The following is a 55414-nucleotide window of genomic DNA, read 5'->3' as shown; positions in this document are numbered from 1 at the left end:
CGATCCCCGCGGAGATCGACATGATCATCGGGTTCTTCACCAGGCCAATCCCCACCGTACGCAGCGTCGAGAGCGACACGCGTCCCTCGCGCGAGCCGGTGATCAGGATGACGATGAGCGAGGAGAAGACGATCAGATCCACGGCCAGCACCATCAGCATGGGGCCCGCGCTTTCGGGCCCGAGGATCAGGACGAACATCGGGATGCCGAGAAAGCCCACGTTCCCGATGGTGGCGACCTGGGCCTCGACCGCCGATTCGGCCACCGACAGGCCTCGGAACAGGCCCACGGCCGTCGCGATCAGATAGACGATGAAGCAGCCCCAGAGATAGGCGCCGATGAAGTGCCAATCGAGGATGTCGGACAGCGTCAGGTTGGCCGCGAAGTTGAAGAGCATCGCCGAGAGGGCGAAGTAGAAGACGAACTTCGTGAGATAGGCGGTCGCCTCGGGCGTGAAGAAGCCCCGGCGGCCCGCAGCATAGCCCAGCCCGATCAGCGCGAAGAAGGGCAGGGTCTTGAGGAAGATCGCGAGCATGCCGCAGGGCTAGAGGCTTTCGCCGGGCTTGGGAACCGAAACCGTTTGCTGCGCGGTCTGAGAAATCGAGCTGAACGGCATGGTTTGTTGTTGACGGTGCTGTCCGCGACTGCTGTCCGTCGAAATCGACGCCGACCGGCTCGGTTCATAATGCGAGTTGGAGACCGCAATGCCCCAGCCCGTTCTCGCAGCTCTGCTGGCCACTGCCTTGCTTGCCCTGCCTGCCGCCGCCCAGACGATCGATATCGACGAGGACGACGGCTGGCGCCGGGGCGATCTGCCCGCCGCTCCGGTCAGCCGCGCGGTGACCGCGCCCTCCGGCGACTGCGCCCAACGTGAGCGGTCCGCCGGTCTGGCGCCCGATGCCTGCGGACCGCTTGGTGCGAACGCCGTGGCTTTCCTCCAGGGGGACAACTGACCCGGATGGTCTTGCGCTGCGTGCAGCCCCGCCGGGATTTTGTCCGCCCGGCCCGTTCGCTGCCCCTTCGCCCGGCTCCGGGCGGGGGCCCTTCGTCCTGTCCGGCATTTGTAAACGAATCGGTTCAGTCTGCGCTTGTGCCGATCCGGCCCCTGGCCCTATTTTCCGGTGAGCAGGGGGAGCCGGCATGAACGACGCGACACCGGTCAAGAAGGGCCGGAAGTTCGATCAAGTGCTCGATGGGGCGCGCAGCGTCTTCATGGCCGATGGCTATGAGGGGGCGAGCGTCGACGCCATCGCCCGCGCGGCCGGGGTCTCCAAGGCGACGCTCTATTCCTACTTCACCGACAAGCGCCTGCTCTTCATGGAGGTCGCGAAGGCGGAGTGCTGCGCGCAGATGGAGGGGGCCGATATCGTCCTGTGCGACATGGCGCGCCCGCGCGAGGTGCTGACGACGGCCGGGCACCGCATCGTCGACTTCATGACCTCCGAGTTCGGCCAGTCGATCTTCCGCATGTGCGTGGCCGAGAGCGACCGCTTTCCCGAACTCGGCCGCGAATTCTACGAGACGGGGCCGAAGCTGCTCCAGGCGCGGATGGTGGCCTATCTGCGCGACGCTGCCGCCAAGGGCCAACTCGTCATCGAGGATTTCGAGCTCGCGGCGGACCAGTTCCACGAACTCTGCAAGTCGACCCTCTTTCCCGAGCTGATTTTCGGCATCCGCAAATCCGTGAGCGCCGAGGACAAGGCGCGCGTCATCGACGGCGCGGTCGAGACGTTTCTGGCCCGCTACGGCGTGCCCGGGCAAGTCTGAGGGCGAATAGAGCCGACAGGCTCGATGAGCGTCACACAGGCTTCACGCTGGCCGTGACATAGTTAACCGACAGATCCCGCTCCGACAGGCTCCAGGACCAGGTGACCGGGTCGAAGACGAGACCCGTGCGGTCGACGGGCTCCATCCCCGCCTCCTGGAGCAGGGCGAAAAGCTCATCGGGCGTGATGAACTTCGCCCAGTCATGGGTGCCGCGCGGCAGCCAGCGCATCACGCGCTCGGCGCCGACGATGGCCACCAGATAGCTCTTGGGATTGCGGTTGATCGTCGAGCAGATCATCAGCCCGCCGGGCCGCAGCAGCCGCTGGCAGGCGGTCAGATAGGCCAGCGGGTCGGCCACATGCTCCACGACCTCCATGTTCAGGATCACGTCGAAGGGCGGCTCCCCGGCCTCGATCAGCGCTTCGGCCGAGGTATGGCGGTAGTCGATCGCAAGCCCGGACTGCGCCGCATGGGCCTGGGCCACCGGGATGCTGTCGCCTGCCGCGTCCACGCCCACCACCGTCGCGCCCAGTCGCGCCATCGGCTCCGATAGAAGGCCGCCGCCGCAGCCGATATCCAGAAGCCGCAGCCCGGAAAAGGGGGCCGCATCGTCGAGATCGCGATCGAACTCGCCGGCGATCTGGGTGGTGATATAGTCCAGACGGCAGGGGCCAAGCATATGCAGCGGCTTGAATTTGCCGTTGGGATCCCACCATTCCGCAGCCATGGCCTGGAACTTGGCGATCTCGGCGGCATCGACGGTAGAGGTCACGGGCGGTCTCCGGTCGAGGAATTGAGCATGGTGCGACGCGTCTGGCGGCCTATATAGCACGGGAATGGATAGGACCACGCATCACGCGCCGACGACCGCGCTGCATCCCCCAATCGACCCGTTCGATCAGCGCATGATCGAGGTGGGCGAGGGGCACCGTCTCTATGTCGAGCAATGCGGCAATCCGCGGGGGCTGCCCGTGGTCGTGCTGCATGGCGGCCCGGGCGGGGGATGCAGCCCGATGATGCGGCGCTTCTTCGACCCGGCCATCTGGCGGGTGATCCTCTTCGACCAGCGCGGCTGCGGCCGGTCCCGGCCCCATGCCAGCGTCCGGGACAACACCACCTGGCATCTCGTGCGCGACATCGAGCTGATCCGCGAGACGCTGGGGATCGACCGCTGGGCCGTTTTCGGCGGCTCCTGGGGCGCGACCCTGTCGCTGATCTACGCGATCACCCATCCGGAGCGGACGGCGCAGCTGGTGCTGCGTGGCATCTTCCTGATGGAAAAGAGAGAACTGGATTGGTTCTATGGCGGCGGCGCGGGGCAGTTCTGGCCCGACCAATGGCACCGTTTTCAGGCCCTCATCCCCGAGGATGAGCGGGGCGATCTGATCGCCGCCTATAACGCACGCCTCTTCGACAGCCCCATTCACGAACAGACCCGCTATGCCCGCGCCTGGGCCGGATGGGAGAACGCGCTGGCCTCCGTCCGCAGCCAGGGCCAGACCGGCGAGCCGGGGGGTGAGTATGCGCGGGCCTTCGCCCGGCTGGAAAACCATTATTTCAGACATCTGGGCTGGCTCGACGGCGACATGTGGATCCGCCGCAACCTGGACCGGATCGCGCATATTCCCGGGGTTATCGTGCAGGGACGCTACGACATGATCTGTCCGCCGCTCTCGGCGCAATTGCTCGCGGATGGGTGGAAGGCGGCGACGCTGCACATGGTGCCCTTCGCGGGCCACGCCCTGTCGGAGCCGGGGATCTCCGACCAGCTGGTCCGGTCTCTCGACCGGATCGGCCGCGACCACGTCTCGGAGCTGCGCTTCGCCTGATGTGACGCGTGCCGGCGCGGGTTGGCGCGCGCTGCGGTCCGCCCGCACCCGCAACGCAGCGGGCGCAGGGCAGGGCAGGGCAGGGCAGGGCAGGGGATAGGCTAGTTGCCCCCGCCCACCGTGTTCGCCAGACCGAAGGCCGAACCGATGATCGAGAACACGCTCTGCGTGGCGACCACCGGGCTCTCGGTGACATAGATCATATCGCCCGGCGCGATGCGGAAGTTGCGCGACGCGAACAGCCCATCCGCCGAGGTCAGGTCCAGCGTGAACACGACCTGCTGCGTGCGCGGGCCCCGCACCCCGGCCGAGAGCGCCGAACGCGGGTATTCCCGCAGGATCAGGATGCCCTGCGGGTTGGCGCGGGAGTCGACCACGCCGCCGATGATCGACAGCGCCTCGGCCGCGGTCACGATGTCCTTGGGGAAGGTATGCACCGTTTCCGCCCCGGCGGCGCCGATCGACAGGAACGTCCGCTTTTCCTCTTCCACGATGACCTGGTCGCCGTCGTCGAGCAGCGTGTCGAGCTGCGGCTCGTCATAGAGTCGGGCGATGGAGGTGCCATAGAGACGGCCGCCGCGCTTGAGCCGGATCTGCGGGTTCTGGAGCGCAGGGGATACGCCGCCGCCGGCGGCGATCAGGCTGAGCACGGTGTAGTTGCGGTCAGGCATCGGGTAGGGGCCCGGTGCCGCCACGCCCCCGATCAGTTCCACCGAGTTCCCACGCCCCTCGGTGAGCTTCAGTTGCACCTGGGCGGAGGGGGCGATGGGCTCCAACGCGCTTTGCAAGCGCCGACGGGCGTTCTCGGGGCTCAGGCCGCCAATGCGGACGTCGCCGACATAGGGGATGAAGATCGAGCCCGACGGCGAGACTGGCATGTCCGCAAGCGCGACCACCCGCGTGCCCGGCGCCGTCAGAAGGGAGTTCTCGGAGCTGTCCCAGATCTGCACGCTCACCGTGTCTCCACCCTGAACGATGCGCCCGCGGGAGCCGGTCGAGGTGGCGATCCAGCTCAGTTCCTCTTCACCGACGGTGGGCCATTCGGCGACGGTCGGCACCAGGTCACGGGTGAGGGGGTAGACCGAAAAGCCGATCTGATCCCGATCGGCGCCGCGCAGCACTTCGCGTTCGACCGCCGCGCCACGGGGCAGGGCGCAGGCCGTGACCATCATCAGAACGCAGCCCAGGATGGCCAAGCGAAGCGAATTCATCATGGAAAGCCCTGTCCCCTCGGAAAGTCGGCACCGCATCCGGTCGCGCCAGGGCAACGCATGCAGCGTACGCAGGTTACATTTCAACGCGGACAGGTCAACGCGCGGCCCCGCCTGTGCCAAAGGCACATTATCACCGGCGGGAACCTGCCGATCGGTGTTCCCGCAGTTGTGCTGCGGTGCAGCAGCCACTACCGTTCTTTCATTTCAAGGCGAGCGTCAACATCGCCAGTATCGGGGTTCGGTGCGAGTTCGCCAGGGGTCGGGAAGCACGTGGGGGTGCGGCGACGGCGATGCCGCTGGTCGGCATGCGGCGTCACGCGCCCTCCGAAAGACGGGGTTCGGTAAGCTATCATGTTGAAGTTGTTGAAGGCGATGGATCGGCGTCAGAAGTCGTTCGTGTTCTTCGTCCTCGATATTTTCCTTATATGCGCCGCCCTCGTAGCGGCCCTGATGGTGGCCCCGCCCCTGCCCGAGATGGTCGATGCGTCAACGGTTCTGATCGTCGGCATCCCCTATGTTCTGATTCTCGGCGGCGGCCTTTTGGTCTTTCTCGGCATCCCGTCCCTTCAACTGTCGGATCTCGACGGGCCCGCGACCGGTAGCCTGACGCTGATGGCGATCTTGCTCGCCATCGGGACGGTCGTGCTCACGACGCTGTTGGGCTATTCGCTGCCGCCGATGCTGCATCTGATGTTCGGCATCTTCTCTTTCCTGTTCATGCTGATCGCGCGGGTCGTCCTGCTGCAGGTCGTGCTGGCGATCTACCGCAGGGGGGAGACGGTCTGCCGGGTGCTGATCTACGGCGCCGGCACCACCGGCGTGCAGTTGGTGCAGGCGTTCAAGGCGCATCAGGACATCGACCCGGTCGCTTTCGTCGACGACAACCGCACCATTCAGGGCATGACCATCAGCGGGCTGCCGGTACTCAGCCCCGTGCGCATCCGCGAGATCGTGCGCGACCGCAAGATCGACCGCGTCCTGCTCGCCATCCCGTCGCTCAGCCCGCCCAAGCAGGCGCAGATGGCCCGCCGCCTCCAGAAGATGGGGCTGGAGGTGCAGATGCTGCCCTCCTTCAGCCAGCTGATCGGTGAAGAGGCGCTGATCGACAAGCTTACCACGCTCAACCCGCAGATGTTCCTCAATCGCGCCGAGGTCGAGACCACGCTGGGCGAGGGCTCCGAGAGCTATGCGGGCAAGTCGGTTCTGGTTTCTGGCGCGGGCGGCTCCATCGGGTCCGAGCTCTGCCGCCAGCTGATCGAGTGCCGCCCCCGCAAGTTGGTCCTGTTCGAGCTTTCCGAGCTTGCCCTGTTCAACGTCGAGGGCATGTTGCGGACGCTCGCCCGCGACAGCGGTGTCGAGCTGGCGCTGGTGCTGGGCTCGGTCACCGACTCGCGGCAGGTCCGCCACGTGTTGGAGCAGCACAAGGTCGAGGTCGTGCTGCACGCCGCCGCCTACAAGCATGTCAGCCTCGTCCAGCAGAACCCGATGGCCGGGATCGCCAACAACGTGCTGGGCACCCAGACCCTGGCCAATGCCGCCGTTGCCCATGGGGTGGAGCGGTTCATCCTGATCTCGTCGGACAAGGCCGTCCGGCCCAAGGGCGTCATGGGCGCCTCCAAGCGTTTCGCCGAGATGGTGATCCAGGATCTCGCCTCTCGCGTGCCCGAGGGCGAGGGGCCGATTTTCTCGATGGTGCGCTTCGGCAATGTGCTGGGCTCGTCCGGCTCGGTCGTGCCGATCTTCCACGATCAGATCCAGAAGGGCGGGCCGGTGACCGTCACCCACCCGCAGGTGACGCGGTTCTTCATGACCATCCAGGAAGCCGCGCGGCTCGTTCTCAAGGCCGGGGCGATGGCTGAGGGGGGCGAGGTCTTCCTGCTCGACATGGGCGAGCCGGTGAAGATCGTCGATCTCGCGACCCAGGCGATCGAGGCGTCCGGCTATTCGGTGCGCAACGATGCCAACCCCGATGGCGATATCGAGATCACCTTCATCGGCCTTGCCCCGGGTGAAAAGCTGGAGGAAGAGCTTTTCCTCGACGGCTCTGAAAAGCCCACCGCGCATCGCAAGATCTTCCGGGTCAAGGAGTCGTCGCTCTCCGAGATCGAGATGGCGTCCACCCTTCGCTCGCTCCGTCACGCGTTGGCCGCTGGGGACGAGGCGCTGCTGCTCGACATCGTGGCGCGGCGGATCGAGAGCTTCGACGCTGGGACTAGGCCCACCACGGTTGTGCCGACGCCGGCCTCGGATCTCCGCGCCCTCGGCGCATCCGACCCGACCCCCGCCTGATCGGCCCCGGGCGATCGGGCCTGTCTGCGGTTTGACAGCGCCGAACCGCTGCGCCACAGGAGCGCCATGGCACGTCACGCGCTCGTCACAGGAACCGCGGGGTTCATCGGTTTTCACATGGCCCGGGCGCTGCTGGCGCAGGGCTGGACGGTGACCGGGCTCGACGCGCTGACGCCCTATTACGACCTTTCGCTGAAGCGCCGCCGCCACGCCATCCTGGCCGAGGATCCCAGTTTCGAGGCCATCGAGAGCGACGTGGCCGAGGAAGGCGCTGTCGCCGCGCTGCTGGCGGCGCGGCCGGCCGAGGCGGTGATCCACCTCGCCGCGCAGGCCGGTGTGCGCTATTCGATCGAGGTGCCGCGCGACTATGTGCGCGCCAACGTCACCGGCACCCATGAGGTGCTGGAGGCGGCGCGGGAGCACCCGCCCAAGCACCTCCTGCTGGCCTCCTCCTCCTCCGTTTACGGGGCCGAGACCGAGATGCCCTATCGCGAAGGGCAGAAGGTCGACACCCAGATGTCCTTCTACGCCGCCACCAAGAAGGCGAACGAGGCGATGGCCCATGCCTACGCCCATCTCTACGGCATCCCGACCACGCTGTTCCGGTTCTTCACGGTCTACGGACCATGGGGCCGGCCGGACATGGCGCTGTTCAAATTCGTCGCCGCGATGCGGGCGGGTCGGCCCATCGACGTCTACAATCACGGCGAGATGCAGCGGGACTTCACCTATGTGGACGATCTCGTCACCGGCATCGCGGGCCTCATCGACGTCCCGCCGGGCGACAGGCCGGTCGGCCCGAAGGACAGTCTCAGCCCGGTCGCTCCGTTCCGCATCGTCAATATCGGCAACGGAGAGCCGGTGAAGCTGGGGCGCCTCATCGCGGCGATCGAGGCCGCCCTAGGCCAGAAAGCGGAGCGCAACCTGATGGACATCCAGCCCGGCGATGTCCCCGCCACCTGGGCCGATGCCTCCCTGCTGGAAACCCTGCTGGACCACCCGCTGCCGCGCACCTCGGTCGAGGACGGGGTAGCCGCCTTCGTCGATTGGTATCTAACCGAATACGAAGGGAAGTGACCGCGCCTCTCGTCAATCCGAGCGCGCCGGGGCATCGTATCGCCGGTTCGAGTCGGAGCGGTCCGCGATGAAGATTCTGTTCGTCCATCAGAACATGCCCGGTCAATACCGGGAGATGCTCGATTGGCTGATCGCCCAGGGCGGGCACGAGCTGGTCTTCCTGACCCAGCGTCGCAACTACCCCGAGCGGCCGGGCGTCAAGAAAGTGCTCTACGCGCCCCATCACCGGCCCGCCAAGGATGCCTACGGGCTCAGCAAGGTCTGGGAAGAGGCGACAGGCGCGGGATATGGCGCGGCGATGGCCGCGCAGCATTTGCGGGACACCGGCTGGACCCCCGACATCATCATCGGCCATACCGGCTGGGGCGAGCTTCTCTTCATGAAGCAAGTCTATCCGGCCGTCCCCATCCTGGGCTTCTTCGAGTATTTCTACCTGTCGAAGGGCGGCCCCGTCGGCTTCGATCCCGAGGATCCCCCCTCCGAGGCCTCGCCCTTCCTGCTGCATGCGCGCAACGCCGTGCCCTTCGCCAACCTCCACGTGGCCGACAGGGGCATCGCGCCGACGATGTGGCAGCGCAACTGCTTCCCCGAGGCGTTCCACGCCAAGCTGGACGTCTGCCATGACGGCATCCGCACCGACCGGCTGGGCCCCGACCCGGATGTCGCGCTCACCCTGGGCCGGGTCGGCCGCATCACCCGCGACGACGAGATCTTCACCTATATCGCCCGCAACATGGAGCGGACCCGCGGCTTCCACACCTTCATGCGCGCGCTGCCCCATATCCAGAAGGCCCGGCCCAACGCCCGGGTGTTGGTGGTCGGCGGCAACGACGCCTCCTATGGCAAGAAGAGCGCGCTCGCCGGCGGCTTCCGTGCGGAGATGGAGCGGGAGGTGGGCCATCTGATCGATTGGGACCGGACCCATTTCCTGGGCCAGGTGCCCTATCCCGATTTCCAGAAGATCGTGCAGATCAGCCGCTGCCATATCTACCTGACCATGCCCTTCGTGCTCAGCTGGTCGATGCTGGAGGCGATGGCGATGGAGGCGACCATCGTCGCCTCCGACGTGCCGCCCGTTCGCGAAGCGATGACCGATGGCGAGACCGGCCTGCTGACCGACTTCTTCGACCCGCCCGCCCTTGCCGAGAAGGTCGCGGCGGTGCTGGCCGAGCCCGAGCGCTTCGCCCATCTGGGCAAGGCCGCCCGGCGCCATGTCGTCGAGAATTACGACTTTCTGAATGTCTGCCTGCCGCGCCAGATCGGGTTCATCAACGCCTTGGTGCCCGAGGACCGCCGGATCGCGATCTAGGACCGCCCGCGGAGTGGTCTCGGATGCGCCACCCGTCCCTTCTTCTGGCCGAAAATACTCCGGGGGGCGAGCTTGCGCGCGGGCTGGCCCCCGGTCCCACCCTCGCGCCCGGCGCGTCTGCCGGCAGGGGCATGCCGGTTCCACTCGCGCCAACTCCGTCCGAACGGAGCCGGTCCCAGTTGCGCCCTCCGCGCCCGCACCCTATCTCCCCCTCCCATGATCGATGTCACCGAGACCGGCCGAGAGGTCCTGCGCACCGAGGCGGCCGCGCTCACCGCCCTGGCCGAGGCCATGCCCGCCGGCTTCGAGGGCGTCGTGACCCTCATCGCCGAGTCGCAGGGCCGCTGCATCGTCACCGGCATCGGCAAGTCCGGCCATATCGCCCGCAAGATCGCCGCGACCCTGGCCTCGACCGGAACACCCGCGCTCTTCGTCCACCCGGCCGAGGCCAGCCATGGCGATATGGGCATGATCGGCGCACAGGATGTCGTGCTGATGATCTCGAACTCGGGCGAGGCGCCCGAACTCCGCGACGTCATCGCCCATACCCGCCGCTTCTCGGTCCCGCTGATCGGTCTCTCGTCGCGTCCCGAGTCGACCCTGATGCGCGCCGCCGACCATCACCTGACTATCCCGGCCCTGCCCGAAGCCTGCGGGCTGGGCGTCGTCCCCACGACCTCGACCACGCTGACGCTTGGCTTGGGCGACGCGCTGGCCGTCGCGTTGCTGCGCCGCCGGGGCTTTCGCGCCGAGGATTTCGGCGTCCTCCATCCCGGCGGCAAGCTGGGCGCGCAAATGGCCCGGGTCGAGAGCCTGATGCACAAGAACCTGCCCGCTGTCGCTCCGGACACGCCCATGTCCGAGGTTCTGCTCGCCATGACCTCCGCGGGGTTCGGCATCGCGGTGGTCGTCGAGGACGAGCGGCTGGCGGGGATCATCACCGACGGCGATTTGCGCCGCAACATGGAGGGGCTCGTGGAGAAACGCGCCATGGACGTGGCCACGACATCGCCGCTGACCGTCCCGCCGGGGATGCTCGCGGCGCGGGCCCTCGCGCTCCTCAACCAGCACAAGCGCAACGTGACCGTGGTCTGCGACGGGGACCGGCCATACGGCATCCTGCACTTGCATGATCTGCTGCGGGCGGGGGTGGCATGAAGACCGCGATCCTGATCCCGGCGCGCTATGCGTCCACCCGCTACCCTGGCAAACCGCTGGCCGCCCTGCGCCAGGCCGATGGAACCACGAAGACCCTGATCCAGATGACCTGGGAGGCCGCGACCCAGGTTCCCGGCGACCATGCCATCCATGTCTGCACCGACGACGACCGCATCCGGGAGGCAGCCGAGGGCTTTGGCGCCTCGGTCCTGATGACCTCCTCCGTGGCCCGCAACGGCACCGAGCGATGTGCCGAGGCGCTGGCTCAGATCGAGGCCGATCTCGTCGTCAACCTCCAGGGCGACGCGCCGCTGACCCCGCCCTGGTTTCTCACCGCCCTGATCGAGCGGATGCAGCAGGATAGCGTCGCCCAGGTGGCCACCCCCGTCCTGCGCTGCGACCGCAAGACCTATGACATGTTCGTCGAAGACCGGCGCGCGGGCCGCGTCGGCGGCACCACCGCCGTCTTCGACCGCAACCTCCATGGCCTCTATTTCAGTAAGGAGGTCATCCCGTATATCGCCCCCGGTAAGGTCCCCGACCCGATCCCGGTCTTCCACCATGTCGGCGTCTACGCCTACCGCCCCGCCGCGTTGCAGGCCTACATGACCTGGCCCGAGGGGGTGCTGGAAGCCCGCGAGGGGCTGGAACAGCTCCGCTTCCTGGAGAATGGGACCCCCCTGGCCTGCGTCGAGGTCGACGCAAGAGGCCGCGTCTTTTGGGAGCTCAACAATCCCGAGGACATTCCCCGTATCGAAGCCGTCCTGGGAGGCGCCTGATGGACCCGCTGAAATCCACGCCCATAGACGTCTCCGGCATCCCCATCGGCGGCGCCCACCCCTTTGCTCTGATCACCGGGCCCTGCCAGCTGGAGAGCCTGGACCACGCCCGCATGATGGCCGAGCGCATCGCCGAGGCTTGCGCGCCGACGGGCACGCGGTGGATCTTCAAGGCGAGCTACGACAAGGCCAACCGTTCCTCGATCTCGACCCAGCGCGGCCTCGGCCTGGAGGAGGGTCTGTCGATCCTCGCCAAGATCGGCGCGGAGTTCGGCTGTCCCACCCTCACCGACGTCCACCTTCCCGACCATTGCGCCCCTGCGGCCGAGGCCTGCGATGTGCTCCAGATCCCGGCCTTCCTCAGCCGCCAGACCGACTTGCTGCTCGCGGCGGGCGAGACCGGCGCCGCGATAAACATCAAGAAGGGCCAATTTCTCGCGCCCTGGGACATGCCCAACGTCGCCGCCAAGATCGCATCCACCGGTAACACCCGCATCCTGCTCTGCGACCGGGGCACCAGCTTCGGCTACAACACCCTCGTGACCGATTTCCGCGGCCTGCCCATCATGGAGGCCACCGGATATCCGGTCGTCTTCGACGCCACCCATTCGGTGCAGCAGCCCGGCGGGCAGGGCACCTCTTCTGGCGGCCAGCGCGAATTCGCCCCGGTTCTGGCGCGCGCCGCCTGCGCGGTCGGCGTCTCCGCCTTGTTCATCGAGACGCACCAGGACCCGGACAACGCCCCGTCCGACGGCCCCAACATGATCCCCATCGACCGTATGGCCGATCTGATCGCCGAGCTCCGTGCTTTCGACGCTCTGCGAAAGGGCCTCGACCGCCCCTAGGCCCGGGCCGCCGCTTCCCCCTTCTTCTGGCCGGAAATACTCCGGGGGGAGTCGGCCCACGGCCGACGGGGGGCTGGCCCCCCTCCCCCTTTCAAGCACGAGCCATCCGATGTTCGACTGGATCCTCTCCGTCATGTCCCAGGCAGGCTATGCGGGTCTCGCCTTCCTGATGTTGATCGAGAACGTCTTCCCGCCGATCCCCTCCGAGGTCGTCGTCCCTCTGGGTGGCTTCCTCGCGGCCCGCGGCTCGTTCTCGCTGCCGCTGGTCATCATCGTGGCGACCGCCGGGTCGGTCGCGGGCGCCACCTTCTGGTATTGGGTCGGCATCGTCGTGGGCGAGGCGCGGCTCCGGGCCTTCGCGGCCCGGTACGGGCGCTGGCTGACGATCTCGCCGGGGGATGTGGACCGGGCATCGGCATGGTTCCGCGAGAAGGGCGCCTGGGCGGTGCTGGTGGGACGGATGATGCCGGGGTTCCGGACGCTGATCTCGGTCCCCGCGGGGGTGGCGCGGATGCCTCTGGGCCCGTTCCTGATCTATACCACGGCCGGGTCGCTGGTCTGGATCGGCGGGCTGGCCATCCTGGGATATGTGCTCGAGTCGCAATATGAGCGGGTGGGCGATTGGATCGATCCGGCCAGCTGGATTGTGCTGGGCGCAGTGGTCGGGATCTACCTTTGGCGGCTGTTCCGGCAGGAGGTGCGCAGCTAGCGCGGCATCGGGTTACTGGCCGTCTTGTAAGCGGACCAGTCCTCGATGTCCGGATACCAGCGCTTGCGCCAGGCGCGGACCTTGGGGTTCATGACCCGCCGCCAGACCGGGGGCACCATCGCCGCCGCCGTCATCACCGGATAGCCGAAGGGCAGCTGCGGCGCCTCGTCCGCCTCATAGGTCTGGAGCAGTGGGAAGGGCCGGTCGGGCTTGTAATGGTGGTCCGAATGGCGTTGCAGGTTGATCAGCAGCCAGTTCGACGCCTTGGCGGCCGAGTTCCAGGAGTGGTGGGGCCGCACCGGCTCGTAGCGGCCATCGCCCAGGTGGCGGCGGGTCAGGCCGTAATGTTCCACGTAATTGACCAGCTCCAGCTGCCAGATCGCAGTGCCCGCCTGCACCAGGAAGAGGCCGAGCCCCAGCCAGCCGCCCAGCAGCGCGGCCAGCGCGAGACAGGCGGCCTGGAGGGCCCAGTAGCGCCAGAATGGATTGGAGCGGTGCCAGCGCGTGAGCCCTTTGCGGGCCAGCATCGCCGCCTCGGCCTTCCAGGCCGAGGCCAGACACTCCCGCAGCACCCGCAGATAGAAACGGTAGAAATCCTCGTTGTAGCGCGCCGTCACCGGGTCGCGCGGCGTCGCGACATAGCGGTGATGGACCAGCAGATGCTCCGAGCGGAAATGCGAATAGAGCACCATCGCCAGCAGGATGTCCGCCAGCCCCCGCTCCAGCCGGGAGCGTTGGTGCATCAGCTCATGGGAGTAGTTGATCCCAATCGTGCCGGAGACGACGCCCATGCCGAAGAACAGGCCCACCAGCTCCCAGCCGCCGAGATGCTCGGCCCGTGTCGCGAACCAGATCAGACCGAACAGCGTGGCGGCCTGGACTGGCGCCCAGATCAGCGTGATCGCCCGATACCATCCCAGCCCCGCCCGATCCATCTGCGGGTCGGCATTGCCTTCCTCCAACCCGGCCAGCGCGTCGAGCAGCGCATAGGCGCCCCACGCATAAACCGGGACCGCCAGAACCCACCAGCCGCCCGCCAGGGCCGCCGCCCAGATCACCGGGATCATCGTCAACGAGGCCCAGAACGGCAGGGCGCGCAGCGGATTGCGGATCGTCTGGTCGGGCAGGGCGTGGACGGTCATGGCTCCCTCGGATCTAGAACGCCGGACGAGACCTGACGCCCCACCGGGGCCTCACGCCATCCTTCGGCGCCTTATCCACAGGATACCGGCCGGGATTGCGGCCCTCAATCGCCGGTTCCGTGACGTTTCGTCATCAGGGCATGCGCCTTCCGAAACACCGTCGGAAGGGTGGACGGATCCAGCGGCGCGAAGGCCCCGCGCGAGGGCGGGCCGGGCCGGTCGGCGGCGAGCACCGTCAGGATCAGGTGGAAATGGGTGAAGGTGTGGCGCACCTCGCCCAGCTCGTACCAGTCGGCCAGGGCCGGGGGCGCCGGGGTGGGGGCCTCGGACCAGTCCGAGGTCGGAAAGGCCAGCATGCCGCCCAAGAGCCCCTCGTCCGGCCGCTGCTCCAACAGCCAGGTGTCGCCCCGGCGCGCGAGATAGAGCAGGCCGCGGCGGGTCGGCTTCGCCTTCTTGGGGGCTTTGACCGGCAGGGTCTCCGCGACACCGGCGAGGCGGGCGGCGCAGGCGTCCCGCCAGGGGCAGAGCATGCAGCCCGGCGATTTCGGAGTGCAGATCGTGGCGCCGAGATCCATCACGGCCTGGGCGTAATCGCCCGGCCGGCGATCCGGCGTCAGCTCCGCCATGGCGGCGCGGATCGGCGCCTTGGCGGCGGGCAGAGGCGTCTCGATTCGGCGCAGCCGGGCCATGACCCGCTCGACATTGCCATCGACCACCACGGCCGGCCGGTCGAAGGCGATGGCCGCGATGGCGGCGGCGGTGTAGGGGCCGATGCCGGGCAGCGTCAGAAGACCCGCTTCGGTGTCCGGGAACCGCCCGCCATGCTCGGAGGCGACGACCCGCGCGCATTTGAGCAGGTTGCGGGCCCGCGCATAATAGCCCAGCCCGGCCCATGCGCCCATGACCTCCGTATCCTCGGCGGCGGCGAGGTCGGTGACGGTCGGCCAGATCTCGGTGAAGCGCAGGAAATAGGCCCGCACGGCGGCGACGGTCGTCTGCTGGAGCATGATCTCCGACAGCCAGACGCGATAGGGATCGGGCCGCCGCCCGGAGCCGGGCGGAACCCGCCAAGGCAGATCCCGTGCGTGGCCGTCATACCACGTCAGCAGCGCTGCCGTCAGATCGTCACGCATCCGTGATGCTCCCCCTGTTTTCCGGGCCGCGCCGTGATGTAGGATACAGGCCGACCCGGAGGAACCCCGCTTGCGCACCATCCGAAAAGGCGGCCGACGCATGGCCACTCTGATCGACCGCGACGTGAAGCGGCTCGGCCAGACGCGCGGCTTTTCGGAGACGCGGCTTCTGACCCATTGGGCCGAGATCGCGGGGGGCGAGATCGCCGCGATCTGCCGCCCGGTGAAGGTGGGCTATCCGCGCGGCGGCTTCGGCGCCGTGCTCACCGTGCTGACGACGGGCGCGCAGGCGCAGATGCTCCAGATGAAGCTGCCGCAGCTGATCGACCGGGTGAACGCGACCTATGGCTATCAGGCCATCAGCCGCATCGCGATCACCCAGACCGCGGCGACCGGCTTTGCCGAGGGACAGGCAGAGTTCACGCCCAAACCCCGCGCCCCCAAGGCTCCATCGCCCGAGGCGATGGTCAAAGCGCGTGCTCAGGCCCAGGGCGTATCCGATAGCGGCCTTCGGGAGTCGCTTGAACGGCTGGGGGCCAACATCATATCGAAACGACGCAATTGACCTACGGGAGGCACCCATGGCTAACAGACGTACTTTTCTGACACTCTTGGCCTCAGGCACCGCCCTGGGCGCCGGAGCCATGCTATGGCCCCGTGGCCAGGGCGGACTCGGAGACCTGGGCGCGGCCCATGCGCAGGGCGCGGCAGTGCCCGAGATGACGCTGGGCGATCCGAACGCGCCGGTGAAGGTGATCGAATATGCGAGCTACACCTGCCCGCACTGCGCCAACTTCCACAACGAGACGTTCAAGAGCTTCAAGGCTGAGTATATCGACACCGGCAAGGTACACTTCACCTATCGCGAGGTGTATTACGACCGCTACGGCCTCTGGGCCTCGATGATCGCACGCTGCGCCGGGCCGCGGCGGTTCTTCGGTGTATCCGAACTGATCTACAAGCGTCAGAGGGACTGGGCGCGCCAGAGCGAGCCGGCTGCCGTGGCCGACAGCCTGAAGCGCATCGGGCTCCAGGCCGGGATGAGCCGGGCCGAGGTCGATGCCTGCATGCAGGACGCGGCCCAGGCCGAAGCGCTCTATGGCTGGTATCAGGCCAATTCAGAGCGGCACCAAGTGCGGTCGACGCCCTCCTTCCTGATCAATGGCGAGATGCATTCGGGCAATATGAGCCTGTCGCAGATCGGCCGCCTCGTGGACGAGGCCGCGGGCAGCTGAGCCCAGGCCGCAGGGGTGGGCATGGTGATGCCCACCCTACAGGTCGAGCCGCGTCAGCGCGGCGTCGAGCGGGGTCCAGTCGTCCAGCGTGAGCCGCACCGGTAGCGTCATGACCCGCCCGCGCAGGGACGGGGGGAGCCGCACGGCGTCCTTCTCAGTCGTGACCGGCTGGGCGGAGAGGCGCGCCGCCTGCTCGCCCAGGCGATGGAGCAGGGCGGGCGTGAGCGGCTGATGATCGGCCAGGGAAACGGTGCCCTTCAGATCCACCCCCAGGCCGCGCAGCGTGTCGAAGAATTTTTCCGGCCGCCCGATTCCCGCGAAGGCGAAGACTGGCAGGCCCGCCCAGGGCATCCCCGTGGCCAGCGGGGCGAGCCGCCCGTCCAGGCGGGGCGGCGGGCTCGGCAGGGTGAGCGTGCGTTGCTCGGCCTCCGACCCGATGGAGAGCGTCAGGTCCGCGCGGGCCAGGCCGGTCGCGACCGGCTCCCGCAAGGGGCCCGCCGGGATCACCCGGCCATTGCCGAAGCCCGCCCCGGCATCGACCACCACGATCGACAGGTCCTTGACCAGGGACGGGTTCTGGAACCCGTCATCGAGCAGGATGGCCTGCGCGCCCGCTGCGACGGCCGCCCGCGCGCCCGCCAGCCGGTCGCGCGCGACCCAGACCGGCGCGAAGGCCGAGACCAAGAGCGGCTCGTCCCCGACTTGGCCCGCGTCATGCACCGCCGGATCGACGCGCGTCGGACCCTCCTCCGAGCCGCCATAGCCGCGGGAGACGACATGCGCCGCCACGCCGCGCGCCGTCAGCCTTTCGGCCAGGGCGATCACGGTGGGCGTCTTGCCGGTGCCCCCCGCCGTCAGGTTGCCGACGCAGATCACAGGCACGCCGACCCGCGCCCCCGGCCGGGCCACGCGCCGCGCCGTCGCGGCGGCATAGAGCGCACCCAGCGGCGCCAGCGCCGCCGAGAGCAGACCCGGCGGCTGCGACCAGAAGCCCGGCGCGCGCATCAGTCCACCCCGTCGAGCATCGCCAAGAGCAGGTCCATCGCCGCCTCGGTCACTTCGGCCCCGGCGGAGCAGACCTCCCAGGCGGCATGGGCCATGCGCGCGGCCTCGTCGGGCTCCAGCACGCGGGCGAGCGTGGCCCCCAGATCGTCCCAATCCGACACGGAGCGGGCCGCGCCGGCGGCGCCCAGCCGCTCGTAGATATCGGCGAAGTTCTGGACATGCGGCCCGTGCAGGATCGCGCTGCCCAGGGCGGCGGGTTCGAACGGGTTGTGGCCGCCGATCTCCACCAGGGAGCCGCCGACGAAGCTGACCGGGCAGAGCCGATACCACAGCCCCATCTCGCCGATCGTGTCGGCCACGTAGATCTCGGTGTCGGGTTCGATGGTCTCGCCCGCGGTGCGGCGGGCGACGCGCCAGCCGTCCAGGCGCAGCCCTTCGACGATCTCGGTCGCGCGGTCCGGATGGCGGGGCGCGATCACCAACAGCAGCTTTTGCCAAGCGCGGCGGGCCTGGGCATGGGCTTCGGCGGCGCCTGCTTCCTCGCCTTCATGGGTCGAGGCGGCCAGCCAGCAGGGGCGCCCGGCCAGCGCTCCCGCCAGCGCGACCCGCTGCGATTCGTCGTGGGGCAGGGCCTTGGACCCCTCCTTGAGCGTGCCCGTGACCTCCAGCCGCTCAGGGGGAAATCCGAGATCGAGCAGCCGGTCGGCGGTGGCCCTGTCCTGGGCCTGAACATGGGCGATGCGGTGCACCAAGGCGCGCGCGGCCCCTCGGGCCCAGCGGCGCCAGCGGCGATGCGCCCCCTCGGTCATGCGCGCGTTGATCAGCGCGACGGGCACGCCCCGGGCCGCGCATTCATGCAGAAGCGCGGGCCAAATCTCGCCCTCGGCCAGCACGCAAAGATCCGGGCGCCAGTGGTCCAGAAAGCGCCGCATCCAGGGCCGGACGTCGAGCGGCACGTATTGGTGCAGCGCCCGGGGCGGCAGGCGGCTGGCCAGGATCTCGGCGCTGGTGACGGTGCCGGAGGTGATCAGGAAATGCGTGTCCGGCCGCTCCTCCCCGATGCGGCGGATCATCTCCAGGAGCGACACGCTCTCGCCCACGCTGGCCGCGTGGAACCAGATCAGCGGGCCGTCCGGGCGTGGCAGCGACGCGATGCCCCGCCGCTCCTCCAGGCGGGCCGCGTCCTCCTTGCCCTGCGCGAGCCGCGACTTCAGCTTGCGATTGCCGTATCGCTCCGCCCCGTTCGACCACGCGAGATAGGCGCCCAGCAGGAGCGAGCGAGGCGGCATGGCTCAGCCGAGCTCCTCGGTCGGAGAGGCCGGGCTTTCTTCGTCCCGCAGGCGGTGGATATGGGCGATGAAATAGCGGGCATGGGCATCGTCCACCGTGCGCTGGGCCGCGGCCTTCCAAGCGGCATAGGCCGAGGCGTAGTCGGGGAACATGCCGACGATGTCGATCTTCGACGGATCGACGAACTGGGTGGAGCTGGGATTCACCAGCTCGCCGCCGAAGACGAGATGCAGACGCTGGACCATGGGAGCCTCCTGTCAGGTGGGTGGTCGGTCGGGGCGGGTGTATCCTGGGCCGCGGTCCGGGGAAAGCCGGGCTCAGCCCCGGCGCAACGCGGCCCGCAACTCGGCCAGGCGCACGGCGCCGATCATCTGGCACAGGCCGAAATAGGACAGGATCCCAAGCCCCACCAGGATCGCCACCGCCAGCACGCTCAGCCCCAAGCCGAAGAGCGGCGTCAGTACGATGTTCGTCACCCAGATCACGACACCCATGCCGGCCGCCGCCACGAAGATGCGCCAGACGCGCCGGCGGGCCCGATCGTCGAGCCGCGCCACCTCGCCCATCCGGCGGACGCCGAGCCAGAGCAGCAGCACCATTGCCCAGGAGGCCACCGTCGTGCCCAGCGCCGCGGCGGCGAAACCGATCACCGGGGCCAGGCCGATGGCCACTGCGGCGTTCACGGCGAGCGAGACCAGCGCGTATTTGAGCGGCGTGCGCGTGTCCTCGCGCGCGAAGAAGACGGGTTGCAGCACCTTTTGCAGCACGAAGGCCGGCAGGCCCAGCGCATAGACCATCAGCGCCACGGCCGTCGATGCGGTGTCGTCGGCATCGAAGGCCCCCCGCTCGAACAGGACCGAGACCAGCGTGCCCGGGACCACGAGCAAGGCCACGGCGGCCGGGATCGTCAGCAGCAGCGCGAACTCGGTCGCGCGGGAGAGGGCGTGGCGCTGGCCCTCCCGGTCCTCGGCGCGGACGCGGCGGGAAAGGTCGGGCAGCAGGACCACCCCGATGGCGATGCCGACCACGCCCAGCGGCAATTGGTAGAGCCGGTCCGCATAGCTGAGCCAGGCCACGGCGCCGTCGAAATAGCTGGCCACCTGCCGCCCGACCAGCAGGTTCACCTGCACCACGCCTCCGGCCAGCGCGGCGGGGGCGGCGATGATGGCCAGACGTTTCAGGTCGGGCGTAAGCCGCGGCAGGTGCCGTGGCATCAGCCTGTGACCGGCCCGCCGCGCCGCCCACCAGACAAGGCCGAGCTGCAGCGCACCGCCCAGGGGCACCGTCCAGACCAGCGCCTGGCCGTAGATCAGCGAAGGCACGGGTGTGGCCATGGGCACGAGACCTGGAAAGGCCCAGACGAGGAGCAGGGCCGAGATGAAGGCGATGTTGAGCAGCGCGGGCGCCGCCGCGGCCGCCAGGAAGCGGCGATTGGCGTTCAGCACCCCCGAGACGAGCGCCGCCAGCGAGATCAGCAGGATATAGGGGAACGCGATGCGCCCATAGCTCACCGCCAGGGAAAAGCGGCCGTCATCGGCGAAGCCCGACGCCATCGCGAAGACCAGCGCGGGCATGAACAGGATGCCCAGCACGGTGAAGACGGTCAGCACCACGACCATCAGCGCCACCGCATCGCGGGCGAAGGCGTCGGCATCCTCGGACGCATCTTCCAGCTTCTTGGCGTAGAGCGGCACGAAGGCCATGTTGAACGCGCCCTCGGCGAAGAAGCGGCGGAACATGTTGGGCAGGCTGAAGGCGACAAAGAACGCCTCCGCCGCCGCGCCCGTGCCCAGGAAGCGCGCGATCAGGATGTCGCGCACGAACCCCAGGACCCGCGAGAGAAGGGTCCAGCCGCTGACGGTGAGAAAGCCTTTGATCATGGATCGGGATTAAGGGGGGGAGCCCGAGTTATCCAGGGGGATCGCGACGATCCGTCCACTGCGCCGCGGGCGCCCCCTTCAGCGCTGGTGTGGGCGCGCCCAGGTCCCGCCATCCGCGTGCCGTTCCGTTCGCCGCGGGTTGCCGAGCTCGGGCCTCCCCGCGCAATCGCCTCGGCTTCGGTGAAAGCATGCCGCCATTTGCGATATTTCCGAGGTGGTTACACCACATTTCGGCTCCGCGCCGCGATCGGCGCTTGGCGGCAAGCCCCCCAGCGCGGTCGCCCTCGATCCGGAGGATTATGGCGCTTCCGCCACGATCAGTTTCAGCGCCGATGACGCCACTGTGACGTCTGGCGATCCGGCCAGCGTCACGTTCCATGGCGTCTCGGCGCTGGCCACGATGACGGCGGCCGTGGACAGGCACAACCGACGTTAATTTAGCGCCTTCCCACTCTCAGAACCGCGCGAGGCCTGGAATTCCAGCAATGCGATGAAGGCGGACGTCGGCATGAGGCTCCCGGATGCGCGGTATGACGGGGAGACGATGTCGTTATCGCTTCCCGCCCGCTCGATGGCGATCTCGGCGGATGCGCTCTTGGCCGACCTGGTTATCAGCACCGAATGCGGCGGTCCCTGGATTCCCGTGACTTGCGCGATCTAAGCCCTGCGTGGCCCGCCCCCGGGATCTGGCGGCGACGGGCATCGCGGGGGCGGGGGACAACCCCGAGCCTATGCCCCCGCCCGCTCCGCCGCGCGCGTGATGGCGGCGCGGAGCTTCTTTTCCAGGGTGTCCTGTTTGGACTTGGACCAGAGCTTCAGGCCGAAGATATCCTTGACGTAGAATACGTCGACCACCTGCGCCCCATAGGTCGCGACCACCGCCTGGCTGATCTGGATGTTGGCCGCGGCCAGTGCCTGGGTCAGGTCGTAGAGCAGGCCCGGGCGGTCGCGGGTATCCACCTCGATCAGGGTGTAGATGTCGGAGCCCTCGTTGTCGAAGCTGATATTGGTCGGCATCGAGAACTTGCGCTCGCGCTTCTTGATCTCGCGCCCTTCCAGCGCGGTGCGGGTGACGACCTCGCCGCGCAGCGTCCGCTCGATCATGCTGCGCAGGCGCGGCAGGCGCGCGGCTTCGTAGGGATGGCCCTCCGCGTCCTGGAGCCAGTAGACGGTCACGGCATAGCCGTCCTTGGAGGTGTAGCTGCGGGCGTCGACGATATTGGCGCCGACCAGGCTCACGGCGCCGGCTAGCCGCGAGAAAACGCCCGGGTGATCCTGACAGGCCATCAGCGCGCGGGTCGCGTCGCGATCTTCGTCGGCTTCCAGTTCGACCCGGACCTCGCCATCGGGCAAGTCCTTGAGAAGATGCGCGAAGCGGACCTGCGCTGCGGTCGGGATGCCCTGCCAGTAGGGGCCGTAATGACGGCCGATCTCGGCGCGCAGCTCGGCCTCGGGCCAGTCCACCGCCTCGCGGAACAGCTGCTTGGCGCGGGCCTCCCGGGTCTCGCGGTTGACGTCCTCCAGCCCGTTCTCCAGCGCGGAAGCCGTGGCGCGGTGCAGTGCGCGCAGCATCTGCGCCTTCCAGTTGTTCCAGACGTAAGGCCCGACCCCGCGAATGTCGCAGACGGTCAGGACGGTCAGCAGGTCCAGCCGCTCGCGGGTCTTCACCGCCTTGGCGAAGTCGCGGATCGTCCGGGGGTCGGAGATGTCGCGCTTCTGGCTCATGTCCGACATCAGCAGGTGATGGCGCACCAGCCATTCGATCGTCTCGCATTCTTTGGGCTTCAGCCCCAGCCGCGGGGCGACCGTGCGGGCGATGCGTGCGCCGAGGATCGAATGATCCTCGGGCCGGCCTTTGCCGATATCGTGCAGCAGCAGCGCCACATAGAGCACCCGCCGGTTCACCCCTCGGGCCAGGATCTCGGACGAGAGCGGAAGGCTCTCCTCCAATTCGCCGCGCTCGATCTGGGAGAGGTTGGAGATCACCTGAATCGTGTGCTCGTCCACCGTGTAGGAGTGATACATATTGAACTGCATCATCGCGACGATGGGGGCGAATTCGGGGATGAAGGCCGAGAGGATCTCCAGCTCGTTCATCCGTCGCAGCGCCCGCTCCGGGTTGCCGTGGCGCAGAAGCAGGTTGAGGAAAAGCTTCGCCGCCTCGCGATTCTCGCGCATGTCCCGATCGATCAGATGCTTGTTGGCCGACAGCAGCCGCATCGAATGGGGATGCAGGAGAAGGCCGGTCCGCAGCGCCTCCTCGAAGATGCGCAGCAGGTTCAGCTTGTCGGACAGGAACGCGGTCTCGTCCTCGACGTCCAGACGGCCCTGGCGGACCTGGTAGGGCGGCTTGACCTTGCGGCGGCGCTTGAAGAGGCCCAGCAGGGCGGGCTCCGACTTGGTGTTATCCGCCTCCAGCGCGGTCAGCAGGATGCGTGTCAGCTCGCCCACCTTGGTGGCGTGACGGAAATAGGCCTGCATGAAATGCTCGACCGCCCGCCGCCCGGCATGGTCGGAATAGCCCATGCGCGCCGCCACCTCGACCTGCATGTCGAAGGTCAGCATGTCGGCGGCCCGGCCCGAGATCAGGTGCAGGTGGCACCGCACGCACCACAGGAACCGCTCCGCCGCCTCGAAGGCCGCGAATTCCTCGGCGGTGAAGACGCCTAGCGACACCAGGTCGGCGGTCTCGGCCACGCCATAGCGATACTTGGCGATCCAGTAGAGGGTCTGGAGGTCGCGGAGCCCGCCCTTGGCCTCCTTGACGTTCGGCTCCAGCAGATAGCGCTGGCCGCCTTGCTTCTGATGTCGCTCGGCCCGCTCCGCGAGCTTCGCTTCGATGAATTCCGGCACGGTGCCGACGAAAAGCTGGTCCCAGAGCCTGTCCTGCAAGGTCTGCGCCAATCCGGCATCGCCGCAGATCGGGCGCTGCTCCAACAGGGCGGTGCGGATGGTCATGTCGTCGCCGGCGAGGCGGATGCAATCCCGCACGGTTCGGGTGGCATGGCCGACTTTCAGCTTCAGATCCCAGAGGATGTAGAGCATCGTCTCGACCACGCTCTCGACCCAGGGCGTGACCTTGGACGGGGTCAGGAACAGCAGATCGACATCCGAATAGGGCGCCATCTCGCCGCGACCATAGCCGCCCACGGCGATGATCGCGAAGCGCTCCCCCCGCGTGGGGTTGGGGCAAGGATGCAGATGGGTGATGGCGACATGCCAGACGGCCTGGATGATCCGGTCGGTCAGATAGGCGTAGCTATGGGTCACGCGCCGGGCGCGGGTCGGATCCTGGGCGAAGCCCGAGGCGATGGCCGCGCGGCCCGCGTCGCGGGCGCCGCGGAGGATCTCGACGGCGGCGCGGCGGGCCGAAAGCTTGTCGGGGGCGGCGCGCACCGCCTCCGACAGGGCCGGCATAGCGGTCTCCCGGTCGAAGATCGCCTCCGGCGCCGCGATCAGAGCGACCTTTTCCGGGGCGGGCGGAGCCGCTCGGAGGAGCGGCTCAGGAGCGGGGGCCGAAGCGGTTCGGGGCAGGGGACACCACCTGGATTTGACGGTTTACGATCTGCGCGACGGCCAGGCTGCGCTGGATCGACCCATCGGGCAGGAGACGGAATACCCCGCCCACGCCCGCGAAGCCAGAGGGCGCCGTCAGCGTGGTCCGACCGACCGTGTCGCCCCGGCGGGAAATCGCGCCGATCGCGGCCATCCCGTCATAGGCCAGCCCCGCCAGCGGATGCGGCGCCGCGGCGTAGGCGCCGCGATAGCGCGCCTCGAACTGCTGGGCCGGGGCCGGGTCGGGCAGGGTGAAATAACCCCCTTGCAGCGCCGGCAGGGTGCGCGCGTCGAAGGGAATGTCCCAGCGGGTCAGGCCGAGATAGCGCACCTGCTCGCCGCCCACACCCGCCTCGGTCAGAAGCTGCGCGATGACCGGCAGGTCGCCCGCGGTGTTGCCCGTCAGAAAGACCGCGTTGGAGCCGGTCGCGCCGACCTGCCGCGCGATGGTGGGCACGGCGGCCTGGATCCCCGCCTGGCTCAGCGGATAGGCGATGTTGCCGGTGATCTGCGCGCCGGTCCCCGGGGCCGCGCGCGCGATGGCCTCGGCGGCGATCCGGCCGGCTTGGCCGTCGTTATGGGTTACCAGAACCCGGTTGCGCCCCTGGCTGGCCGCGAAGGTCAGCAGGCGCTGGGCGACATTGTCGAACGTGTTGCCCAGGACCCAGACATTGCCGCCGGCGACTGAGATGTTGTTGGAGAAGCTGAGCACCGGAACGCCCGAGGTCGATGCGGCCACGCCCGCGGCGGCGGCGTTGTCGGCGTAGAGCGGGCCGAGGACCACCTGCGCGCCCGCGGCGATCGCCTGCTGCGTGGCGGTCTGCGCCCCGCTGGCCGTGCCCTGGGTGGGATAGACGTTAACCTCGACCGCGCCGCCCAGATCGGCGGCGGCGAGGCGGGCGGCGTTCTCCAGGCTGCGGGCGACCTGCGTGTCGGTCTCCCGCGCCGATCCGTAGGGCACCAGAAGGGCGACCTGCGTCGGGCCGCTGCGGCGCACGCCCTCGCCGCCGTCGCCCGCAACGGGGGCCGCGACCTGACAGGCCGCAAGCACGCCCGCGGCCAGGACCAGACCGGCGGCCTTGCGCGCCCGGCGCAGGAATGAGACGCATCGCGCGCCTGCTGTGCCTGATGTCAGGGTGGTCATGGACTTGGCCTCCGGATGTTGTGCCGCACGGGGATCGTCGATGTCCATGTGGACCCTAAGGCGGGGGGCAGGCGGAGTAAACGGCGGATGGCCGGGAGGGAGCGCTGATGGCGGAGGAGAGCGGGATCGAGCCGGGATTGTACCTCGTGGCGGTGCCCATCGGGGCGGCGCGGGACATCACGCTGCACGCGCTGGACCTGTTGCGCGGGGCCGACATCGTGGCCGCGGAGGACACGCGCTCGCTGCGCCGCCTGATGGAGATCCATGGCGTGCCGCTCGGCGAGCGTCCGCTCATCCCCTATCACGACCATAACGGCGAACGGGTCCGGCCCCGCCTGCTGGCTGCCCTGCGGGAGGGGCGCTCGGTCGCCTATGCGTCCGAGGCGGGGACGCCGCTGATCGCCGATCCCGGCTTTCAACTGGGCGCCGCCGCTCGGGCGGCGGGCGTGCCGGTGCGCGCCGCCCCCGGCGCCTCGGCGGTCCTGACGGCGCTCTGCGTGGGGGGCTTGCCCACCGACCGTTTCACCTTCGCGGGCTTCCTGCCGCCCAAGCGCGCCGCCCGCCGCGCGGCCCTGTCGGAGCTCGCAGCGGCGCCGGGGACGCTGGTTCTCTACGAGGCGCCCCGCCGTCTCGGCGCGCTCCTGGCCGACGCCGCCGAGCTGTTCGGCGACCGCCGCGCCGCTGTCTGCCGGGAGCTGACGAAACGGTTCGAGGAGGTGGTCGAAGGCACCCTGCCCGAACTGGCCGACCGCTTCGCCGGAGAGCCGCCGCGGGGCGAAATCGTCGTCCTGATCGACCGCGCCGCCCCGGCGGAGACCGACCAAGGCACGGTAGAGAACATGTTGCGGGACGCCCTGGAGACCATGTCGCTAAAATCCGCTGTAAAAGACGTTTCCCAGCGGGCCGGCGTCGCGCGTAACCTCGTCTATGAGATGGCCTTGCGGATGAGGGACGGCGGATGAGCGATATGCGCAAGCGACGGGGCGCCACGGCCTACCAGGCCGGCCGCGTCGCCGAGGATCAGGTCTCGCGCTACTACGAGCGGTCGGGCCATGTCATCGCCGCCCGCCGATGGCGCGGCGTGGGCGGGGAGATCGATGTCATCCTCCAGGACGGCGCGCGCACCGTCTTCGTCGAGGTCAAGCGGGGGCCGACCCATGCCGAGGCCGCCATGCGCCTGGGCGCGCGACAAATCGCGCGCCTGTTCGACTGCGCCGCCGAATACATGGGAAGCCTGCCCGATGGCCAGCTGTCCGAGGTGCGCTTCGATTTGGCCTTGGTCGACGGCACTGGCCGGATCGAGGTGATCGAGAACGCGCTCGCCGCCTGAGCGGGCTGCACGGGCGCACATTGCCCCCGGGCGGGCCTTGAGGCATGGCTCTTGTGGACGTGTTTCGCCGGAGGTTCCCATGCCCGCTTCGACCCCGCTCAAGGTCGCCTTCCAGATGGACCCGATCGAGGGCGTCGATATCGACGCCGACAGCTCCTTCCGCCTCGCCCTCGAGGCGCAGGCGCGGGGGCATTCGCTGTTCATCTACAAACCCGACAAGATCGCCTATGTCGAGGACCGCATCGTCGCTCGTGGATGCGACCTGGAGGTGCGGCGCGAGCGGGGCAACCACGCCACGCTGGGCGGGATGCGCGAGGTCGACCTGTCGGAGTTCGACGTGATCTGGCTGCGCCAGGATCCGCCCTTCGACATGGGATATATCACGACGACGCACCTTCTGGACCGGCTCACCCCGGGTGTGCTGGTCGTCAACGATCCGACTTGGGTGCGCAACTGGCCCGAAAAGCTGATGGTCCTGGACTTTCCCGACCTGACGCCCCCGACCGCCATCGCCCGCGACCTCGACATGCTCAAGGAATTCAAGCGGCGCCATGGCGACATCATCCTCAAACCGCTTTTCGGGAACGGGGGCGCAGGGGTGTTTCGGCTGACGCCGGAGGATCGGAACATCAACTCGCTGCACGAGCTGTTCACGGGCATCAATCGCGAGCCCCTCGTAGTGCAGAAATTCCTACCCGCCGTCTCCAAGGGCGACAAGCGCATCATCCTGGTGGACGGGGAGCCTGTCGGCGCCATCAACCGCGTGCCGGCTGAGGGAGAGACACGGTCCAACCTGCATGTCGGAGGGCGGCCCGAGCCGATCGGGTTGACCGACCGGGACCGGGAAATCTGCGCGCGGATCGGTGCCCGTCTGCGCGAGCGCGGGCAGGTCTTCGTAGGCATCGACGTGATCGGCGACTATCTGACCGAGATCAACCTGACCTCGCCCACCGGCCTGCAGGAGTTGGAGCGCTTCGACGGCACCAATGCCAGCGCCCTGATCTGGGAGGCGATCGAGCGCCGGGTCAGCGCCGCCGCGGCCTGAGCCGCGCGATCACGGCCTCGCGGGCGCGGTCGCGCGCATGTGCCTCGCGCAGCGGTTGTGCGGCGGCTTCGGCCAGGGCGAGGTCCATCGAGAGGCGGCGGAGCCGATCGGCGCGCCAGATGTCGTGCTTGTCCTGGACGATCGCTTGAGCCACGTCCGTGACCTCGGCGCGGGGCGCATCCCGGAGTTGGCTCACCTGAGCGCGCAGCGCGTCCACCTTCGCTTGGCGCGGCGCTAGCCGCGCGGCCGAGCGCGCGCTGCGCAAGGCCGCCAGCTGTGCAAGTTGCTGGAGTTCTGAGGTCTTCACCCCCGTCCCCGCGCTTTCTCCCGCATCTCTTGCGCGAACCGGATGGCGGCGGCGACCGCCGCGAAATGGACCCGGTCGATCGGGTCGCCCAGCTTGACCCCGGCATGCAGCGCCCGCGCCGTTGCCGGGTCGCGGTGGATGGGGATGTCATGCGCCGCCGCGATCTCGCGGATGCGGGCCGCGATCTCGTCCACACCTTTGGCGACGACAACCGGCGGCGTGGGATCGGTCGGCGACCATTTCAGTGCGACGGCGTAATGCGTCGGGTTCACGACGATCACGGCCGCGTCGGGAACGTCCTTGAGCATCTTGTTGGTCGCCAATTCGCGCGCGCGCTCCTGCCGGCGGGCCTTGAGGTGCGGATCGCCCTCAGACTGCTTCATCTCGTCCAGAACCTCCTGCCGGGTCATCCGGTTCTTGGCGAGATGGCTGTGGCGCTGCCAAGCATAGTCGATCACGGCAATTGTCGCGGAGACGATCATGACGGCGATCAGGAACGCGCCGGTGAGCGAGGGGATGAGGCCCGCGACCTTGCGCGGATCGAGGGCCGCCGCGCTGACGATCTGGTCGGCATGCTTGGCCAGGAACCAGACCAGGAGGCCGCTATAGATCGTCATCTTAAGGGCCGACTTCCCGAATTCGAACAGACCGTTGGCGCCGAACTTGTTCTTGGCGTTCGCGAGCGGGCTGATGCGGGAGAGCTTGGGCGCCAGTTTTGAGGGCGCGACCACGAACGCCTGCTGCGCGATGAGCGAGGCCAGCACGAGCAGCGCGGCAGGGGCCACCAGCCAGACGCAGAGACGCAGCGCCTCGGCCAGGACGGCGCCGGACGCGCCGGCCCCGCCCTCGGCCAGTGGGCGCGACCAGCGGTCCGCCCCTTCGAGCAGCGTGCCGCCGAGATCCAGCATCGATTGCGCGACCGCGCCCGAGGCGACGGCCAGCGTCAGCAAGGCCCCCAGATAGGAAGCGGCGACGCCCACATCCTGCGACTTGACGATCTCGCCTTTCTTGCGCGCTTCCCGCAGCTTTTGGGGCGTCGGCTCATGGCTGCGCTCGGCCCCGTCGTCGGCCCCGCTCATGGCAGCGCGCCCGAGATCGGGTCGGCCAGGACCGCCAGCATCTCCCCCTTCCAGGCGGTCAGGATCACAGGCGCCGCCAGCAGCAGCACGACGCCCGAGGCGCCGGTGATGGCCGGCGCGCCGACCAGCGCCACCATCAGCTGCGGCATGGCGCGATTGATGACGCCCATCGCCATGTTGTAGATGAGCGCCGCCAGCGCGAAGGGCGCGGCCAGCCCGAAAGCCAGGGCAAAGGCATGGGCCAGCCGGGACACGCCCCAGATCGCCACGTCGCTGCCGGGCATGACGGCGCCCATTGGCAACACGTCGTAAGATCGCACGATCATCTCGACCAGCCAGACCGGCAGCCCCGCCACCATGATCAGGCACAGCCCGGCGATGTTCAGCGTGTTGCCGATGGCCGAGGACGGCTCCACATTGCCGAAAAGCTGTGCGAGCGAGGTCAATTGCGCCGCCATCGTGCCCGCCATCAGGAGCGCCTGGGCCACGCAGCGCAGGACCGCGCCGAAAGCGACGCCGATGGCGCCCTCGGATGCGATCAGGGCCGGGGTGATCGCGCCGGGCGGGGCGATGACTGGCGTGGCCGCCACCGCCAAGGCGAAGCCTACGACCAGCCGGATACGAGTCGGGATCATCCGGTCGCCAAAGCCGGGCAGGAGCAGCATCATCGCGCCGACCCGCAGAAAGACCGCCAGGAACGCAAGGGCTTGCGGCATCGCCAAGTCATGCAGCTCGATCAGCGCCTCGGTCACGCTGCGACCGAGCCCACGATGGACGGCAAGGCCACCGACCCGATCTCTTCGTAGGAGATGACAGGGTTCGGCAGGCCCCGGGTTTGCAGCACCGCCTGCACGAAGCGGCGGCGCCGGGCGGTGGTCACGATGGCGGCGTTGGTGCCTTGCTCGGCCGCGCGGCCGATGCCGTCGGCCATGTTGGCGGCAAGCCTCTGGAACAGCTCCGGCGGGAGCGCGATGTCGCGCCCGCCGGCCCCCCCATCGACCTGATGACGGGCGAAGGCGTCCTCCCAGTCGGGGGCCAGTTGTAGCAGGGGCACCGTGCCGTCCGGGCGTTTGAGTTCGGCGGTGATCTGGTCGGCGAGACGGTGGCGGACATGCTCGGCCGTGTCCTCGGGGGTCGCATCCATATCCCGGCGGGCGGCGATCGTCTCCAGGATGACCGGCAGATTGCGCACCGAAACCCGCTCCGCCAGCAGGTGGCGTAGGACGGCGAGCAGCGTGTCATGGCTGACCTTTCCGGGAATAAGCTCTTCCAGCAGGCGGCGATTGGCGAGGGCCTTTTCCTCGGAGGAGACGCGGGCATAGGCGTCGAGCAGTTTCTGGAGTTCCTTGAGGCCCAGAAGAGCCGGAAAGTTCGACTTGATGATCTCCAGCAGATGGGTCGCCAGCACCTCGGTCGGGGTCACGTTCGTATGACCCGCCATCGCGTCGGCCTGGTCGGCGGGCACCCAGCGGGCGGGCGCGCCATAGACCGGCTCCTTGACGTCGCGGCCGGGCAGGGCGGGGGGGGCGCCGTCACCGGTCAGTACCAGGACATGGCCGCGCTCCAGCCGGTCGCGCGCCATCTCGACCCCGTGGATTCGGATTACATAGGTGCCCGAGGGCAGGCCGGCCTCGTCCGTCATCCGGATCTCGGGCAGGATGATGCCATAGCGCTCCGCGATATGGTTGCGCAGGCCGCTGATGCGACGCTCCAGCCCGTTGGACGGGTCGAGGGCGAGGTCGACGAGGTCGAGCGCGAACTCCACCCGGATCTCGTCCAGGTCGAGGATGTCGCCGATCGCTTTGTCCGGCGGGTGCGCCGGGGGCTCCCCCTCCTCCGCGGGGGCGGGGCGGTCCGCGCGCAGGCGCCAGAGAGCGAGGCCGGCGAGGACGAGCGCGCCCAGCATGAACGGCGCGAAGGGCAGGCCGGGGACGAAGGCGAAGACCGTCATGATGAGGGCGACGGCGGCCAGCGCCGCCGGGTGCCGGAAAATCTGTGCGGCGATGGCCGCGTCGATCGCCCCGGTGCCGCCGCCGCGCGCCAGCAGAAGGCCCGAGGCGATGGAGATGATGACCGCCGGGATCTGGCTAACCAGCCCGTCGCCCACCGTCAGAATGGCATAGACCTCCACCGCCTGGCCCAGAGGCATGCCGTGGATCAGCATGCCCGCGCTCAGCCCGACGACGAGGTTCAGCAGTGTGATCAACAGGCCCGCGATGGCGTCGCCCTTAACGAATTTCGACGCGCCATCGAGCGAGCCGAAAAAGGTCGTCTCCGCAAGTTCGGTCTCACGGCGGCGCTTGGCCTCTTCGTGATCGATTGCGCCGGCGGCGACGTCGCTGTCGATGGCCAGCTGCTTGCCCGGCATTCCGTCAAGGGCGAATCGCGCGCCGACCTCGGCCATCCGGGTCGCGCCCTTGGTGATGACGACGAAATTGACGATCAAAAGGACGCCGAACACCACGAGGCCCAGCGCGATGGAGCCGCCCATGACGAAGTTGGCGAAGCCCTCGATCACGTGACCGGCCGCGTCCGTGCCGGTATGCCCCTCGCCGATGATCAGCTTGGTCGACGACACGTTGAGCGACAGCCGGAGCATCAGCGACGCGAGCAGGATCGTCGGGAAAGAGGAAAAGTCGAGTGGCCGCTCGATGAATAGCGTCGTGGTGAAGATCAGGATCGCCAGCGCGAAAGAAACGGCCAGCCCCATGTCCAACACCCAGGACGGCATCGGCAGGATCATCATCAGGATCACCGCCATGAGGGCCAGGGCCATCAGGACGGTCGGTCTGAACAGCGAGCGCATCGGGGTCCCTTCTGGACGCGGGGTGCGGGCGTACCCGCAATCGAGGCTTACCGGCCCAGGGTTAACGCTGGGTTTCCTCGCGGTCAGTCAGGGGCATCGATCAGGCGTTGCAGAACCGCGGACAGCTCCGCGCTGCTTTCGATGGCGGCGGTCGCGCGGGAGAAATCGTCGAGGTCCGCCGAGGACGCATTACGGCGTTGCCGCAGGTCGGCCAATTGGCCCCGCCTGCTGTCCGGGTCGAGGGCGGTGAAGTCCCGCTCGATCCAGGCCCGTTCCTCCGGGCTGCCAAATGCGGCAGGAACCGGACCGGGAGGCGGCGCGGGTGCGCCGAAGCTCCGCAGCAGGGGGGTGAGCCCGAAAGCCTGGAGCGCAGCGCCCGCGCGGCGGGCGGCCGGTCCGCCCGGCGGCAGGGCCGGGCGCAGGCGCATGGCGACGAGAACCGCCTCTTCCGCTGGCAATTCCCGCAGGGCGAAGTCCAGCGTCTCCTCCGCGAGGTCGGCGCGCGTGCCGACCACCTCTTCCGCCTCTGTCAAATGCCCGGCGCGGACGAGGGCACGGGCCAACGCGCCGTCCAGATCGTCGCGCAGCGGACCGCTCGGAACGGATCGGCGCAGAGCGAGGCCATTGGCGAGCGCTTCTGGCGTCGCCGGGACCGCCCCGTCGCTCAGGGCGGCGAGCGTGGCGTCGATTGCCGCCAGATCGGTGCCGGCCGCAACGGGCAGATGCGCGGTCGGAGGGTCGCGTGGAGGGGGATCGAGGAAGAGCAGATCCTCGCGTCCCAGGCGCCGTAAGGCGGGCCGGAGCCGGGGCAGGAGATCGTCGCGGGTTGCCCGGGGCAGTCTATCCACGAAACGTGCGAAGGCGGTCTCATCGACATTACGCCAGTCTGCGTCGGCGACGCCGGCGAGCAGCGCAAGCACGGCCGTCGCCGGCCCGCAGGTCGCGTCCAGCGCAGCGGCTTCACCATCAAGCCCCGGCAGGCCGTCGAGCGCGTCGGCGATGGTGAGCAAGGCTGCATCGGGCGTTTGCGGCCCCATGCGAAGCACTTGCCCGGCTTCGGCCCCCCAACCCAAGGTCAGATAGGCGTTGGCCAAAGCGGCGTAGGCGGAAGGGATCGGAACGCCAACGTCGTCGACGAGGCCAGCGTGCAGGTTGGGCAGATCGCCGAGGGCTGCCTGCCGATCCGATTGCAGAAAGATCGTGGCGCGATCTTCTTCGGCGCAGGCAGTGCGGGCGATTTCGACGGGGGCGTTCGGGACCTCAGACGGGAGGAGCGGTCTGCGCCCCAAGGTCCGGATCGAGATCTGCGCCGAGCCCACCGGCAGGGCGGAAACGGCGGGTTCGGACACCTTGGCCTGGGGGGCGGCGGCGGCCACCTGCCCTGATGTCTCGTGCGGCTCCAGTCGGAAGGTCGGCAGCGAGGCCAAACGCAGCGGTAACGATACGACCTCGGCCTCCGTTTCGGCGGAGGGGGGGCGGGTTGCATCCGTGTCCGCGGCGGTGATGTCGACGACCACATGGCCCGAGTGGATTTGAAACACGTTTACATCGCAATCGCAGGCTAGATCCAGCTTAAGCCGGCCGCCTCCGGTCTCGATATCTGCCAAGCGCGAGCGCGGGATACGATCAAAGACCGTGCTGGTATCGAATTCGCGCTCCGGGTTGCCGAAATCCAATGTCACGCGGTTTCCAGCCCGGCTCTCCGTCCAGCGTGCCCCAGTTTGGGCCGGGAAGACGAGTCGCGTGAAGTTCGCGTGTTCGCCGGAGCGCACCGGCGTGTCCTGCGCGCCCGCAGGCAACGCCAAGAGCGCCATGCACAACGCCAGCACGGAGGCCCAAGCATGGGTCATGCCGCTTTTCTTTGCTTTAGCGCGTCCTCCAAGTCCGAATAGCTCGGCCGGAAGTGGGTTGGCGTGTTCTGCCGCCCGACCTCGATGCAGATATTGGTGGCGTGGTTGTGCAAATTCGCGACCAGCACCTCCTGGATGAGGCTGTAGAAGTGGCTGTCCTGGTCCGCTACAGCCCCCAGCCGGACCGAGATCGGACCGACCAGACCATAGGACAGGAAGACCCCAAGGAATGTGCCGACCAGCGCGCCGCCGATCAGCCCGCCCAGCACTTCCGGCGGCTGATCGATGGAACCCATAGTCTTGATGACCCCCAGCACCGCCGCCACGATTCCCAGCGCCGGGAGCGCATCAGCGACCGTCTGCAAGGCGTGGCTCGGATGCTTGGCGTGATGCAGGTTCTCCTCCAACCGGGCGGCGAGCACCTCCTCGACCTGATGGGGATCGTCGTAGTTCAGGGAGGCCGCGCGCAGGGTGTCGCAGATCAGCGCGACCGCCTCCTTGTCGGCGAGGATGCGCGGATAGTCGGCGAAGATCTCGGACTCGGCGGGGTTCTCAATATGCTCTTCGAGGGCCACGGGATTTTGCCGGCCCAGCCGCATCAGCGCATAGAGCAGGCAGAGCAGATCGCGATAGTCGCCGGGCTTCCAGTGCGGTCCCTTGAAGGCCTTGCCGACGGAGCGCAGCACTTGCTTTATCTCGGAGCTGCTATTGGCGATCAGGAAGGCGCCGATCGCCGCGCCCCCGATCATTGTCATCTCGTGGGGCAGCGCGTGGATGATGATCGCCATCTTGCCACCGGCCCACATATAGCCGCCGAAGACCAGCACGAAGACGCAGACGATGCCGACGATGCCGATCATTCTTCGCCCTCCCGCGCGGCGTTGGCATTGCGGCCCGCGATCCAGACGCTCAGCGCATAGGCCTGTTCGGGCGAGAGGCTGGAAAAGATGGCCGCCGCTGCGTCGGGCCGCATCCGGCCCAGGAAACCTGCCGCAAAACCCGCATCCATGGTCTCGAACAGAGCGGCGGCGTCCTTGGGTTTCATCCCTTCATAGACGGTGACGAGACGGGCCACGTCCTCTTCCGAAGCGCTGTCGGAGACAAACATCCGGGCTTCGAGCGCGGCGCGGGCGGTGGCCATCTCTTCCAGGGACGCCCGAATCTCCTGACGGGCGAGGCGGGCATCCTGCTCACGCAGGGCGACCTGCCGCTCGCGTTCCTCCAACTCGGCGTCGCGCACCGCGATCGCGCGCAGCAGGTCGGATACCTCGCTAGAGGGGGGGCAAAGCAGCGCGGCGGGCGCGGGCGGTGAGGGCGTAGCTTCGGTGCCATCCGGCATACTCGCGATGCTGGCCGAGACGATCCGGGCCAGCGCCGAAAGCGCGAGCACCGTCAGAAGGGCTGCAAAGAACAGGCGGCGTGTGCGGGAGATCAACGACGTCATCTGGCAAGACTCCGCTCAGGTTTGGGACGGGTCGCTCGAAAAGTGGGGACGATCTCGGGTGGCTCGGGATCGGGTGTGTCAAGCTGCGCCTCGAGATCGGCTTCGATGTCTTCCATCCCTGCGAGCAACAGCTCTAGCCGCCCGATGCGGTCGTCTGCGGCAGCGATCGCATCCCGTAACTGGTCCGCCTTGTCATCGGCCTGCTCCTGCGCTTGGGCGAGGTCGGTCTGCAATGCCGCGACCCTCGCCGAGAGCGCCTGGACCGCATCATCGTCCTCTGGCGCGGCGGCGGGCTTGCCCTCCAGCTTGTCGAGGGCGCGGAGGCGGCCTGAAAGCATCCAACAATAGGCCCCGATGCCACCGGTCGCCAGCAGAAGAAGCAGGTCGGAAAGAAGGGGCAGGATAGTCATGTGATCACAAAATCCACGATGAGCAGATCCGAGACCGCGTCGGGTCCGGTCAGCAATTGCAGTCGGCGCAGCAGCTGCGCGCGAATCCGCAACAGCGCCGCCGGGTTCTCCAGCGTCCGGAGGTCGAGCGCCCGCAGATAGGTCGCGAAGATGTCGAGGATCCGCGGCTGCAAGGCAGCCAGGTCGGCCCCGTTCGCCGCGCTCAGTTCCAGGAAAGCCCGGAAGCGCAGCTGTCGTATCGAGCCCTCCCCTCCGACGGTGATCGTCAGCGGATCGAGTTCGAGAAATGTGGGCGCCGCTGGACCGGCGGCCGGATCCGCCGCCGGAGTCGCCGCGGCACCGCTGCTTAGCATCCCCGTATAGGCCGCCCAAAAACCGCCGCCCCCCAGAACCAGCGCCAGAATCACCGTGGCGGCCCAACCGATACGGCCCAGCCCCCCTTTTTTTTGCTGGTCTTCTCCGAGTTCTGCGGTTGCGTCGGCCATTGGGGCACCCTTCTCGCTGTAGGGTCCTCCTAACCGACCGGCGGCTAACCGATTATTAATGGGAATCTGAAATCTCTTCGCTCGGGCCCAGAATGGGGCTGCTGTCCTGGAGGATGGGATTTTGGAGAATGTCGTGGCCTATTGGCAGGGTCGGGATCTGCGGAAAGTGGCCGTACTCGTTGTCGCGACGGTGGCCACCTTTGTCTCTGTGCTCTTGCTTGCCCGGATGGCCACGGCGCCCGGGATGGATCTGCTATATGCGCGGCTCGACCCTGCCGCCGCCGGTGAGGTGGTCGCCGCGCTGGAGGCTCGTGGTGTCACCCATGAGGTGCGGGGCGATGCGATCTATGTCACGTCGCCGGAACGCGACGCGCTGCGCCTGCAACTCGCTGGCGAAGGACTGCCGCGGGCAGATGGCGTGGGCTATGAGCTTCTCGACGGGCTTTCGGGCTTCGGCACCACGAGCCAGATGTTCGACGCCGCTTATTGGCGGGCCCGCGAGGGGGAGCTGACCCGCACGATTCTGGCCGCCGACGGGGTCAAGGCGGCGCGCGTCCACGTGGCCACCGCCGATGCGTCCCCTTTCTCGCGGGAGCGGGAGGCATCCGCCTCCGTCACCCTGGAGATGCGGTCGGGCGCCGTGGGCGCGACGCTGGCGCGTTCGGTGCAATCGCTGGTCGCGGGCGCCGTCCCGAACCTAGAACCCGAAGGCGTGACCGTGATCGATTCGGGCACTGGCCGGGTGGTCAGCGGCGACACCCAAAGCGCGGAGCGCGATGCGCAAACCGCCCGGGCCGCCGAGATGCGCGCCGCCGTCGAGAACATTCTCGCGGCCCGCGTGGGCGAAGGGCGCTATGTCGTAGAACTGGCCGTCGAGACTCGCGAAGACCGCGAGGTGATCACGGAGCGGCGCCTCGATCCCGAAAGCCGCGTGGTGCTGTCCACCGACACCGAGGAACGGACCTCTAGCGAGACGGGGACTGGCGCGGGTGTGACCGTCGCCTCGAACCTGCCGGACGGGGACGCGGCGGGGACGAATGAAAACCAGGCCCAGAACGCGGAAACGCGGGAGCGCGTGAATTACGACTTCTCCGCGACCGAGCGGCAAATCGAGCGGGCCCCTGGCAGCGTCGAGCGCATCACCGTGGCCGTCATGGTCGATGGCCTCCGCGCGGTGGGCGCGGACGGCGGTCAGACCTGGTCTCCCCGCTCCCAGGAGGAACTCGCGACCCTGCAAGAGTTGGTGCAATCGGCGGTGGGCTTCCGCGTGGAGCGGGGCGATGTCGTCACCGTCCACTCGATGGAATTCGATCTGCCGCCCGAGGTCGCCGCCGCGCCCGCGCTCGCCTTGCCCTGGCTGACCGGAGGGGATGCGACGCGGCTGGGGCTGGGGGCGCTCCTGGCGCTGGTGGCACTGGGCGTGCTCGCCTTCCTGGTGCGGCCGACGATCAAGGGGTTGCTGATGCCCCAGGCGCTCCGCGCCCCGGCAGATGCGCCAGACGCGGCCGCGGCGCTTCCGGGTCCCGACCCCCTCGAACTGCCTGATCCGATGATGGCGCCCTTTCCTGAGATGCACGGTGCCATGGAAGATGAAGCCTTGCCGGATCTCTCGCAACTCGATGCCTTGCCTGACTTTTCCGAAGGCGGCATGGGCGCGCGCGGTCTCTCCGACGGGGCGGAGGACGACCCGGTCGAGCGCTTGCGCCAACTGATCGCCGAGCGGCAGGAGGAGACGATCGAAGTGCTGCGCGGCTGGATGGATGCCACCCCCGAGGATGCGCGCCGATGAGCGTTCCGCTGGAGGATTTCGGTCGTCGGCCCGAGGGTAAGAAACCGCCTGCCGCGGTGTCCGCCCCGATCGAGGACGCCGAGACGGATGCGACCTATGATCGGGCATATAACGCCGGCTGGGATGATGCGATGGCCCAGGTCGATGCCGAGCAGGGACGCCTCGGCGACCGGCTGCGTGACCGCCTTGAGGCGCTCGAGATCGCGCAGGCGGATGCAATGCGCAGTTCGGTTTCCGCGCTTGAGCCGGTCTTGCACGAAATCTTCGACAAGCTGCTGCCGCGTGCCGTCGAACGGGGCTTCCTAGGCGTCCTGATGGAGGAGGTCGGAACGCTCGCCGCCGATGAAGCAGGCCGGTTCACCATTCAGGTCGCCCCGGAAGAGGCGCCGCGCGTGACCCGCCTGCTGGCGCGCGCGGATCTTGCCCCGAATCGCGTGACAGTTCGGCCGGAGCCCGCTCTTGCGCTCTCGCAGGCGCTGATCCGCTGGGAGGCAAACGAGCGACGCATCGACCTAGAATCGGTTCTCGGCGCGCTCGACGACGCGCTCGAAAGCTTCCTCGACACCCTCGCCCCGGAGGACGAATATGACTGACGCCGCCACCAATGCCCTCTCCCGTGTCCCTGTCGAGATCACCATCTCGGTCGGGCGCGCCCACCCCACCGTCTCCGAGCTTCTGTCGCTCAAGCGCGATGCGGTTCTGCCGCTGGATCGTGGCGTGGACGACCCGGTGGAACTCTATGCGGGCGACCGCCTGATCGCGCGAGGTCACCTCCAGGAGGTGGAGGGTGAGGCGGATCGCCTGGCTGTCCGCCTGACCGAGGTCATCGACCCGGAAGGCGGCACCTGATGCGGCGCCCGTCCTGGGCGCTGCTCGCGGTCGGCCTGGCGCTGATCCCCACGGCGGCGCTTGCGCAAGACACGGGGGGGCTGGAGGCGCTGTTCACCGATGAGGGGTCGCTGACGCTGCGCACCATGCAGCTGATCGCCTTGCTGACCGTGCTCAGTCTCGCGCCGGGCATCGCCATCACCGTCACCTGCTTCCCCTTCATCGTCACCGTGCTCTCGATCCTGCGCCAAGCCATCGGATTGCAGGCCTCTCCGCCCAATATGCTGATCGTCAGTCTCGCGATGTTCCTGACCTATTTCGTGATGGAACCGGTCTTCGTCGCCGCCTGGCAGGAGGGGTTGCGCCCGCTGAGCGAGGGGAATCTCACGCCCGAGGCGGCCTTTGCCGCGACGCTGGCGCCTTTCCAGGGCTTCATGGCGGCGCGCGTCGACCCGGAGACGCTGGAGCATCTGCGCGCCCTGCGGCCCGATGCGGCGGGCGACAACCTGTCGGTCCTGGTGCCGTCCTTCCTGCTTTCTGAGATCAGCCGCGCGTTCCAGATCGGCTTTCTCGTGTTCATGCCCTTCCTCATCATCGACATGGTCGCGGCGGCGGTCCTGATGTCGATGGGCATGATGATGGTGCCGCCGGCCATCGTCTCGCTTCCGTTCAAGCTGGCCTTCTTCGTCGTCGTCGACGGCTGGACGCTGGTCGCGGGCGCGCTCGTTCAATCCTACGGCTGAAAAGGGGACGTCATGTTGAAGCCCAAGCCCGCGACCGCGGCGACGCCAAGCGAAGACAGTGCCCGGGACGCGGCGCGCGCGCTCCTGTCGATGCTGGAGACGGGAGCGGGGGCGCCCGCCTCCGGCACCGTGCCCGAGGCGCAGATGCGCCGCTTGGCGCGCGATCTCATCTCTCAGGTCGAGCGACGCCCGCCTCCCGGCCCCGCGGAGACGCCCACTTCTGCGCCGGCGCGGCGCACACTCTTCAGCCGGATTGCTCCTTTGGCCGCGTCCATGAAGGCGTCCGATGCCAGGGCCGATCCCGCTCCCGCGCCGGATCCCAGGCCAGATCGCGAGCCGACTGCGGTGTCGGCGCCGGAGCCGCCCCGCGTCGAGGCGCCGCCCCCCGAGCGGCGCGCGCCGCTGGCCCCTGCGTCAGAGCGGCGGGTGGCAGCGCCCCCCGTCGAACGCGCAGGCTGGGCCTATCCGGCCACGACCGCGCCGTCCCCACAGGGGTTGCCGTCAAGGCTGGTCGTATCCACCCGGTCCCGGCGCCAGGCCGTGGCTCCGGTGACGTTACCGCTGGAACAGGTGCGAAAGCTCGCGCTGCAAGGCATCGCGATGGGGGAAGCGGAGCATCCCGCGATCATCGCTCTCACGCTCCAGGGGCAAGCCCCGCTGGAGCAGGCCGCCGCGCTGCGCGCCTTGCCCCGGGGGCAGGCCCGCGCCGTGCACCGGGCGTTGCGGATGCTTGGGCCGGCAGGAGCGTGACGCGGCCATATCTGGCCGCGCCGCCCTCGGGTCTCTCCTCTGGACAAGCTGCGGCCCACCCGACGGTCCGCGCAGGCCCCCAGGCCAGCCGCGGGCTTTCGTTGGGGCGCGCGGCGCAGAGCGTCAGCGCGTGAACTTCTTGTATTTCACGCGTGTCGGCTCCAGCGCGTCGGGGCCAAGGCGCCGGGCCTTATCCTCTTCATAGGCTTCGAAATTGCCTTCGAACCACTCGACATGGGCTTCGCCCTCGAAGGCGAGGATGTGGGTGCAGAGGCGGTCGAGGAAGAAGCGGTCGTGGGAGATCACCACGGCGCAGCCCGCGAAATCGGCGATGGCGTCCTCCAGGGCGCGCAGGGTCTCCACGTCCAGGTCGTTGGTCGGCTCGTCGAGCAGCAGGACGTTGCCGCCCTCCTTCAGGAGACGGGCCATGTGGACACGGTTGCGCTCCCCGCCCGACAGCAGGCCGACCTTCTTCTGCTGGTCGCCGCCCTTGAAGTTGAACGACCCGCAGTAGGCGCGGGAGTTCACCTCGGCATCGCCCAGCTTGATCAGCTCGGCGCCGCCCGAGATCGCCTCCCAGACGGTGTCGTCGGGGTTCAGGTCGTCGCGGGACTGGTCGACATAGCTGAGCTTGACGGTGTCGCCGTATTCGATCGTGCCCTCGTCCGGCTGCTCCTGCCCGGTCAGCATTCGGAACAGGGTCGACTTGCCCGCGCCGTTGGGGCCGATCACACCGACAATGCCGCCGGGCGGCAGGGCGAAGGACAGATCCTCGATCAGCAACCGGTCGCCATAGGCCTTCTTGAGCCCGTTCACCTCGATCACCTTGGAGCCGAGGCGCGGGCCGTTCGGGATCACGATCTGGGCCTTGCCGACGCGCTCGCGCTCGGATTGCGACGCCATCTGCTCATAGGCGTTGATCCGGGCCTTGGACTTGGCCTGCCGCGCCTTGGCGCCGGAGCGGATCCATTCCAACTCGCGCGCCAGGGTCTTCTGGCGGGACTTGTCCTCCTTGGCTTCCTGCTCCAGCCGCTTGGCCTTCTGCTCCAGCCAGGAGGAATAGTTGCCCTCCCACGGCACGCCGCGGCCGCGGTCCAACTCCAGGATCCAGCTGGTGATATCGTCCAGGAAGTAACGGTCGTGGGTGACGATCAGGCAGGTGCCCTTGTAGTCGATCAGGTGGCGCTGGAGCCAGGCGATGGTCTCGGCGTCCAGGTGGTTCGTCGGCTCGTCGAGCAGCAGCATGTCGGGCGCTTCCAGCAGCAGCTTGCAGAGCGCGACGCGGCGGCGCTCGCCGCCCGAGAGGTCGGCGGGGTTGGCGTCGTCGGGCGGGCAGCGCAGCGCCTCCATGGCGATGTCGATCTGCGCGTCGAGATCCCACAGCCCCTGGCTGTCGATCTCGTCCTGGAGCGCGGCCATCTCGTCGGCCGTCTCGTCCGAGTAGTTCATCGCCAGCTCGTTGAAGCGGTCGAGCTTGGCCTTCTTTTCGGCAACGCCGAGCATGACGTTCTCGCGCACAGTGAGCGAGTCGTCGAGCACCGGTTCCTGCGGGAGGTAGCCGACCTTGGCGCCTTCGGCGGCCCAGGCCTCGCCGGAGAAATCCTTGTCCTGGCCGGCCATGATCCGCATCAGGGTCGATTTGCCGGTGCCGTTGACGCCGACGACGCCGATCTTGACGCCGGGCAGAAAGCTCAGCCGGATGTTCTCGAAGACCTTCTTGCCGCCGCCATAGGTCTTGGACACCCCGTCCATGTGGTAGACGTATTGATAGCTCGCCATGTCGTCCTCCGCGCGGTTTGGGCGTCCCTTAGCGCGGGGTCCGGACAGGCGAAAGGGGGCGTGGCCCGCCCCCTCCGGCTTGGATTTCGTCGTGGCGGGTCAGGCCGCCTTGTCGGCGCCGGTCTGGGCCAGGCGCGGGGTGCGGGGCTCGGGCTTCGGGTCGCGGTCGGCGGCGAGGCGGGCGTCGAAGCGATACTTGACGAAATTCACCAGGCTGATCGTCAGCATCAGAACGGCGATGGCCCAATAGCCCTTGGTCGCCAGCGGCACATCGACCGACAGCCAGAGCGAGGCGCCCAGCATGACATAGGCAAGGAGCACGCCGAAGAAGTTCAGCGAGGTGATGAGGCGGGTGTCGTCGGTGCGGGTCATGGTCGGGTCCCTTTGCGTTTCACATTATGAACAATGTTCATGAAATAGGTATGCGGGAGGCGCTCGAGTCGGTCAAGCAAAAAAATGAACGTCGTTCAGGTGGCGCCGGGTCGCGTCGCCGAGGTGATGATGTAGCGGATCATGTCCGACAGCCGGTCCTGCCCCACGGCCGAGATGCGCCGCTCCAGTCCCAGGAGCGTGATGCCGTGGATCGAGGAGAAGAGCGCGCGGGTGCGGACCCGGATTTCCTCGGGCGGGAGGTCGGGGAAGACTTCGGCCAGCGGCGCGTCGATGATCGCCAGCAGCCGGTCGAGCGCGGCGAGATACCACTCGGGAACGTCGCCATCCACGCGCATGTTCACGTCGAAGAGCGCGCGCCACAGAAGCGGGTTCTCGGTGGCGTAGGCGAGATAGGCTTCCGACATGACGATCATGCGTTCGGCCGGATCGGCCTCGGCGTGCTTGGCGACGGCGGCGGTGACCTGGGCGCCCAGCGCGCGGAAGGTCTCGCCGTTCACGGCCAGCACCAGGTCGTCGAGATCGCCGAAGACGTTGTAGATCGCCCCGACCGAACAGCCCGCCTCGGCCGCCAGGCTCCGCGCCTTGAGCGCGCCCAGCCCCTCGGCGGCGATGCGGGCCGTGGCCAATTCGATCAGGCGGGCCCGCAGGGCGGCGCGCCGGTCGGCGGTGGCGGGGCGGGTCTCGGACCCGGTCATGGGCAGGCTCCTGACGAGGGAGGGCGGCGGCCGTCGGCCGACACCCCCAGCGGTGGCGCTGTCCGAGCGCGCCGGGGCTCTGCCCCGGACCCCGGAGTATTTCCGGCCAGAAGAAGGGAGGGCCGCGTCTTCAGGCGTCTGGAGGTCATAGGCGCGGGGGCGGGCGGCGTCCAGCCGGGGCTTGCGCCGGCGCGATGCTCGGGCGATGGCTGCACGCGATGCGCCAGGGCTTTCCACTCGCGGTGCCGGGGCAGGTGGTGGGCCTGCTCGGCGGGTCTTTCGACCCGGCCCATGCGGGCCATGTCCACATCACCCGCGAGGCGCTGCGCCGCTTCGGGCTTGACCGGGTGTGGTGGCTGGTCTCGCCCGGCAATCCGCTGAAGGCGCGCGGCCCCGCGCCGCTGGACCGGCGGTTGGAGCGCGCGCGCGAGACGATGCGCCACCCGCGCGTGGCGGTCACCGATATCGAGGCCCAGTTGGGCCTGCGTTATACCGCGCAGACGATCCGCGCGCTCAGGCGGCATTATCCGGGCGTGCATTTCGTCTGGCTGATGGGGGCCGACAATCTTGCGCAGCTGCATCGCTGGGAGGATTGGCGTAGCATCATGGAGGCGGTGCCGGTCGGTGTCCTGGCGCGTCCGGGTGACCGGATCGCCGCGCGCATGTCCCGTGCCGCTCGTGTCTATCGCCAGGATCGGGTGCCCGCCGCCGAGGCGCATCGCCTGGGGCGGATGCGCCCGCCGGCTTGGGCTTTCGTCAATGTGCCCATGCATGGGGCGTCCTCGACGGCGATCCGAGCGGGGGGCGGTTGGGGGTAGGATGGCCCCTCGGCTCAGCGCTTCAGCAGGACCGTGCCGATGCCCGCGGCCATCAGGATCGCGAGGCCGGTCAGGGCCAGTGGGTTCGGGAATGTCCCGAAGACGGTCCAGCCCAGCATTGTGGCGGAGATCAGCTGGAAATAGACGAACGGGGCCAGCACGGTCGCATCCGCCCGCCGGTAGGCTACTACCAGGAGCAAGTTGCCCGAGGCCGAGGCCACGCCCGAAAAGATCACCAGCGCCGTGACCGTCGCGTGGAACTCCGGCACCTGCCAGGCGCCCAGCGGCGCCAGTAGCAGCGTGCCGAGCGCCGTCTGGGTCAACATCAGCTGCCGCGGCGGGGCCAGGTCCGACAGGTAGCGCGACATGGTCAGGTAGCTGCCGTAGAACAGCCCGGCCAGCACCGCGATCCACAGGCCCACGCCCCCCGTCCCGGGCTGCACGACCAGCAGGACGCCCCCGAACCCGGCCATCAGAAACACCGTCTGAAAGCGCGTCACCCGCTCCCCGAGCAGCAGCACCGACAGGACATAGCTGAAGATCGGACCGACGAAGAAGGCGCCGAAGACGGTGGCCATGGGCTCGGTCCGCAGCGCCGTGACCATGCAGGCGATGCCGCCCGCGACGAACCCGGCCCGGAGCCAGACGCGCCAGTCGCGATAGAGCCGCCACTCGACACGAAACCCCGCGAAGGCCAGGATCATCAGCGCCCCCACGCCAAACCGGCTGAAGGCCACGAAGAACGGCGCCACGCCATGCTCGGTCGTCAGCAGCTTGGCCGCCGTGTCCCCCATGGGGATCAGCGACATGGCGACGAACATCAGCGCGACCGAGAGGAGTAATCCGCGGTTCATGCCAGAGCCGCTATCACCCCGGCGGCGGGCCGCCCAGAGCGGGCTTTTCTTCGCTCGCCGCGGCAGGCATCAAGGGACGGAGCGATGACGGAACGAGGTCCGACATGCTGAGGCGATCCTTCCTGGTCACGGGGGCTGCTCTGGCCGCGCTCCCCGCTTGTGCCAACGCCCCCGAGCGTTCGATGCGCGTGGCCCCGCGGCCCAATGACATTCTGGCCCGCTCGGCGCCCGAGGCGGTGGCCCTGGTGGCCGAAGCGGGGCTGGTCGGCAAGGTCGGCTTCGCGGTCGCAGATGCCAATACCGGCGAGGTGCTGGAGGTGCTGAACCCGATCCGTCCCCAGCCCCCCGCCTCGGTCGCCAAGGCGGTCACGGCGCTCTACGCACTGGAGACGCTGGGCGCGGGCCACCGGTTCGAGACGCGGCTGGTGGCGACGGGGCCGATCCGGGGCGGGCGGCTGAACGGCGATCTTGTGCTGGTGGGCGGGGGCGATCCGGCGCTCGACACCGATGGGCTGAACGCGCTTGCCGCCGGCGCGCGCGCGGCGGGCCTCACGGAGGTGGGCGGGCGGCTCTTGGTGGCCGACGGCGCGCTGCCTAGCTTTGCGCGGATCGATCGCACGCAGCCGGATCACGTGAGCTACAACCCCGCCGTGGGCGCCGTAAACGTGAACTTCAATCGCGTCCATTTCGGCTGGAAGCGCAATGGCAGCGGCTATGCCACCTCGCTCGATGCCCGAACCAATCGATTCCGCCCGGACGTGTCGAGCTCCCGCATCCGTGTCGCCGACCGCTCCTTGCCGGTCTACACCTATGCGCGGGAGGGCGCGGTCGACAGCTGGACGGTGGCGCGGGGACAGCTGGGCTCGAACGGCTCGCGCTGGCTGCCGGTGCGCAATCCGGCGGTCTATGCGGGCGACGTGCTGCGCTCGATGCTGCGGGCCAACGGGATCAGCGCGCCCGCCGCGGGGCGGGTGGCGACGGCGCCGGCGGGCACCGTCCTCGCGCGCGAGCAGGGGGCGGAGCTGACGCGGGTCGCCCGCTCCATGCTGCGCTATTCGAACAATCTCACGGCGGAGGTGCTGGGCCTCACCGCGACGGTGGATCGCGGGATCCGGCCCCCCACGCTCGATGCTTCGGCGGATGTGATGTCGGCCTGGCTGGCGGAGCGTGCCCGGACGCGGCGGGCCGATTTCGACGACCATTCGGGGCTGAACGCGACCACGCGCATCTCGGCCGCCGACATGGTCACGATGCTGACCGCCCGCGGCGCGATGGCCCGCCTGCGCCCCATTCTCAAGGAGATGGTCATCGAGGGCGACGCGCGCATCCCGGTGCAGGCCAAGACCGGCACGCTCAACTTCGTTTCGGGGCTGGGCGGCTATTTCAACGCGCGCTCGGGGCGGCCGCTGGCCTTCGCGACCTTCTGCGCCGATCTCGACCGCCGGAACGGCCTGTCCCTGGCGGAGCGGGAGCGGCCGCCGGGCGGGCGCGACTGGGCGCGGCGGGCGCGGAGCCTGCAATTCGACCTGATCGAGCGCTGGGAGCGGGTCCACGCGTGACCCCCGGTCCGGCGCTCGTCCTCTATCAGCCCGAGATCCCGGGCAATACCGGCACGATCGGGCGCACCTGCGTGGCGCTCGATCTCGATCTGTGCCTGATCCGGCCCTACGGGTTCGAGCTGTCGGACAAGACGGTGCGGCGGGCGGGGCTCGATTACTGGAAGCATGTGCGCCTGCATGAATTCGACGATTGGGACGATTTTCTCGCCCGCCGCGCGCCCCGGCCCGAGTCGCTGTTCCTGCTGGAGGAGTTCGGCGCCGAGAGCGCCTATGACGCCGACTATCCCGCCGATGTTCATCTGGTCTTCGGACGCGAGACGACGGGCCTGCCCCCGGAGGTTCTGGCGGGGCGCCGCACCCTGCGCCTGCCGATGCGTTCGCCGCATATCCGCTCGCTCAACCTCGCCAACGCGGCGACGGCGGCGGCCTATCTGGCCCTGCGCGGGCGGCTGGATTAGGGGGCGGTCCCGCCCTATCTGCCGCCCATGACCGATCTCTCTCTCGACACCCGCGACAGCCTGCCCGAGGCGCTGCGCGCCCTGGTGGGCGGCCCCGCGCGCCCCGACTGGGCCTCCCATCCCGAATTCGGACCGCTCACGCAGTTCTGGCTGGAACGCCACATGATGTTCCGAAAGCTGCTGGAGCAGATCCGCGCCGACGCGACCGCCCGCGCCGATGGCAAGATCGCGCCCGAGGCCTATGACCGGCTGCTGATGCAGCGCGGCGGCCTGTTTCTGAACGAGCTCAACGGCCATCACGGGATCGAGGACCAGGTCTACTTCCCCAAGATGGTGGCCGCCGCGCCACAAGTGGCGCGTGCCTTCGAGCTGCTCGATGCCGATCACCACGAGCTTCACGAGGAGATCGAGGGCTTTGCCGCCGACGCCAACGCGCTGCTCCGCCGGCAGGCGGGGGCGGCGGCGCTGGAGGCGCGGATGGACAAGATGGCGCGCTTTCTCGACCGCCACCTGACCGACGAAGAGGATGTCGTGGTCCCCGTGATCCTGCGCGTCGGGGAGCGGCACCTGGGATGACGCCCGAGACCGTCCAGGACTATCCCCGCCCTCCGGCGCTGGAGGCGGTCCCGCACCGTCTCCAGGTCTGGCTGGGCGGGGAGCGGATCGTCGATACCGACCGGGCGCTGCGCGTGCTGGAGACCCATCACGCGCCCACCTACTACATCCCGCGCGACGCCATCGCGGCCAAACTGACCCCAGCGCGCGGCAGCAGCTTCTGCGAGTGGAAGGGCGCGGCCCGCTATTGGACGCTGGAGGCCGGGGGCACCGTCGCGCCGCGCTGCGCCTGGGATTATCCCAGCCCTACCGCGCGCTTTGCCGATCTGCGCGATCATCTGGCCATCTATGCCCATGCGATGGACGAGGCGCGGGTCGGCGGCGAGGTCGTCACCCCCCAGCCCGGCAATTTCTACGGCGGCTGGGTCACGTCCAACCTGCGCGGCCGGATCAAGGGCGCGCCGGGGACCGAGGGGTGGTAGTGGTCAGAACTGCCGCGTCCAGCCCAGGCGAAGCAGCCGCTCGCCGGTATTCTTGAAGGTGACGCCCAGCCGGGCCGCGCCGATCTCGCCCAGCTTGTATTCCATCGTGGGGGCGAAGGCGGTGAAGAGGTCATCGACCTCCCGCTCGGCGAAGAGGCCCAGTTCGAGTGTTACACGGTCGGTGGGTTTGACGCCGACCACATAGGCCGCGTTCAGCCGCACGGGCCGGGCACCGCCCAGCGTCGCGCGCAGATCGACGGTGGTCCAGCCCGCTCCGAGCCGGGTCTCCAGCGGGCGCCCGAGCGTGAGCCCGGCGGCGAAGCGGAGCGGCATGGCGCCGTCTTCCTCGATATCCGGGCCAGCGCCGATCTCGACCGCAAGCAGCCAGGGCTCCATCCAGCCGGGCCGGCGGGCCCGCGCTTCGGGCGAAGAGAAGACCGGCGCGCGCAGGAAGACACGGACGCGCCCATCGACCGGATCGTCCGGGCCGCCGAGCGCCAGCGGGGCCACATGGCCACCCGTGTCGAGGCCGAAGGTCAGATCGCGCGGCAGTCCGGTCTCGAAATAGAGGCTGGTCCAGCCGTCCCCGTTCCCCTCATGGCCGACAAAGACATAGGTCTCGCCCTGGGGGCGGGGCCACGGACCTGCCAGCGCCGGGGACAGTCCGAGCAGCAGAAGGGTCGTCGCCAGGAGGAGCCGCGCGCGCATGGGCCCATCAGGCCGGATTCGCGGTTAAAGAACCGTTAAGGCCGCCTGGCGCGCCACGCCGAGCGGACGCCTGTCGGCGGGTTGGAGCGCGTGGGGCAGACCGACGATCTCGGCCCGGTCGCGTCCGACACGAAACTGGATCGGACCGGGGCGGAAGCCATGCGCGATTGGGCACAGGCCGTCTCACCGGGGCGCGACAATTGCGCCCGACCGTTTTCGCGCGGCGTCCGTTTCCACCCGCGCGCTACGGGCTAACTGGTGCCGGTAAGAGGTATCCATGACCATGAGACTGCATATCATCGGAGTAGCGATCGCGCTGGGTCTGGGATTGGGCCTGACGTCAGCGGTCCAGGCACAGCGCGGCCCGGCGGCCGTCGGCGTCGAGACCGTCGAGTTCCGCCCCTTCGCCGAGACGGTCCCCGTCTTTGCCGAGGTCGTGGCCGCGCGGAACGGCACCGTCGCCGCCCGCGTCTCCGGCAGCGTCGCGACCGTCGAAGTGGCCGAAGGGGAGCTGATCGAGGCGGGCGCGCCGATCGTCCGGCTGGACCGGGAGTTGCTGTCGATCCTCCTGAGCCGGGCCGAGGCCGAGGTCGCCGTGGCGCGGGCCGGGCTGGAAGGCGGGCGCGTGCGGGCCGATACCGCCCGCACCGCCTTCGAGCGGATCGAAGCGCTGCGCGACACCAGTGCCTTTTCGGACAGCCGGTTCGACGATGCGCGCGGCCAGCTCCTGGAAGCCGAAAGCCGGATCGCCGAAGCCGAGGCCCGTCTCGCCGTGGCTCAGGCCGTCCGGGCCGAGGCGGAGTATAACCTCGACCGGACCACCATCTTGGCGCCCTTCGACGGCACCGTGCTGGAGGTGCTCGTGACCCCCGGGGAGGTCCTGCCGATCGGCGCGCCGGTCGTGCGTCTGCTCGATACGTCAACGCTGGAGATCGAGGCGGCGGTGCCGTCTCAATATGTCGATCTGCTCGAACCGGGGATGACGGTGACCGCCCGTGCCGAGGACGGCGTCGCGTTCGAGGTCGCGGTGCGGGCCCTCGTGCCCATCGAGACGGCGGCCACGCGGACGCGTCCGGTGCGCTTCGCGTCGCCGGAATTGGCGCAGGCCCGCACGACCGCGTTGGGGCAATCGATCACCGTGCTGATCCCCGTCGGCGCCGCGCGCGATTTGCTGACCGTGCCCAAGGACGCCCTGGTGCAGGCGCGGGGCGGATGGACCGTCTTTGCCGTCGTCGATGGCGTCGCCCAGCCGCGGACCGTCGAGATCGGACTCGCCGCCGACGACCGGTTCGAGGTCGTTTCGGGCCTCGCCGAGGGCGACATCGTCGTGGTGCGCGGCAATGAGCGGCTGCGCCCTGGGCAGGAAGTGCAGGCCATGGGGCAGGGCAATGGCCCCCCCGGTGGCGGCCAGGCGCGCCAGGCGGCGTCGAACTGATGGACCCGATCCGCCTCGCCATCGACCGCCCCATCGCGGTCGTCGCCGCGGTCATCATGGCCGTGCTTTTCGGCCTGCTCGCGGTCAGCCGCATCCCGATCCAGCTCGCCCCCGATGTGCGCAAGCCCATCGTGGTCGTCGCCACGTCCTGGCCCGGCGCCGCGCCCGCCGAAGTCGAGCGCGAAATCGTCAACCCGCAGGAAGAGGCGTTGCGCGGGCTGGAGGGGTTGGAGCTGATGACCTCCCGTTCCCGCACGGGACAGGCCGAGGTCACGCTGGAGTTCCAGATCGGCACCGACATGACCGAGACGCTGCTCCTGGTCTCCAACCGGCTGGACCGCGTGTCGAGCTATCCCTCCGAGGCAGGGGAGCCGTCGCTCGACACCTCCGGGGCCGATGACAGCGCCATCGCCTGGGTGATCCTGCGCGCGGCGGAGGGCAATACACGCTTCCTGCCCACTTATGGCGACTTTCTGGAGGACGTGGTCCAGGATCGGCTGGAACGGATCGAGGGCGTCTCGGCTGTCAATGTCTTCGGCGGCGTGACGCGCGAGCTTCAGATCGTGGTCGATCCGCGCCGCATGGCCAATTTCGGCCTGACCGTGCCCGATATCGTCGCGACGCTCAGGCGCGAGAACATCTCGCTCTCGGCGGGCGACGTGGAAGAGGGCAAGCGCCGCTATGTCGTGCGCGCCGAGGGTAATCTTAACACGGTCGAAGCGATCGGCTCGGTCGTCTTGCGCTCCGAGGCGGGCGGCGGGGCGACCGGGCGGCTCAGGGTGTCCGACATCGCCGACGTCTCTTTCGCCTACCAGGATCCCGGGGCGCGGCTGCGCTTTCGCGGCGAGCCGGGGCTGGCCTTCAACATCGTCCGCGAGCCGGGCGCGAATGTCATCGAGACCATGGAGGAGGTCCGCCGCACCCTGGCCGAGCTAGAGGCCGGGCCGGTCGCCGATCAGGGCCTGGAGATGCGTCAGGTCTACGACGAGACGGTCTATATCCAGGGCGCCATCGATCTGGTGATCCAGAACATCTGGATCGGCGGGGTGCTGGCCGCCACGATCCTGATGCTGTTCCTGCGATCTCCCCGGGCGACGCTGGTCGTGACGCTGGCGATTCCCGTCTCCATCGTGGCGACCTTCGTGGCCATGGCGGCGACGGGGCGAACGCTTAACGTCATCTCGCTCGCCGGGATCGCCTTTGCGGTGGGGATGATCGTCGACGCGGCCATTGTTGTGCTCGAAAACATCTATCGCCTGCGCGAACAGGGCAAAAGCCGGCGCGAGGCGGCCTATCACGGGGCCAAGCAGGTCTGGGGCGCGATCCTGGTCTCAGCGCTGACGACGGTGCTGGTCTTCGTCCCGATCCTCGTCATGCAACTCGAAGCCGGGCAGCTTTTCCGCGACATTGCGGTGGCGATCTCGGTCTCGGTGCTGCTGTCGCTGGTGGTGGCCGTCACGGTGATCCCGGCACTGGCGTCGCGGCTCCTCAAGAGCGGCACGCAGAGCACGATGCGGCTTTGGGGGATCGACCATCTGGGCGCGGCGTTCCGCGCCTCGGTCATGGCCTATGTTCGGATGACGGTGCGCTACCGGCGCATCGGTCTGGTGATGGTGGCGGTGATCGCGGGTGGCGCCGGGGTGGCCAGCTGGACTTATCTGCCGCGGCTCGACTACCTGCCCGAGGGCAACCGCAACCTCGTCTTCGGCCTCATCATCCCGCCACCGGGCTACAATCTCGACACGACCGAGACCATTGCCCAGCGGATCGAAGCGGTCGCCCAGCCGCTCTGGGAGGCCGCGCCGGACACTGAGACCGCCGACGGCTCGCCCGCCATCGACAGCTTCTTTTTCGTGGCCACGCCGGGCAATTCTTTCGTCGGCGCCGCCACTGTCGACGGGGCGCGGGCAGGGGAGCTGATCCCGATCCTGTCCCGTCCGATCTTCTCCGAGCCGGGCACCTTCGGCTTCATGACCCAGCCCTCGCTCTTCGGGCGCGGTGTGGGCGGCGGGCGCACGATCGAGCTCAACGTCTCGGGCCAGGACCTGGACCAGATCCTGGCCGTAGCCGGTCAGGCGGCGGGCACCGTCGCGGGGCTGCTTCCGCGCTCCGAGGGGCATCAGTTCCGGCCCATCCCGGGGCTGGAGCTGGGTGCGCCCGAGGTGCGGCTGATCCCGGATCGTCTGCGCCTCGCCGATGCGGGGCTCGACAGCTCTGCCCTGGCGGACACGGTCGACGCCTTCAATGACGGGTTGCGCGTGGCCGAGATTACGGTCGGCGCGGAGCGGCTGAACCTCGTGCTCAAGGGCGACCCGGAGCTGCGCGCGGGCCAGCGCACCCAAGATGTCGGCCGCTATCCGGTCGTCACCCCCTCGGGCGAGATCGTTCCCGTCTCGGCCCTGGCCCAGGTGGTCGTGACCGCCGGCCCGACCGAGATCCGCCATCGCGACCGCCTGCGCACCGTTACGCTGGAGGTCCGCCCCTCCGACGCGCTGCCGCTGGAGGCGGCGGTCGAACTTCTCCAGACCGAGGTGATCGCGCCGCTGGAGGCGCAGGGTCTGCCCGACGGCGTGCGCCTGTCCGTGACCGGCACCGCCGACCAGCTGAGCCAGACCTGGAACGCGATCCAGATCAACCTCGCCGTCGCCCTGGTCATCGTCTTCCTGGTCATGGCGATCCTGTTCGAAAGCTTCGTCCTGCCGCTGGTGATCCTGATTTCGGTGCCGGTCGCGGCGGCGGGGGGCGTCGGGGGACTGGCACTGCTGAACCTCTACCAGACGCAGCCGCTCGACATGCTCACGCTGCTGGGCTTCGTGATCCTGATCGGCATCGTGGTGAACAACGCCATCCTGATCGTGCACCAGTCCCTTTATCACCTGCGCGAAGACCGCATGACGCCGATCGACGCCATCGAGGAGGCGACGCGCAACCGCATCCGTCCGATCTTCATGTCGACGCTGACCTCGATCTTCGGGATGCTGCCGCTGGTCGTCTTCCCCGGCGAGGGCTCGGAACTCTATCGTGGTCTCGGCGCGGTGGTGGTCGGTGGCCTGTCCATGTCGGCCTTCCTGACGCTGCTCACCGTCCCGCCGCTCCTGCGGATCTGCCTGCGCGCGCCCGTCGAGGAGGAAGACATGCCCGCCGCCGCCCCGGCGGAGTGAGCGGGGCGTTGCCGACTCCCTGACAATTCCGAACTCCCGCCGCAATTTCCCACGGATCGGGCGTCATACCGGCTCCGGCGGCGGGAGCGGTTCGGATGGCAACACGGCAGCAGGAGACAGCGTGCGAAACCCCGCATCGGGCGATCCTTCATTTGGGGGGTGCGTGATGCGCGCCAACGCTCGCCGCGCGATGGAGCACTTGCCCAAGGCGGGGCGCGGCGCCGAGGTCGGGACGAATGCCGGCCACTGGACCGCAGGGCTGGCCCGCATCGCCGCCCCGCGCACCCTGATCCTGATCGACCCCTGGGCCGAAGATGCCGCCCGCGATGCCCGCCCCCACGCCTTCACCGCCCCCGAGGCCGAGCGCGATGCCGCGCTGGCTCAGGTTCGCGCCGCCCATCCCGAGGCCAGGATTCTCCGCACGACCTCGGACCGCGTGCTGCCGCGCCTGCCGGACGGGTCGCTTGACTGGATCTGGCTCGACGGCGGGAAGCACCCGGACACGATCCGCGCCGACCTGGCCGAAGCCGTTCGCGTCGTCCGCCCGGGCGGCACCATCGCCGGCGGCGGCTGGCATTGGGGCAAGGAGCTCGGCCGGCCGGTCCGCCACCATGTCCGCGCCCTGGCGACGCGCCTGCCGGGCGCGAGGCTCGATCAGAACGGCCAGTTCTGGGCGCTGATCCTGCCTGAGCAGGTCGCGCTGGTCCCCCCGCCGGCGGGCCCGCGCTTCCTGATCGTGACGACGATGAAGAACGAGATCCCCTATATCCTCGAATGGATTGCCCATCACCGCGCCATCGGCTTCACCGATTTTCTCGTCTTCACCAACGATTGCGAGGACGGGACCGACCTGCTGCTCGACCGGCTCCAGGCACGGGGCCTTCTGACGCATCAGCCCAACACGGTGCTCAAGCGCGGGCCGCACAAATCGGCGCTCTATTGGGCGCGCGAGCATGTCCTGTTCCACGAGGCCGATTGGATCCTGATCTCGGACGTGGACGAATTCGTGAACGTGCGCTCCGGCGACCGCATGATCCAGAGCCTGCTGCGCGATCTCGGCCCCGACACCGATGTGGTCAGCTTTCCCTGGAAGGTCTTCGGCAATGACGGGGTGACGGAGATCGAGGACATGCCCGTGACCCGCCGCTTCACCATCTGCGAACCGGTGCCCAAGCGCGGCGGGCGCCGGATGCGCGACGTGAAGACCCTGTTTCGCAAGCGCGAGGCGATGCGGCATTTCGGGCTGCACCGGCCGCGCCTCAAGGATGAGTGGCAGGATCGTATCGTCTGGCGGAGCCCCTCCGGCGCGGACATCTCAGGCGAGATGAACGGGACGACCCGGTGGACCATGCCTTGGGATGGCTGCGCCGACACCGCCTATATGCACCACTATCCGCTACGCTCCCGCGAGGCCTATCTGATCAAGAAACATCGCGGGCGGGCGAACCATACGGATGATGAGCTGGGGCTCGACTACTGGCGGAAGTGGAACCTCTCGGGCGGACGCGACGAGAGCCTCGTCGCGGGGGTGCCGGGCTTCGCCGAGGCGCTGGCGGCGCTGCGCGAAGACCGGCAGACACGGACGCTCCACCGTCAGGGTCTGGCTTGGCACCGCGCGCAAGCCAAGCAGCTGTTGCGCGACCCGCGCTATGCCGCGCTCTGGGAGGCGCTTGGCGCGGAGCACGGCGGGCCGCCTGAGGGGTGAAATCGATCCGCAAACCCGACTTCGGGCGCATCAATCTTTGCTAATTCATCGAATTGTTAAAACATTTTAGATCAATCCGGCCATAATCTCGCCACGGAAAGACGGTAAAAAAACCGCATGTTGTTGTGTGGAGTGGTGCTGTGAATATCTGTTTTGAGAGCGCTAAGGTTGGCACATTCTGTCTAGGAAATGCGGTCGCCTCGTTGACCGGCGGGGAACTTCATGCGGGGCATCTCGGCCTCGGTATCCTCGGGCTGATCGCCGTCGGGATCGCGATTTTCATCTTGCGAAATCCCGCTTGATCTCAAGCACCGCGCCCCCGCCCGGGCCGGTGGGCTTGGACGGGGGCGCATGCGCGGGGCGCTGCCGGGGAGAGAGAGACCAGGCGCGCGCCGCGTGTCCCGCGCGGGCGGGGGGCAAGCCCGCGCAGGCGTTTAGCGGATCACTCGTCTTCGAGGCCTTCCGCGCGGATCTGGGCGTGGATGTCGGCCCCGTAGGCCGGCGTGCCCGAGATCAGCGTCGCGCCGACCTGGCCGCGGATGTCGTCCTGGGTCTCGAAGTCGGCGTTGAAGTGGGCGAAGACCGC

General features: G+C 68.7%; 54 protein-coding genes (1 of these 54 cut by a window edge). 29 read left to right on the top strand and 25 right to left on the bottom strand.

Annotated elements, in window-relative coordinates:
• On the bottom strand, window positions 1–535 hold the 5' portion of the coding sequence (locus tag DTQ71_RS13760; RefSeq protein WP_109564881.1) for an AEC family transporter. The gene continues 404 nt to the left of window position 1, outside the view; the window shows 535 of its 939 coding nt (coding positions 1–535); the start codon lies at window positions 533–535; the stop codon falls past the left edge of the window.
• 169 nt (window positions 536–704) lie between these two features.
• Between DTQ71_RS13760 and DTQ71_RS13755 the strand changes: the two genes are divergently transcribed.
• Complete coding sequence (locus DTQ71_RS13755; RefSeq protein ID WP_109564880.1) at window positions 705–953, top strand: hypothetical protein; 249 nt, start codon at window positions 705–707, stop codon at window positions 951–953.
• Window positions 954–1140: 187 nt separating this feature from the next.
• Window positions 1141–1767: a TetR/AcrR family transcriptional regulator gene (locus DTQ71_RS13750; RefSeq protein WP_109564879.1), complete on the top strand. Its 627-nt coding sequence runs from the start codon at window positions 1141–1143 to the stop codon at window positions 1765–1767.
• A 31-nt stretch (window positions 1768–1798) separates the two neighbouring features.
• Here the strand turns inward: DTQ71_RS13750 and ubiG are convergent, their stop codons facing one another.
• A complete protein-coding gene (ubiG, locus tag DTQ71_RS13745) occupies window positions 1799–2539 on the bottom strand; it encodes a bifunctional 2-polyprenyl-6-hydroxyphenol methylase/3-demethylubiquinol 3-O-methyltransferase UbiG (RefSeq protein WP_281271242.1) in 741 nt (246 codons plus the stop codon).
• 64 nt (window positions 2540–2603) lie between these two features.
• On the opposite strand from ubiG, the gene pip reads away from it, so the two are divergent.
• Window positions 2604–3596, top strand: a complete 993-nt coding sequence (gene pip, locus DTQ71_RS13740; RefSeq protein WP_109564878.1) for a prolyl aminopeptidase — start codon at window positions 2604–2606, stop codon at window positions 3594–3596.
• Window positions 3597–3697: 101 nt separating this feature from the next.
• Here pip and DTQ71_RS13735 read toward each other — a convergent pair whose 3' ends face one another.
• Window positions 3698–4810 carry a polysaccharide biosynthesis/export family protein gene (locus tag DTQ71_RS13735; RefSeq protein ID WP_109564877.1) on the bottom strand — a complete coding sequence of 371 codons (1113 nt, stop codon included), beginning with the start codon at window positions 4808–4810 and terminating at the stop codon, window positions 3698–3700.
• A gap of 351 nt (window positions 4811–5161) precedes the next feature.
• On the opposite strand from DTQ71_RS13735, the gene DTQ71_RS13730 reads away from it, so the two are divergent.
• The 7 genes from DTQ71_RS13730 to DTQ71_RS13700 all read left to right on the top strand — a co-directional run bounded on the left by DTQ71_RS13730 (window position 5162) and on the right by DTQ71_RS13700 (window position 12976).
• Window positions 5162–7099 (top strand): polysaccharide biosynthesis protein, encoded by a 1938-nt coding sequence (locus DTQ71_RS13730; protein WP_109564876.1) that lies wholly within the window; start codon window positions 5162–5164, stop codon window positions 7097–7099.
• A 66-nt stretch (window positions 7100–7165) separates the two neighbouring features.
• Window positions 7166–8176: an NAD-dependent epimerase/dehydratase family protein gene (locus DTQ71_RS13725; protein WP_109564875.1), complete on the top strand. Its 1011-nt coding sequence runs from the start codon at window positions 7166–7168 to the stop codon at window positions 8174–8176.
• Between the two features lie 67 nt (window positions 8177–8243).
• Window positions 8244–9485: a glycosyltransferase family 4 protein gene (locus DTQ71_RS13720; protein ID WP_109564874.1), complete on the top strand. Its 1242-nt coding sequence runs from the start codon at window positions 8244–8246 to the stop codon at window positions 9483–9485.
• Between the two features lie 216 nt (window positions 9486–9701).
• Window positions 9702–10643 (top strand): KpsF/GutQ family sugar-phosphate isomerase, encoded by a 942-nt coding sequence (locus tag DTQ71_RS13715; protein WP_109564873.1) that lies wholly within the window; start codon window positions 9702–9704, stop codon window positions 10641–10643.
• Window positions 10640–11422 (top strand): 3-deoxy-manno-octulosonate cytidylyltransferase, encoded by a 783-nt coding sequence (locus tag DTQ71_RS13710; RefSeq protein WP_109564872.1) that lies wholly within the window; start codon window positions 10640–10642, stop codon window positions 11420–11422. The genes DTQ71_RS13715 and DTQ71_RS13710 overlap by 4 nt, the downstream gene beginning before the upstream one ends.
• Window positions 11422–12267 (top strand): 3-deoxy-8-phosphooctulonate synthase, encoded by an 846-nt coding sequence (gene kdsA, locus DTQ71_RS13705; protein ID WP_109564871.1) that lies wholly within the window; start codon window positions 11422–11424, stop codon window positions 12265–12267. Before DTQ71_RS13710 ends, kdsA begins: the two co-directional genes overlap by 1 nt.
• A gap of 109 nt (window positions 12268–12376) precedes the next feature.
• Window positions 12377–12976: a DedA family protein gene (locus tag DTQ71_RS13700; protein ID WP_109564870.1), complete on the top strand. Its 600-nt coding sequence runs from the start codon at window positions 12377–12379 to the stop codon at window positions 12974–12976.
• Here the strand turns inward: DTQ71_RS13700 and DTQ71_RS13695 are convergent.
• A complete protein-coding gene (locus DTQ71_RS13695; RefSeq protein ID WP_109564869.1) occupies window positions 12973–14118 on the bottom strand; it encodes an alkane 1-monooxygenase in 1146 nt (381 codons plus the stop codon). The two genes, DTQ71_RS13700 and DTQ71_RS13695, sit on opposite strands and share 4 nt — an antisense overlap.
• 104 nt (window positions 14119–14222) lie before the next feature.
• A complete protein-coding gene (gene mutY / locus DTQ71_RS13690; RefSeq protein ID WP_109564868.1) occupies window positions 14223–15251 on the bottom strand; it encodes an A/G-specific adenine glycosylase in 1029 nt (342 codons plus the stop codon).
• 100 nt (window positions 15252–15351) lie between these two features.
• Here mutY and DTQ71_RS13685 point away from each other — a divergent pair, with 100 nt between their 5' ends.
• Both DTQ71_RS13685 and DTQ71_RS13680 read left to right on the top strand, forming a co-directional pair.
• Window positions 15352–15816 carry a DUF721 domain-containing protein gene (locus DTQ71_RS13685; protein ID WP_109564867.1) on the top strand — a complete coding sequence of 155 codons (465 nt, stop codon included), beginning with the start codon at window positions 15352–15354 and terminating at the stop codon, window positions 15814–15816.
• A 16-nt stretch (window positions 15817–15832) separates the two neighbouring features.
• Window positions 15833–16486: a DsbA family protein gene (locus DTQ71_RS13680; RefSeq protein WP_109564866.1), complete on the top strand. Its 654-nt coding sequence runs from the start codon at window positions 15833–15835 to the stop codon at window positions 16484–16486.
• A gap of 36 nt (window positions 16487–16522) precedes the next feature.
• Here the strand turns inward: DTQ71_RS13680 and lpxK are convergent, their stop codons facing one another.
• The 4 genes from lpxK to murJ all read right to left on the bottom strand — a co-directional run bounded on the left by lpxK (window position 16523) and on the right by murJ (window position 20661).
• Complete coding sequence (lpxK, locus tag DTQ71_RS13675; RefSeq protein ID WP_109564865.1) at window positions 16523–17491, bottom strand: tetraacyldisaccharide 4'-kinase; 969 nt, start codon at window positions 17489–17491, stop codon at window positions 16523–16525.
• Window positions 17491–18780, bottom strand: a complete 1290-nt coding sequence (locus DTQ71_RS13670; protein WP_109564864.1) for a 3-deoxy-D-manno-octulosonic acid transferase — start codon at window positions 18778–18780, stop codon at window positions 17491–17493. The genes lpxK and DTQ71_RS13670 overlap by 1 nt, the downstream gene beginning before the upstream one ends.
• Before the next feature lie 3 nt (window positions 18781–18783).
• Window positions 18784–19026, bottom strand: a complete 243-nt coding sequence (locus tag DTQ71_RS13665) for a DUF4170 domain-containing protein (RefSeq protein WP_109564863.1) — start codon at window positions 19024–19026, stop codon at window positions 18784–18786.
• A gap of 72 nt (window positions 19027–19098) precedes the next feature.
• The gene (murJ, locus tag DTQ71_RS13660) at window positions 19099–20661 is read right to left on the bottom strand and encodes a murein biosynthesis integral membrane protein MurJ (protein WP_109564862.1); all 1563 of its coding nucleotides are present in this window, start codon (window positions 20659–20661) and stop codon (window positions 19099–19101) included.
• A 214-nt stretch (window positions 20662–20875) separates the two neighbouring features.
• Between murJ and DTQ71_RS13655 the strand changes: the two genes are divergently transcribed.
• Window positions 20876–21097: a hypothetical protein gene (locus DTQ71_RS13655; protein WP_109564861.1), complete on the top strand. Its 222-nt coding sequence runs from the start codon at window positions 20876–20878 to the stop codon at window positions 21095–21097.
• A gap of 293 nt (window positions 21098–21390) precedes the next feature.
• On the opposite strand, the gene DTQ71_RS13650 is transcribed toward DTQ71_RS13655, so the two are convergent.
• Both DTQ71_RS13650 and DTQ71_RS13645 read right to left on the bottom strand, forming a co-directional pair.
• Window positions 21391–24195, bottom strand: coding sequence for a [protein-PII] uridylyltransferase (locus DTQ71_RS13650; protein WP_109564860.1), 2805 nt, complete (start codon window positions 24193–24195; stop codon window positions 21391–21393).
• On the bottom strand, window positions 24164–25360 hold the full coding sequence (locus DTQ71_RS13645; RefSeq protein WP_109564859.1) for a penicillin-binding protein activator: 1197 nt from the start codon (window positions 25358–25360) through the stop codon (window positions 24164–24166). The genes DTQ71_RS13650 and DTQ71_RS13645 overlap by 32 nt, the downstream gene beginning before the upstream one ends.
• Window positions 25361–25467: 107 nt before the next feature.
• Here DTQ71_RS13645 and rsmI point away from each other — a divergent pair, with 107 nt between their 5' ends.
• From rsmI to gshB, 3 genes are all read left to right on the top strand, one after another.
• Window positions 25468–26322: a 16S rRNA (cytidine(1402)-2'-O)-methyltransferase gene (gene rsmI, locus DTQ71_RS13640; RefSeq protein ID WP_109564858.1), complete on the top strand. Its 855-nt coding sequence runs from the start codon at window positions 25468–25470 to the stop codon at window positions 26320–26322.
• Window positions 26319–26690 carry a YraN family protein gene (locus tag DTQ71_RS13635; protein ID WP_109564857.1) on the top strand — a complete coding sequence of 124 codons (372 nt, stop codon included), beginning with the start codon at window positions 26319–26321 and terminating at the stop codon, window positions 26688–26690. Before rsmI ends, DTQ71_RS13635 begins: the two co-directional genes overlap by 4 nt.
• A gap of 79 nt (window positions 26691–26769) precedes the next feature.
• Complete coding sequence (gshB, locus tag DTQ71_RS13630) at window positions 26770–27735, top strand: glutathione synthase (RefSeq protein ID WP_109564856.1); 966 nt, start codon at window positions 26770–26772, stop codon at window positions 27733–27735.
• Here the strand turns inward: gshB and DTQ71_RS13625 are convergent.
• From DTQ71_RS13625 to DTQ71_RS13585, 9 genes are all read right to left on the bottom strand, one after another.
• Entirely contained in the window at window positions 27716–28042 is a 327-nt protein-coding gene (locus DTQ71_RS13625; RefSeq protein ID WP_109564855.1) for a hypothetical protein, read from the bottom strand. The two genes, gshB and DTQ71_RS13625, sit on opposite strands and share 20 nt — an antisense overlap.
• The gene (locus DTQ71_RS13620) at window positions 28039–29121 is read right to left on the bottom strand and encodes an EscU/YscU/HrcU family type III secretion system export apparatus switch protein (RefSeq protein WP_109564854.1); all 1083 of its coding nucleotides are present in this window, start codon (window positions 29119–29121) and stop codon (window positions 28039–28041) included. Before DTQ71_RS13620 ends, DTQ71_RS13625 begins: the two co-directional genes overlap by 4 nt.
• Complete coding sequence (locus DTQ71_RS13615) at window positions 29118–29873, bottom strand: flagellar biosynthetic protein FliR (protein ID WP_245947526.1); 756 nt, start codon at window positions 29871–29873, stop codon at window positions 29118–29120. Before DTQ71_RS13615 ends, DTQ71_RS13620 begins: the two co-directional genes overlap by 4 nt.
• On the bottom strand, window positions 29870–31927 hold the full coding sequence (locus tag DTQ71_RS13610) for a flagellar biosynthesis protein FlhA (RefSeq protein WP_109564853.1): 2058 nt from the start codon (window positions 31925–31927) through the stop codon (window positions 29870–29872). Before DTQ71_RS13610 ends, DTQ71_RS13615 begins: the two co-directional genes overlap by 4 nt.
• Before the next feature lie 83 nt (window positions 31928–32010).
• Window positions 32011–33777 carry a hypothetical protein gene (locus tag DTQ71_RS13605; protein WP_109564852.1) on the bottom strand — a complete coding sequence of 589 codons (1767 nt, stop codon included), beginning with the start codon at window positions 33775–33777 and terminating at the stop codon, window positions 32011–32013.
• A complete protein-coding gene (motA, locus tag DTQ71_RS13600) occupies window positions 33774–34637 on the bottom strand; it encodes a flagellar motor stator protein MotA (RefSeq protein ID WP_109564851.1) in 864 nt (287 codons plus the stop codon). The genes DTQ71_RS13605 and motA overlap by 4 nt, the downstream gene beginning before the upstream one ends.
• The gene (locus DTQ71_RS13595; RefSeq protein ID WP_109564850.1) at window positions 34634–35221 is read right to left on the bottom strand and encodes a MotE family protein; all 588 of its coding nucleotides are present in this window, start codon (window positions 35219–35221) and stop codon (window positions 34634–34636) included. Before DTQ71_RS13595 ends, motA begins: the two co-directional genes overlap by 4 nt.
• Window positions 35218–35631 carry a hypothetical protein gene (locus DTQ71_RS13590; RefSeq protein WP_109564849.1) on the bottom strand — a complete coding sequence of 138 codons (414 nt, stop codon included), beginning with the start codon at window positions 35629–35631 and terminating at the stop codon, window positions 35218–35220. Before DTQ71_RS13590 ends, DTQ71_RS13595 begins: the two co-directional genes overlap by 4 nt.
• Window positions 35628–36116, bottom strand: a complete 489-nt coding sequence (locus tag DTQ71_RS13585) for a flagellar basal body-associated FliL family protein (protein WP_109564848.1) — start codon at window positions 36114–36116, stop codon at window positions 35628–35630. Before DTQ71_RS13585 ends, DTQ71_RS13590 begins: the two co-directional genes overlap by 4 nt.
• A 133-nt stretch (window positions 36117–36249) precedes the next feature.
• Between DTQ71_RS13585 and fliF the strand changes: the two genes are divergently transcribed.
• The 5 genes from fliF to DTQ71_RS13560 all read left to right on the top strand — a co-directional run bounded on the left by fliF (window position 36250) and on the right by DTQ71_RS13560 (window position 40226).
• A complete protein-coding gene (gene fliF / locus DTQ71_RS13580; RefSeq protein WP_245947524.1) occupies window positions 36250–37905 on the top strand; it encodes a flagellar basal-body MS-ring/collar protein FliF in 1656 nt (551 codons plus the stop codon).
• A 131-nt stretch (window positions 37906–38036) separates the two neighbouring features.
• Window positions 38037–38498, top strand: a complete 462-nt coding sequence (locus tag DTQ71_RS13575; protein ID WP_146204859.1) for a hypothetical protein — start codon at window positions 38037–38039, stop codon at window positions 38496–38498.
• The gene (locus DTQ71_RS13570; RefSeq protein WP_109564845.1) at window positions 38491–38754 is read left to right on the top strand and encodes a FliM/FliN family flagellar motor switch protein; all 264 of its coding nucleotides are present in this window, start codon (window positions 38491–38493) and stop codon (window positions 38752–38754) included. The genes DTQ71_RS13575 and DTQ71_RS13570 overlap by 8 nt, the downstream gene beginning before the upstream one ends.
• On the top strand, window positions 38754–39476 hold the full coding sequence (fliP, locus tag DTQ71_RS13565) for a flagellar type III secretion system pore protein FliP (protein WP_109564844.1): 723 nt from the start codon (window positions 38754–38756) through the stop codon (window positions 39474–39476). The genes DTQ71_RS13570 and fliP overlap by 1 nt, the downstream gene beginning before the upstream one ends.
• A 12-nt stretch (window positions 39477–39488) precedes the next feature.
• A complete protein-coding gene (locus DTQ71_RS13560; RefSeq protein WP_109564843.1) occupies window positions 39489–40226 on the top strand; it encodes a hypothetical protein in 738 nt (245 codons plus the stop codon).
• Window positions 40227–40349: 123 nt separating this feature from the next.
• On the opposite strand, the gene ettA is transcribed toward DTQ71_RS13560, so the two are convergent.
• The 3 genes from ettA to DTQ71_RS13545 form a co-directional block, all read right to left on the bottom strand.
• Window positions 40350–42005 carry an energy-dependent translational throttle protein EttA gene (gene ettA, locus DTQ71_RS13555; RefSeq protein WP_109564842.1) on the bottom strand — a complete coding sequence of 552 codons (1656 nt, stop codon included), beginning with the start codon at window positions 42003–42005 and terminating at the stop codon, window positions 40350–40352.
• Between the two features lie 99 nt (window positions 42006–42104).
• Window positions 42105–42377: a hypothetical protein gene (locus tag DTQ71_RS13550; protein WP_245947522.1), complete on the bottom strand. Its 273-nt coding sequence runs from the start codon at window positions 42375–42377 to the stop codon at window positions 42105–42107.
• A gap of 95 nt (window positions 42378–42472) precedes the next feature.
• Window positions 42473–43093 carry a TetR/AcrR family transcriptional regulator gene (locus tag DTQ71_RS13545; protein WP_109564841.1) on the bottom strand — a complete coding sequence of 207 codons (621 nt, stop codon included), beginning with the start codon at window positions 43091–43093 and terminating at the stop codon, window positions 42473–42475.
• Window positions 43094–43311: 218 nt separating this feature from the next.
• On the opposite strand from DTQ71_RS13545, the gene DTQ71_RS13540 reads away from it, so the two are divergent.
• The gene (locus DTQ71_RS13540; protein WP_109564840.1) at window positions 43312–43911 is read left to right on the top strand and encodes a nicotinate-nucleotide adenylyltransferase; all 600 of its coding nucleotides are present in this window, start codon (window positions 43312–43314) and stop codon (window positions 43909–43911) included.
• A 14-nt stretch (window positions 43912–43925) separates the two neighbouring features.
• Here DTQ71_RS13540 and DTQ71_RS13535 read toward each other — a convergent pair whose 3' ends face one another.
• Window positions 43926–44765, bottom strand: a complete 840-nt coding sequence (locus tag DTQ71_RS13535) for a DMT family transporter (protein ID WP_245947520.1) — start codon at window positions 44763–44765, stop codon at window positions 43926–43928.
• A 104-nt stretch (window positions 44766–44869) separates the two neighbouring features.
• Here DTQ71_RS13535 and dacB point away from each other — a divergent pair, with 104 nt between their 5' ends.
• From dacB to DTQ71_RS13515, 4 genes are read left to right on the top strand one after another with little or no spacing between them, the layout of a single operon-like run.
• Window positions 44870–46324, top strand: a complete 1455-nt coding sequence (gene dacB / locus DTQ71_RS13530; protein ID WP_109564839.1) for a D-alanyl-D-alanine carboxypeptidase/D-alanyl-D-alanine endopeptidase — start codon at window positions 44870–44872, stop codon at window positions 46322–46324.
• Window positions 46321–46782 (top strand): tRNA (cytidine(34)-2'-O)-methyltransferase, encoded by a 462-nt coding sequence (locus DTQ71_RS13525; protein WP_109564838.1) that lies wholly within the window; start codon window positions 46321–46323, stop codon window positions 46780–46782. Before dacB ends, DTQ71_RS13525 begins: the two co-directional genes overlap by 4 nt.
• Window positions 46783–46809: 27 nt before the next feature.
• Window positions 46810–47358 carry a hemerythrin domain-containing protein gene (locus DTQ71_RS13520; protein ID WP_109564837.1) on the top strand — a complete coding sequence of 183 codons (549 nt, stop codon included), beginning with the start codon at window positions 46810–46812 and terminating at the stop codon, window positions 47356–47358.
• Window positions 47355–47819 carry a DUF427 domain-containing protein gene (locus DTQ71_RS13515; protein ID WP_109564836.1) on the top strand — a complete coding sequence of 155 codons (465 nt, stop codon included), beginning with the start codon at window positions 47355–47357 and terminating at the stop codon, window positions 47817–47819. The genes DTQ71_RS13520 and DTQ71_RS13515 overlap by 4 nt, the downstream gene beginning before the upstream one ends.
• 3 nt (window positions 47820–47822) lie before the next feature.
• On the opposite strand, the gene DTQ71_RS13510 is transcribed toward DTQ71_RS13515, so the two are convergent.
• Window positions 47823–48527, bottom strand: coding sequence for a hypothetical protein (locus DTQ71_RS13510; protein ID WP_109564835.1), 705 nt, complete (start codon window positions 48525–48527; stop codon window positions 47823–47825).
• Window positions 48528–48804: 277 nt separating this feature from the next.
• On the opposite strand from DTQ71_RS13510, the gene DTQ71_RS13505 reads away from it, so the two are divergent.
• The 3 genes from DTQ71_RS13505 (at window position 48805) to DTQ71_RS13495 (ending at window position 54828) form a co-directional block, all read left to right on the top strand.
• Complete coding sequence (locus DTQ71_RS13505) at window positions 48805–49962, top strand: efflux RND transporter periplasmic adaptor subunit (protein WP_245947518.1); 1158 nt, start codon at window positions 48805–48807, stop codon at window positions 49960–49962.
• Complete coding sequence (locus DTQ71_RS13500; RefSeq protein ID WP_109564834.1) at window positions 49962–53123, top strand: efflux RND transporter permease subunit; 3162 nt, start codon at window positions 49962–49964, stop codon at window positions 53121–53123. The genes DTQ71_RS13505 and DTQ71_RS13500 overlap by 1 nt, the downstream gene beginning before the upstream one ends.
• A gap of 166 nt (window positions 53124–53289) precedes the next feature.
• Window positions 53290–54828 carry a glycosyltransferase family 2 protein gene (locus DTQ71_RS13495; RefSeq protein ID WP_109564833.1) on the top strand — a complete coding sequence of 513 codons (1539 nt, stop codon included), beginning with the start codon at window positions 53290–53292 and terminating at the stop codon, window positions 54826–54828.
• Window positions 54829–55414 lie beyond the last annotated feature (586 nt).

Origin of the sequence: Jannaschia seohaensis (genome assembly GCF_900116765.1) — a bacterium.
Taxonomy (GTDB): Bacteria; Pseudomonadota; Alphaproteobacteria; order Rhodobacterales; family Rhodobacteraceae; genus Jannaschia; species Jannaschia seohaensis.
The sequence above is the reverse complement of the archived record's forward strand: the minus strand, read 5'-3'. Positions and strand labels throughout refer to the sequence as shown.

Coding starts and splice junctions, on each gene's coding strand:
- DTQ71_RS13755 (WP_109564880.1), top strand. CDS start 705: ATGCCCCAGCCCGTTCTCGCAGCTCTGCTGGCCACTGCCTTGCTTGCC.
- DTQ71_RS13750 (WP_109564879.1), top strand. CDS start 1,141: ATGAACGACGCGACACCGGTCAAGAAGGGCCGGAAGTTCGATCAAGTG.
- pip (WP_109564878.1), top strand. CDS start 2,604: ATGGATAGGACCACGCATCACGCGCCGACGACCGCGCTGCATCCCCCA.
- DTQ71_RS13735 (WP_109564877.1), bottom strand. CDS start 4,810: ATGATGAATTCGCTTCGCTTGGCCATCCTGGGCTGCGTTCTGATGATG.
- DTQ71_RS13730 (WP_109564876.1), top strand. CDS start 5,162: ATGTTGAAGTTGTTGAAGGCGATGGATCGGCGTCAGAAGTCGTTCGTG.
- DTQ71_RS13725 (WP_109564875.1), top strand. CDS start 7,166: ATGGCACGTCACGCGCTCGTCACAGGAACCGCGGGGTTCATCGGTTTT.
- DTQ71_RS13720 (WP_109564874.1), top strand. CDS start 8,244: ATGAAGATTCTGTTCGTCCATCAGAACATGCCCGGTCAATACCGGGAG.
- DTQ71_RS13715 (WP_109564873.1), top strand. CDS start 9,702: ATGATCGATGTCACCGAGACCGGCCGAGAGGTCCTGCGCACCGAGGCG.
- DTQ71_RS13710 (WP_109564872.1), top strand. CDS start 10,640: ATGAAGACCGCGATCCTGATCCCGGCGCGCTATGCGTCCACCCGCTAC.
- kdsA (WP_109564871.1), top strand. CDS start 11,422: ATGGACCCGCTGAAATCCACGCCCATAGACGTCTCCGGCATCCCCATC.
- DTQ71_RS13700 (WP_109564870.1), top strand. CDS start 12,377: ATGTTCGACTGGATCCTCTCCGTCATGTCCCAGGCAGGCTATGCGGGT.
- DTQ71_RS13695 (WP_109564869.1), bottom strand. CDS start 14,118: ATGACCGTCCACGCCCTGCCCGACCAGACGATCCGCAATCCGCTGCGC.
- mutY (WP_109564868.1), bottom strand. CDS start 15,251: ATGCGTGACGATCTGACGGCAGCGCTGCTGACGTGGTATGACGGCCAC.
- DTQ71_RS13685 (WP_109564867.1), top strand. CDS start 15,352: ATGGCCACTCTGATCGACCGCGACGTGAAGCGGCTCGGCCAGACGCGC.
- DTQ71_RS13680 (WP_109564866.1), top strand. CDS start 15,833: ATGGCTAACAGACGTACTTTTCTGACACTCTTGGCCTCAGGCACCGCC.
- lpxK (WP_109564865.1), bottom strand. CDS start 17,491: ATGCGCGCGCCGGGCTTCTGGTCGCAGCCGCCGGGTCTGCTCTCGGCG.
- DTQ71_RS13670 (WP_109564864.1), bottom strand. CDS start 18,780: ATGCCGCCTCGCTCGCTCCTGCTGGGCGCCTATCTCGCGTGGTCGAAC.
- DTQ71_RS13665 (WP_109564863.1), bottom strand. CDS start 19,026: ATGGTCCAGCGTCTGCATCTCGTCTTCGGCGGCGAGCTGGTGAATCCC.
- murJ (WP_109564862.1), bottom strand. CDS start 20,661: ATGATCAAAGGCTTTCTCACCGTCAGCGGCTGGACCCTTCTCTCGCGG.
- DTQ71_RS13645 (WP_109564859.1), bottom strand. CDS start 25,360: ATGACCACCCTGACATCAGGCACAGCAGGCGCGCGATGCGTCTCATTC.
- rsmI (WP_109564858.1), top strand. CDS start 25,468: ATGGCGGAGGAGAGCGGGATCGAGCCGGGATTGTACCTCGTGGCGGTG.
- DTQ71_RS13635 (WP_109564857.1), top strand. CDS start 26,319: ATGAGCGATATGCGCAAGCGACGGGGCGCCACGGCCTACCAGGCCGGC.
- gshB (WP_109564856.1), top strand. CDS start 26,770: ATGCCCGCTTCGACCCCGCTCAAGGTCGCCTTCCAGATGGACCCGATC.
- DTQ71_RS13620 (WP_109564854.1), bottom strand. CDS start 29,121: ATGAGCGGGGCCGACGACGGGGCCGAGCGCAGCCATGAGCCGACGCCC.
- DTQ71_RS13610 (WP_109564853.1), bottom strand. CDS start 31,927: ATGCGCTCGCTGTTCAGACCGACCGTCCTGATGGCCCTGGCCCTCATG.
- DTQ71_RS13605 (WP_109564852.1), bottom strand. CDS start 33,777: ATGACCCATGCTTGGGCCTCCGTGCTGGCGTTGTGCATGGCGCTCTTG.
- motA (WP_109564851.1), bottom strand. CDS start 34,637: ATGATCGGCATCGTCGGCATCGTCTGCGTCTTCGTGCTGGTCTTCGGC.
- DTQ71_RS13595 (WP_109564850.1), bottom strand. CDS start 35,221: ATGACGTCGTTGATCTCCCGCACACGCCGCCTGTTCTTTGCAGCCCTT.
- DTQ71_RS13590 (WP_109564849.1), bottom strand. CDS start 35,631: ATGACTATCCTGCCCCTTCTTTCCGACCTGCTTCTTCTGCTGGCGACC.
- DTQ71_RS13585 (WP_109564848.1), bottom strand. CDS start 36,116: ATGGCCGACGCAACCGCAGAACTCGGAGAAGACCAGCAAAAAAAAGGG.
- DTQ71_RS13575 (WP_146204859.1), top strand. CDS start 38,037: ATGGCCCAGGTCGATGCCGAGCAGGGACGCCTCGGCGACCGGCTGCGT.
- DTQ71_RS13570 (WP_109564845.1), top strand. CDS start 38,491: ATGACTGACGCCGCCACCAATGCCCTCTCCCGTGTCCCTGTCGAGATC.
- fliP (WP_109564844.1), top strand. CDS start 38,754: ATGCGGCGCCCGTCCTGGGCGCTGCTCGCGGTCGGCCTGGCGCTGATC.
- DTQ71_RS13560 (WP_109564843.1), top strand. CDS start 39,489: ATGTTGAAGCCCAAGCCCGCGACCGCGGCGACGCCAAGCGAAGACAGT.
- ettA (WP_109564842.1), bottom strand. CDS start 42,005: ATGGCGAGCTATCAATACGTCTACCACATGGACGGGGTGTCCAAGACC.
- DTQ71_RS13550 (WP_245947522.1), bottom strand. CDS start 42,377: ATGACCCGCACCGACGACACCCGCCTCATCACCTCGCTGAACTTCTTC.
- DTQ71_RS13545 (WP_109564841.1), bottom strand. CDS start 43,093: ATGACCGGGTCCGAGACCCGCCCCGCCACCGCCGACCGGCGCGCCGCC.
- DTQ71_RS13540 (WP_109564840.1), top strand. CDS start 43,312: ATGCGCCAGGGCTTTCCACTCGCGGTGCCGGGGCAGGTGGTGGGCCTG.
- DTQ71_RS13535 (WP_245947520.1), bottom strand. CDS start 44,765: ATGAACCGCGGATTACTCCTCTCGGTCGCGCTGATGTTCGTCGCCATG.
- dacB (WP_109564839.1), top strand. CDS start 44,870: ATGCTGAGGCGATCCTTCCTGGTCACGGGGGCTGCTCTGGCCGCGCTC.
- DTQ71_RS13520 (WP_109564837.1), top strand. CDS start 46,810: ATGACCGATCTCTCTCTCGACACCCGCGACAGCCTGCCCGAGGCGCTG.
- DTQ71_RS13515 (WP_109564836.1), top strand. CDS start 47,355: ATGACGCCCGAGACCGTCCAGGACTATCCCCGCCCTCCGGCGCTGGAG.
- DTQ71_RS13510 (WP_109564835.1), bottom strand. CDS start 48,527: ATGCGCGCGCGGCTCCTCCTGGCGACGACCCTTCTGCTGCTCGGACTG.
- DTQ71_RS13505 (WP_245947518.1), top strand. CDS start 48,805: ATGACCATGAGACTGCATATCATCGGAGTAGCGATCGCGCTGGGTCTG.
- DTQ71_RS13500 (WP_109564834.1), top strand. CDS start 49,962: ATGGACCCGATCCGCCTCGCCATCGACCGCCCCATCGCGGTCGTCGCC.
- DTQ71_RS13495 (WP_109564833.1), top strand. CDS start 53,290: ATGCGCGCCAACGCTCGCCGCGCGATGGAGCACTTGCCCAAGGCGGGG.